Genomic DNA, 56536 nt, shown 5'->3' on the forward strand with positions numbered 1-56536 from the left:
ATACCCACCCTGATGAGTTAGATAAACAAGATAAAAAAATAAGACAAGAAAAACTTAAAAATGCTGATTGGAAAGATTTTGATAAAAGTAGGATTCTATGAAAAAAGAAAAATTTGATTTTGGGATTTTTATCTTAGATTGCTTTATGTGTATTGGATTGATAGTGGTGTCTGTTATATTTGTTATACCATTAGGGTTGGTTTTTTCTGTCTTTATTGATGGATTCCATCTTATAAAATTTGAAGGTTTTTATGATTATTCTACACTTCTTACTCTCTCCCATACTCTAATGTTCGCACTATATTTCTTTTTAGAAAAGACAAATATCATACAATACAGAATCTACAAGCCAAGTCTTTGGTTTGTTTTTATAAGCATAAATAGTTTTTGGTGGTATGTCGCTTATTGGTTAAGTCATAATTTTAAAGTATATTCATAAAGAGATTCTCTATGCAATATTTTGTAACACTATACATTCACCCAATGCAAGGTGCCAATATCCCTCACGCATTTTTAGGTTTAACACATACGCACCCTGATGAATTAGATTCACAAAGTGATATTGAGCTAGAGAAATATTCTAATCTGCAATCCTTGTATGGAGGTATCATTTGAATATCCCCATATACTCAAGCCTAAAAGCAAAGCTAGAATCTAAAGGACTAGATTCTACCACAAGTGGACAGATTGCGTGGTTTGTGTGTAGTATAGTATTTTCTTGGACAATTGTGTTTTTTATTAATACCATTAATCTTAGTTTAGATAGCTTTATATACAATCTATTTCAAAACAATATAATACATACAATAAAAATAACAATACTATTTGCCTTTGTTTTTAGTTTTTTATATTACAAAAGTGCAATTCCTTTGGGTTTGTCCTTTTTTATAAGTATGTGTATATTTTTCTTGTCATATGATATGTGGTATATTATCGGTTATGTTACAATGGCTGTATTGTTCGTGGTGTGTTTTTTGAATAGAAAATTTATTGCAAGCTCCTTATTGATTTTATGGGGATATTACTATTTTTATGTTTGCATTACCGTTATTGCATCATATCACTAGAGGAGGTTTTATAAATGAAACATTATGTAACTCTTTATATTGACCCATTGTTTGGAGAAATAACAAGAAGTGTTGATATAAAAAATCCAAGCACTTATCTTAATTTAGACGCCACCCACGCCTTTTTAGGTTTGACCAAAGACAAAAGCCCCGATGAGTTAGACAAAATAGATAATGAAATAAAAATGCAAAAGTTAAATAATGCAGATTAGAAAGATTGTGATAAAAAATGGTATGAGAGTTTAGAGACAAATGAATATAATGATGGCTTTTGGGGATTTGGCACAGGGACAGATTCTATCTATAATGCAGCTGGAAAAGTCTTCCAAAACAATCAATATGTAATGGATAATAATGTAAAAACAAACACTTATGAGATTAAAAAACTAAGAAGCGAACAAACTTTTAAAAATCGTTGCACTTTAGAAATCTCACAAGAGCAATATGAAAAGCTCTTGCAAGAAATAAAAAATGACTATGAAGCTACAAAGACAATCACTCCAAAAAGTGAGGTGGGCATAAGTGGGGATTTGACTTATAATGTATTAAACAACAACTGCGTTACTTGGGTGCTTAATAAACTCGATTCCATAGGTATAGAGATTATTGACAATGAGGAGTGGCTGCCTGATAATATTTCTACTAGAGATTCTTTGCTTAGAAAATTTCATTATTTACAATATCTTTATGCAGTGTTTCGCAAATTCCAAAGTATAGATTCTAACTTAGAATCTATTGCTGGAGCAAAAGCCTTTAGGACTTGGGCTAGAAGTATGACACAAAATAAAATATTTTGTGCTTTAAAGATTGAGGGGGACATCACAAAAGGGCTTAATATAAGCACAGAATGCAAAAGGACTATCACACAAAATCAAAAGTATTATGAAAATAAGCTTAAAGATTTTATTACTAAAAGCTCTGATTTTATGCGAGTATATAATCGTATCAATGAGCAATTAGAGAGACTCCTCACAAAAGTTAAGAATCTAGGATACACAAATATACAAGGGGATTTTACTTTTATTATGTGGAATGATGAGCTTCAGACAAGAATGCTTTTAGATTCTAAACATAGAGATGAAAACACAAAAGACTATATCGCTTACCCCATAGAGCAGATAGACCCAAATATTCCAGCTTGTAATTGGACACTTAATCATAATGCCTCGTTTATATTAATCTTGCGTGATGAGATGTTGTGCAGGGCTGTATATAAAAATTACCATTATTCCAATATGTCAGAAAGCTTTATAGATTCTATCAACAAAAGCCATATAGCTATCCTAAGTGGCAACGATGATTTGAGCTATTGGAGTAAATCTCTACACGCATTACGAAAATCAGTAGTATGTGAGGAGTAATATATGAGCAATAAAGATACAAAACATATAGAGGAAATACGAGCTTATCCCAACCAAATCATAGATTGCAAAGTCTTAGAATCTAAAGGCATAGATTCTCTAAACTCTACAATATACTTTATGGGAGTAGAACTCACAGGCGGCACAGAATCTAACAAACCCTATAACGAATGCTTTTTTGGTGAGTTAGATTCTAAAGATAGTAATCTAGGCTTAGATGAATCTAAACCCATCTATCACTTAATCGGTGAAGTAGATTCTAGCTCCATAGAATCTACAAGCAACAATAGAGATTCTAACAATTCCCTAAGCACCCTCCAAGTATTTTTAGGTAGCAATACCCTAACCCTCTTAAACTACTCCCTCTTAGATTCTAGCCTCAATATCAAACTAGAATGTAGCTCATCTGAATCTAAAGAAATAGCAGAGAGAGAACAAACACAAAGAGAGCAGATACAAAGAGATTCTAACTCCATAGATTCTCTAACAAACACTGCAATGCTCCACCCAATACTAGAGGATAATGAAATCAAATGTCCTCATAATGGAGTAGTAAAGCTTAAGAGTAATATATGTTACAATATATTCGGATTAGAGAGTTAGGAGATTTTAAAATGTTTTTGTATAAAAAATGCGAAGTATGTGGGAATAACATTAATAAATTACAGAGTATTTGGAATATTTACACACTAAAAATAGGCGAAACTCTGCATTGTAGTCATTGTGGCACATATTATCAGACAAACAAAACTATTCAAGCTTTTGCTTCCTTTTATGTGAATCTAGGGCTAGGTATTATACTTTGGCTTATTCTTGGAATATGTATAAATGTCTGTATTCATACGCTAGACATTAGTATCAATAAAAATATTTCTCTTATTCTATCTTTGGTATTATCTTTTGTATTGTTAGGTTGTATAAATTGCATAATAGCCTGCGTAATCCCATTGCATAAGACACAAACTCCCAAAGAAAAACGCAAAAAGCCATTGCTTTATTGGCTGTGTCTTGGGTTATTGGCTATTGTGCTGATAGTATTTGTTGTTGGATTCTTAGGAGTTACATTATGATAAGGAGTAAAAATGGAAAAAGATGAAAGACAAGATCTTATTGAATATCTTAATGAGAAGTATAGGAAACAATAATGTCTAGCATAAAGATCATTATTTTGTTATTCATTTTTTGCAATATGCTTTGTGCGAGGCAGGAGTTTAATCCTGTTATCGATATGAAGCGTTTTATTAGTGAGTTACCCTACAAAACACGCATTTTAGAGTTGCAAGCAAATAGTGAAATACAAGAGATTCTGCAAGAAATTATAGAATCTACTCCCTTGCAGACACTGGAATACATTGCTTTGGGTAAAAATAAAATATATCCTTATAGTATAAAAGATGAATATGAGTATAGTCAATATGTCTATAATTGGATTTTATACTTGCTCAAATATAACCAACAATTTTTAGAACGAGATTCTGACATTTGCGAGGAGTATAAAAAAGCATATTTAGACTTGGGATATAATTACCCCTTAGTTGCCATAAAGGCTATAATGGCGTATATTGGCAATGATTATAGACAAGATGTGCAGTATATACAGGCGTTGCAACGAGATAAAGTGCTCTCAAATCTTTATATTGTGTTGTTTAAGAATGTTACAAGAGTTGTTTCTACAATAGAAAACAATCATTGTTTGGAAAAATAAAACTTAAGGAGAAAAAATGGGAAAAAGTTTAGAAGAAGAGTTTGTAGAGTTAGCTAAGAATATTCAAAATATCGCAGGGGCGACAATAGAATATTTACCAGATACAAATGATTTAAAGAGAATTGGTAAGGGAATTTTGAAGCGAACAAATCCTATTATAAACATTTGTGATTCTTATGCGGAATACAAAAAAAGTGGGGAAATTAAAAAAGGTGTGGCAAGGTTTGTTGCGAATACCGCTAGTGGGGCCATAACGGCTATCATAGTTGTGAGTGGCACTACAACTGCACAGCCAGAACTTGTTGTTATGGCTTTTGTAATAGGGGATATTTCACAAAAAGTTATTGAGGACTTTGCCAATTGTTGCCTCACTTTCCTCGACACCCATATCCTAACTCCGATGCAAGAAACAATTTATAACTTTCTCATACGCACATTTATTGAGCCTGTTGTCCATCAAATAATGCAGTGGACTCCAAACCCATTAGCTCCCTTTAGTCCCTTCGGATACAATACAAGTGATGATATATCTTTTGTGTATGCGTATGCTGTCTTTAAAGATTCTCACTATAAACATAACGCATATAGTCATGGCACCCCTACTTACGCGTATAATACCTATACACAAGAAAGGGTTAATGCTCTATCACAAGGCTTTAGCTCTCTAGCAAGTGATGTTTCTACACATAATATTGTCATATCAGATTCTGATATATCGCATTGCTTTGATACTTTGCTTTATAGAGAATTAGAATCTCTTTATAAAGACTATATGGCATATACACCTATTGCACTAGATAATGGATATAAAATTGGAAACATCAAAGCCTCCTACCTCCAACGCATACCACAAGAGGATATAGAATCTCTCACACCAAATTCTCCCTTACACCTCCTTAAAGCTCTCTTTTTCTGTGAGGATTATATACTTTTAGATTCTAATAAAGAGCCATTATTAAGAGAATCTAATTGGAGAGAATTTTATAACTACAAATCCGACTTTTATACTATCTTTATTGCTGACAAACAAACCCTTACCCAAGACTACCTCAATAAAAGAAAATCCCTCTATAAAGCCATAATGCAAATAAGAAAAGAACAACAAGAAAAAGAAATGCAAGAATTACAAAGACAACAACAAGAGTTAGAGCAACAATTACAAGGATTAGATTCTAGGGAGAGAGAATCTAAATTGCAAGAATTACAAAGAGAGCAGGAAAGAAAGCAAAGAGAAAAAGAGAGGCAAGAACAACGACAAGCAAGATTCTCTAAGAATCTAAATACAAGCACTACACAGAATCTAACCATAAACAATAATGCTTATATCACAAAAGATTCGTATCTTGTATTAGAATCTAATGATAAAAATACAAAAATCATATTCCTAGATTCTCTAAAACATACTTATACTCATTCTAAAGCTTATGCCAATAATTATCCTGACAACACACCCATTAGTTTTTCTAATCTCATATTGCAATACAATAATCAAGTAACTATCTTTGCCAAAGACAATAGCATTATAGATTCTAAGCAAATAGAGCAAGACTTTGACATAGATGTGAGTAATATGTCTTGTGATGTGTATTTTTATTCTTTACTTCTTAGAGGAGGTAAAGAGGATAGAGATAATCCTAGATTTTTCTATGGAGAAAAGGGAGAAGTGTATATGAGTGATGAAAGTGATAATATAGAAGTCTTTTATAATGATGCAAGATTATCTATGACAAATTATTACTATCACGCATATAGCTGATAGAAAATAAGCATTAAGAGATTATAATAAAGACTATCTACCTATAAAAAGCAATATGAGATTCTAACAATACATATAAAGGATTGCTATGCCAATAAATAAGACTAGACAAGCAATACAACCACAAGACATACAATCAATAGAGATAAAACCAATAGACACTCGCTTCACTATCAATCTCTCTACACAAACTCCCCCTACAAAGCATACAGAACTACAACACAGACAAGCCCTGCAACAAAAGCAAGATTCTAAAGCTAAAGATTCTACATCTCAATCCACCTCTATGCTCCACCCAATACTAGAGGATAATGAGATTAAATGTCCTCATAATGGAGTAGTGAGACTAAAAGCTAATAGGGGTAAGTCTTTTACTTCTAAAGGTATTCCTATGGTATTAGAATCTGATTTATTAAATGCTTCTATCATAGGCTGCACAAACAATATAGCAGGTGTCCCTACGCCTTGCACTTCTGTCTCTGTCATCTTACCTAGCTCTCGTGGATTAAAAAAGTTTAATGATGACTATCCTATCATGCAAGATTTAGTAGCTAGTGGTTGTTTAACTGATAAAGGCTTCCCATTAACTTGCACTCCTAAAGAAAATACTTTTAGGATAAATTCACCTAATCCTGCAAATGCTAATACACAAGATAAAGAAGCTTTAGCTTCTAGTATATCATTTAGCAAACCAATCCTAAGACTCCATTATAAAATCCATTCTCATCAAAAAGACAATCTCCCCATATATAGAATAAAGTGTAATGATAGCATTATAGAATCTAATAATGATACTCCACTAGATTCACTAAGTATTGATATAGCTAAAGATACAAAAATATTAGATGATACACAAAGCTTAGATTCTAATCTGCAAGATATACTCTCTACACTCTATGCTAACCTAAAAGATACTTATACTAAACATTATGCCTATCACTATCTATCTTTACAGCTAGATTCTAATGCCCTTATTCTCATACTCCTTATCCCTCAAAGTATTCCTAAAGTATATAAAGAACTCTATAAAGACTATACATACAAAGACTATGGCATAGGCAAATACCACTATCTTTATAACTACTGCACACACATAATGCTAGAGATAGCAGACTATACACAAGTAGGATTAGAATCTAATCCTAGTAATGCCACTATCCTCACACTCCACACACCTTATAAAGCACAAAGACTAGAATTACAATTAGCCAATGGATTAGATTCTCTCATAGAATCTAGGGATAGACAAAGACAAGCTAAACAAGCTACAACACAATCTAAACAAAAAGATTCTCAAAACAACACAAAGCAGATAATAGATTCTCTCCTCACACTTAAGCTTATCAATGGAGGATATAAAGAGAAGTATTGGAGCTTTGGGGAGGGAGTAGAGGAACACACACAAGCAAATCTTTTACATACAAATATAGAAAAGCAAAGAGTCTAAAGAAACACAAGAAAACAAAGACAAACAAATATTAGAGATATATTTTAGTTATGGAGAGGATACGACAAGATTGCAAGGAGATTCAAGACACACACAAGATGTGAATCTGCATATCATTACACAAGGGTATAGCAATGGGGAGGAAGTGGAGGTGCTTATCAAAACTAGCAACGATAAGTTTAATTTGCAAGGCAAAATTAACAATAATGAGGCTATACTCTATGATATTTTTAAAGATAGATATATTGCCATAGGAGAAGTAGAAGTCTATGTCTAAACAACTAATGAAAACCTTAAATCTTAAAAGACCTAAATGGGAAGATGTAAGTAAGGCATATAATGAGATAAATGAGATTGGAAATATAGCTTATAGGCAATATTTTAATTATTTTAAATCTCAAGGCTATAACAATGATGAGGCAGATATTCGGGCTACTTTTTACTCTACTCGAGCTAGATACAATTTTGTAGGTGGACAAGCAAAAAGTGAATTTGAAAGAGCCCCAAAAGTCTATGCAAACACTTGTGCTCTGCGTGTGAGCTATGCTCTAAATTATGGAGGTATGCCTCTCATAGAGGGTAGAGCAAAACTTACAAGCGGAACAAAACTTATAGGAAAAGATAATTATAAATACTATACAGGAGTATCTGGCATAAAGGGACTTTTGTTGGAAAATTGGAAACAACTAAAACCTTACTCGCAAACAAATAATAGAGATTTCTATAAAATATTTTATGACTACAAGAAAGAGCCTTTTAAAACATTGGCAGATAAATATGGAAATATTTTTAATCAAAAAAGAGTGAATGAGATACGAAAAGACAATCAAAATTTCTTTAATGTTTTGTGCTCTTTAAAAATTAAAGGCATTGTAACTATGGTGATAGATGGTTGGGGAGATGCAGGTGGACATACAACTTTATGGAATGGGGAAAATTTTGCAGATGGAACAAATTATTTAAACGATGAGGAAGCATCTATATTTGTCCGTGAACTCTGTTTTTGGGAATTATTATAGGGGGAATCGACATGAAAAAGATTCTATTTATTTTATTGTGTGTATCTTATTTAAATGCCAATACCTATGATGGATTTGATAGAGCAGTAAAAGAGATTAAAGATTATGGCTTTGCTTTTTGTTTGGAGGAAAGTTATGTAGATAAAAAAGAGAAAGCCTTTCCGCCAACGAAACTCTCATATGATTTATATATATTTCAACAAGGTTCTATGAAATTTGCTATAATGGGCGGACTTAGAAATGAAGAACAAGTTGCTAAAAGCATACGAAATTTTGTCTCTCAATATCGCTCAAATCCTAAAAATCAAATAACAAATAATAAACAAGGGATCCAAATATATATTATGGAATGTATGAATATGTTTCAAAACTCCAAAGAATACCAAGACGAAGTAGAACGCATAGTTAAGAAGTATTGTAAGGATTGTGAGTAAGTGTGTTATGTTGTATCTTTGGGAACTAAAATAAAGGAGGCTGTATTGAGATATGCTGTAATAGCAATAGCGATAGTTTGTTGTTTATTGGGTGGTGAATCTAGCGATACAGAATGGGATAAACATAGATTTATAAGCAGGAAAAATCTTGGATTCACTCTTTGCTTAAAAGAATTTTACAAAGATTTACCAAATGAAATAGTCAATGCTGATAGGTTATTTGGCGTGATTGAGTTAGCTGACCCAGATGATAAGAAAAGATTTATCGAATTTATTACAACCAATATCAATAGCTATATACCACAATTTAAATATCCTGAACTTTATCCTAATAACTGGTATTTCGTAGCCTGCCTGAATATGTATAACTCTCAAGAATATGAGGATATGATACAAAGAAGAGGCAAGTATGCTCGGTGAAAGAGGACATACAACTTTATGGAATGGGGAAGAGTTTGCAGATGGAACAAATTATTTAAACGATGAGGAAGTATCTATATTTGTCCGTGAACTCTGTTTTTGGGAATTATTGTAACGGGGGAGTTTATGTGATGAAAAAACTTTGTTTGTTTTTGTTTTTATGTATTAGTAGTGTATATGCAGATTCAAATACAGAGTGTTTGGGCGTAGATTTTCTATCAAGTCGCCCACTTAAAAAGGCTGATAGCGAATTTCACTATTTTGCCAAAACAAGAATGATAGAAATAGCAAAGAGATTTGGAGTGGGAATCTGTCTTGATTATTATGGATTATCGCAAAAAATTGAAATAATGGAAATGCAATGGTTTGATATATTTTTTCAGCAGATAGAACAAGTGGGCAATACAGATAGTGGGCGATGTTATACTACAAACAAGCGAAAGCAATTACAAGAGGAAATAAAAACTTATGTAATATCACAACCACAAGGAATCTCAAAGATACAAACCTGCCTAAAACTCTATGACTCCAAAGAATACCAAGACGAAGTAGAACGCATAGTCAAAAAGTATTGCAAGGATTGTGAGTGAGTGGCATAGGAAACTATCACTATCTCTATAACTACTGCACACACATAATGCTAGATATACAAGACTATACACAAGTAGGATTAGCTCACAATCCTAGTAATGCCACTATCCTTACATTACACACACCCTATAAAGCACAAAGACTAGAATTACAATTAGCCAATGGATTAGATTCTCTCATAGAATCTAAAGATAGACAAAGACAAGCTAAACAAGCTACAACACAATCTAAACAAAAAGATTCTCAACATAACACAGAACAAATCATAGATTCTCTCCTCACACTTAAACTTATCAATGGAGGATATAAAGAGAAGTATTGGAGCTTTGGGGAGGAAAACACACAAGCAAATCCTGTGCATACAAATACAAATACAGAAAGCAAAGATTCTAAAGAAACACAAGAGAAACAAGACAAAGAGAAAGAAATACTAGAGATATATTTTAGTTATGGTGATGGTACGACAAGATTGCAAGGAGATTCAAGACACACACAAGATGTGAATCTACATATCATCACACAAGGATATGAGAATGGGGAGGAAGTGGAGGTGAAGCTAGAATCTTCTTTGGGCGAAGTCCTTATCGTGCGTGGCATAATACAAGATAATCAAGCTATAATTACAAATCCATTTAAGGAGCAATAATGGCGGTTGAATGGAGAGCGACTTGTGGCACTGTGAATGAAAGTATAAAATGCAAGAGAGCAGATTTTGATGATGTAAAAAAAGCATACGATGTAATCAATATGGCAAATCCGAATGATATGAATCTGCAAGAAACCTTTAGACAAGCTATCATAGATAATGGCGTATGGCGTGGTATATCATCTAAAGCAGCAGAGCAAAAAGCCCAAGAGATACTTACACAAATTCAAAATGATAGCTATGATGATTCTGTATGGCAGAGATATGCCCTAGTGGGTGGCATACCTTTGAGCGAATACATTAATCATAAAGACTTCTTTGGTAGAAGTTCTGGTTATGCAGATTATAGCAATACCTGTGCTTTGCAAGTGAGCTATGCACTAAATTATGGGGGTATGCCATTACATATTGAAATCAAGCCAAAAGAATATAAATCTATGTATGGTAAAGACAAGCAATATCTTTATATCTTAGGTGCGGATTATATGGGGAGATTCTTAAATGATAAATGGGGTAAGGCAGAGATATCTATAACAGCAACAGATGAAGGTAAATATGCGGTATTAGAGCAAATTAAAAATAAGAAGGGCATTGTGGTAATGAAAGGATTTTATTCGCACACAACTTTATGGAATGAAAGTAATTTTGTTGATGTAGTAAATGGTGTGGCTAGTAATTATTATTTAACTAATATAGGGACAGCTAAACTTGAATTTTGGGAGCTTATATAAAAAATGAAAAAAGTGATATGGTTTTGTTGTGTGTTTTTTATGTATCTAAATGCCGATGATATAGAATTTAACAGAGAGCTTGTAGGGAAAGTGGATAAAGTAGCCTATTCTTATGATAAAAAAATAAAAATTATAAAAAGAATAGGTATGGAGTATTGTATTAAGGGCAATAATTTTGATAAGACACAGCCTAATATTATGATTATGGGTTGGTATAGATATAAATTGGGCGTTCCGTATGGAGAGGATATAATAGCAGACCTTAAGCCATACATAGACAATAAGGCTACAATCACCGATAAAACATTATTGCATCATTATCAAAAATCAAACTTTAGTAGATTTTATACCTGCCTAGAACTCTATGACTCCAAAGAATACCAAGACGAAGTAGAACGCATAGTGAAGAAATATTGTAAGGAATGTAAGTAAAATAAGTCTTAAAGATTCTAAAATTATGAGAACTAAACAAGACAATATAATTTTTTATAACAATGAATTTTCAAAATTTAGCAAAAATGGAGTGGTAGCAATGATAATTAGTGGGTGGAGTGATGCTAATGGGCACATTACATTGTGGAATGGAAAAGATAAGAAGTTTTTGGAATATGACCCAAATCTTTATAATAACTATTTGCTTTACAGAAATATTATCGTAACAAAGCTTTATTTTTGGGAATTATTATAAAGGAGTCTTATGAAAAAAATTGTATTAGCGGTATTATTTTGCATAAATATTGTATTTGGGCTTGGAGAAATGAGCTATAAAAATGAAGAAGGCAAACGAAATGAACTAGAACGGCAACACTTTACCTATGAACTCAAGGTCGATGCACTAAAAAAGCTAGGATTCCGCTATTGTATTAAAAAGTTTGTTGATGATGATAAGGGCGAAGTGTATTATATCATCAAAGAAAAGCTCAATATGCCTTTATTCTTTGATGATAAGAATCTAGACAACATCACACAATTTTTAACGCTTGTAGAAAATCTCAGCACATGGAATAGCAAATATAAAATTGATTACACATATAAGCCTTTTCAATGCCTTAGGGTTTATGACTCCAAAGAATATCAAGATGAAGTAGAACGCATAGTTAAGAAATATTGTAAGGAATGTGAGTAAAAAAACAGAAAGATTCTAAACTATAACAACCAATATGTTGCCTATCATATCTTTATCCTTCACACAGTATGTATGTTTTTATCTGCTAGTATATGTTGTTTGTTTGATAAATGTATTATCTTTGTATATAAAGCTATTCTTACTAGCAACAAATTCTCTATTAAGCTTTGTAAAAGCTATATCCCTTCCCTCATCACCATGAGGAGCAAATGTTATAACGCCAACAACATCTCTTTACGAGTTAAGAGTGCCTTATACACACCATTATGATCTTTGTAGTGAAATGGTATTGCTGTGGCAAAATTATCAGTAAGGTTTTTAATACCACTTTGTGTATTGATAAAATTATTAACAATATATATCACCGCCATATTACTTAAAAGCTTTGTGAGTCGCATAACTGACTTGTATAAAACGAACAACCACTAATGGCTATGGCTAAGATTAAGATATGTAGTATTGTGTAGGTGCTTTTTGTAATATAAGTCCTAGATTCATTATTCTAGGACGCTTTGCTATTTGACTTTTTCCACATATTCGCCAGTTTCAGTATTGACGCGGATACTCTCACCCTCAAGCACATGAAAAGGTATTTGCACGACAGCACCAGTTTCAAGTGTAGCAGGTTTTTTTCCAGCACTTGAAGTATCACCTTTGAAGTTGGGTGCTGTTTCAATGATTTTTAATTCAACAACTTGTGGTGCATCTACAGAAATCGCCTTGTCATTGTGAAAGAGCACTTGCACAATTGTGCCATCAATAATCCATTTTGCTGCATCGCCTACTTGATCTTGGGTAAGTGCGATTTGCTCATATGTCTCATTGTCCATAAACTGAAACAAATCCCCATCTTGATAGAGGAATTGCATCGTTTTTTCTTGGAGGTTTGGTTCATCGCATTTATCACCTGCGTGAAAAGTCTTTTCTATAACCTTGCCATCAAGAAATGATTTTATTTTTGCACGCACAAATGCCGCACCTTTGCCGGGTTTTACATGTTGGTATTCAACGATTCGATATGGGATTTTGTCAATCTCGATTTTTAAACCCTTTTTTAATTCACTCATACTTATTGCCATTGCAACTCCTTAAAGAATATTGTATTGTTGGTTAGATTTTTTGTGCAGATCCTAGAATCTTCATACGCTCAACTATGACTTTTTGCATAGCCTCCATACCTGGAGTGAAAAATTTGCGTAAGTCAAATTGTGTAGGATCGGCGTTAGCAACTCTGCGCACCTCTGCCATAAACGCAATGCGCAAATCCGTATCGGTATTGACTTTATTAATGCCACCTTTTACGGCTTCTTGTAAAAATTCAAAAGGCACACCTTTGCTACCCTTGAGATCGCCACCTGTGCTTAAGAAACTCTCGCGCACATACTCAGGAATTGCACTTGCACCATGAAGCACGAGAGGAATATTTGTGCGTCTTTTTACCTCTTGGAGTCTAGCAAAATCTAGTTTTGGCTCACCTTTGAATTTAAATGCACCATGACTTGTGCCAATAGCTGGTGCTAAATAATCTACTTGTGTTTGTTTGACAAATTCTTCTGCTTCATCGGGATTTACAAGCACCGCATCTTGTTCACTCACGGAAATATTGTCTTCAATCCCCATAAGTCTGCCAAGCTCTGCCTCCACACTCACACCTTTGCTATGCGCATATTCCACTACTTCTTTAGTGATTGCGACATTTTCCTCAAAGCAATGATGTGAAGCGTCAATCATAACTGATGTAAATCCTGAATCTATGGCTTTTTTGCAAGATTCAAAGCTTGTGCCATGATCAAGGTTGAGTGCGACAGGTATGTGAGGATATCGCGCACTTAGGATTTTGACAAGTCCTACCGCCATGTCAATTCCCATATATTTGATAGCGCCTTCGCTTGCTTGCACGATGATAGGCGATTGTGCTTCATTGGCTGCATTAAAGATTGCATTTAGCATTTCAAAATTTACAAAATTAAACGCCCCAACACCATAGCCCTCTTTATGGGCTTTTAATAAAATCTCACTTCCGCTTACTAGCATACTTTTTCCTTATTTGTTGATTTGTATATTAGCTTTTTGGCGTAATTCTTGGACTTTTGATCCTATGGCCTGTCTTACGGCTTCCATTTGCATATTTTGTGCAATCATTTGTTTTGCTTGATCGTAGCTAATAGCTTTTGGTTCTGTTTTGCTTTCAAGATAGATGACATGGTAGCCAAATTGTGTTTTTACTGGAGTTTTTGTGTAAGTTCCGGGTTTGAGATCAAAGGCAGCCTTAGAAAATTCTGGCATCATAGCAAAGCGATGAAAAGTCCCCAAATCGCCACCATTTTGTTGTTGTTTGCTCGCTGGATCAATCGTTTTTTGATTGGCTAGATCGATAAATTTTGGTTCTACGCGACCTTTCACTTTATTGAGTTCGGAGATAATTGCTTTTGCTTCATCTTCGGTGCTAACTAAAATATGGCGAGCTTTACCCTCTTGGTCAATGAAATTATCTTTGTTTTGTTGGTAGATTTGTTGAATCTGTTCTTCGTTGATATTTGGCATTTGGACACTTTGCATTTGTTTTTGTTGCCAAGCGCGTAAAAGCAAATCTTTTTTGAAAGCCTCGAGTGTGCTTGTGTATTCTTTTGTGCTATCAAGCTTTTCTGCTTTTGCCGCATCAAGGATAAGTTTTTGTGTGATAAGTTCATTAAGAATCATCTCTCGTTCTGTTTCAGGAAGTTTGTCAAAATCCAAACTAGGATTTGCTTGTTTAAGTGGCTCAAGATCTTTTTCTGTGATTGGGTTGCCATTGACTGTTGCATACGTTTTTGCCTCAAGTAGTGCTAGAGAAAATGCACACGCTAACATTGTGATAAAAACAACTTTCTTCATTATCTAACTCCAAGTGGTAAAGATTTTGTCTTGCGACAATTAGGGCGGTATTGTATCGCTTAAAGATTAATTACATGCTTAAAAGCTAACCCCAAATATTATCCGTGATACTATCGTTGTTGTATCGTGATTTGGGGGATCGTTTTTTGTTGCTGCCTTGCTTTTGTCGCGAATGCTTGGTGTGAGATTCTGTATTTTGATGCGTTTGTAGGTTTGCAATTTCTTCTTTGCTTAAGCCTATGGTTTTGGTGCATTGCGTTTGAATAAAATGGCTAAGAAGTTTTATGCAAAGCTGTGTAGGATCTATGTGTTCTTTTAGATTCTCAAAATGTTCAAGTCCAAATTGCGTAGTTTGTAATGTAGCTATTTTGCTCAAGAGTGTATCAGAATCTATATCCGCTTCACCCTCTATATGACAAAGCTCAAGTGTGGCTTTGGTGCTTTGTTTGATTTTGTGAATCTCTTTAAACTCTAAAGGTGTGGCAAGTGTGATAGCTACCCCTTTTTTACCTGCCCTACCAGTTCGCCCTATGCGATGCACATAGCTTTCTGGGTTTAGCGGTATGTGGTAGTTAAACACGTGAGTTACATCGCTAATATCAAGCCCACGAGAAGCAACATCAGTGGCTACAAGAATTTCAATAGCATTTTGACGGAATCGCACCATTACATCACGCCTGTCTCGTTGCTCCATATCACCATGCAGTGCAGCGGCGTTAAAATTAGCTTTTGTGAGTTTTTGTGCGAGGATATCGGCTTCTTTTTTGGTGCGTGTGAAGATAATGCTTTTTGTGGGATTTTCTGTTTCTAAAAGGCGCAAAATTGCTTCATCGCGTTCATTTTCATTGATAATGTAGTATTTTTGATCAATGTCTTGGTTAGTGATATCTACAGGCGATATTTTGATAGATTCTGGATTGTGTAAGATTCGCATAGCTAAATCTTTGATAGCTTGAGGCATAGTGGCGGAGAAAAGCAATGTTTGAATATTGTTTGGTAGATAGGTAAAGATAGATTCTATATCATCTAAAAATCCCATATCAAGCATTTCATCACTTTCATCTAAAACCACGACTCTTGGTGCAAAATCACTAAGACGCCCATTCATCAAATGATCAAGTAATCTTCCTGGTGTGGCTATCATTATTTTTGGTTTGTTTTTGAGCAAATCACATTGACGTTTGATGCTTTGTCCGCCATACATACAAATCGTTTTTATGCGCGCGAAGCGACCAAGCTTGAGGAATTCCTCGCTAATTTGCATTGCAAGTTCTCGTGTAGGTGTGATGATGAGGGCTTCAATCTTATCATTGCGTTGAATCTTGTTGAGAATAGGGATTGCAAAGGCTGCTGTTTTTCCTGTGCCTGTTTGGGCTTGGGCGATGAGATCTTTACCCTTTAGCACAATCGGGATACTTTGAGCTTGAATAGGGGAAGGAGCGCTAAAGCCAAGTTCTTTGATACCACGCAAAAGGTAGGGACGCAATCCAAAAGATTCAAAACCTTCTGTGGCTTGTGGAGATTGTGCGGTTTCTTGTGTGTTTGTAGAGGCATCTTGTGTTTGCATTATAAGCCTTTAAAAGTTAGATAATGTGTGCTATTGTAGCAAAATTCGCTGAAAACACCTCTTAATTTTGTGATTGTGTATTATAATGCCTTGATTGATTTTTGCTTGATTTGCTAACAAGGTATTGTAGATTCTTAAAAAGATATAAGTTTAGGCGTATACATATGGAAGAGACACTTTATAACACGATTTTTACTTCTGCTCCATTAGTTGCAAGTTTTTTGGCAGGGATTCTGACATTTTTAAGTCCTTGTATTTTGCCACTTATTCCGGCTTATATTTCCTATATAAGTGGTATCGCACTTGAGGATATGTCAGAAACTCTTATGCGTCATCGTGTCAAGATTGTGTTAAAAACTTTGAGTTTTATTTTGGGGTTTTGTAGTGTTTTTGTGATTTTGGGACTTTTTTTTGGTAGTGTGCTTGGGCAATGGCTAAAAAGTGATGTGTTTGGCTATATCGCTGGTGGCATTGTGATTGTATTTGGGCTACATTTTTTGGGGATTTTTCGGATACAATTTCTGTATAAAGTTTCCCCAAAGTTATCTTTTGGTTATTTAGAATCTATGCCGTTTTTATCGCCATTTTGGGCATTTTTAGCACCATTTTTGCTAGGTGTAAGTTTTAGTGCATGTTGGACGCCGTGCGCAGGACCGATTTTGGGTTCGATTTTGGCACTTGGTATGCTAAAAAATGATATGGCTTTGTGGTATATGCTAAGCTATGCGAGTGGTTTGGGCTTGGCGTTTTTGCTTACAAGTTTGGTTATTGAGCGTGCGCTTGAGGTATTAAAGAAACTAAAAAAATGTATGCGTGGTATAGAAATTGGTTGTGGTATTTTGCTAATTGGTGTTGGCGTGTTGATTATGCAAGGGAAGCTAGACATAGCGTTGCAATAGGAGGTAGATGATGATTTTTGCTAATGCGATGGGGTGTGATTACACACGATATGCTCCAATGTGTATTAAAGTCGAAGATGGCTTTATAACCCAAATTACAGATGATTTGCGTGCGATGAGTGATGTGGAGTTGCATGAGGTTATTGATGTAGATTCTAAGCTACTTATGCCAAGTTTTATAGATTGTAATGTCTATCCTAAGGGGCGAGTTCTTTCGAGAAAAACACTTACTTCATTATCTCAAAAAGCCCTAAGAGGTGGTTATGGCACTCTTTTGCTTTTGCCTGATACAACACCTGTGATTGATAGTGAGGCAATTGTGGAGCTTGTGAGGAGTGTTGATACAGATCTTAGTGTGCATATCTTGCCAAGTATTAAGCCAGTATTTTGGGATAAAGATATGCTAAAGCTTACGGATATTGGTAAGCTTTATGATAACAAGGCGCGTGGAATCTACTTTCAAAGCGATATTGAGGGGAATCTTATCTTGCGCATTGCACAATATGCCAAAATGCTAAAGACTCCTCTTATTTGTTTTGCACAAAATACCTCTTTGGCACAAGGGGTTATCAATCAAGGAGCGTTTGCCACAAAACTTGGATTGCCAACAATGCACCATAAGGCTCAAAGCATTGAAGTAGCAAAGATGTGTGAAATGCTTTTAGCCCAAGATGTTGATGTGCTTTTTAGTGCTATAGGGTCGCCGCGTTGTCTTGAGATTATTCATGCCTACAAAAAACAAGGGCTTAGAGCCTATACTGAAGTAAGCTTGCATCATCTTATTCTTAATGAAACAATTTGTGATGATTATAATACGGCTGGAAAACTCAATCCTCCTTTGCTTAGTGAATCTATGCGCCAAGAATTTGCAAACTTGCTATGTGAGGGTTATATTGATGTTTTGACAAGCTTGCAGTGTGCGAACTTTAATTCCCAAAAAGATCAGGTATTTGAGCTTGCAAGTTTTGGGATTGATAGCGTGGCGTATGGCTTTGCACTTGCTTATGACAAAATTTTTAAGCCCTATAACCTTAGTCTTAGTATGCTTTCTAAACTTTGTAGTTATAATCCAGCACAGATTTTAGGGTTGGATAGCGGTAGCCTTGAAGTTGGTAAGAGGGCGGATTTTTTGATTGTGGATTTACATCAACATACGCATATTAGTGATAATTTCTCACCATATTATGGTGTGGATTTAGAATCTAAAGTTGTGATGATGTATAGAGATTCACAATTATATGAGATTTCATAACGCACACAAAGCAAGGGGAGAGTAGCGTATGTGGCAAGATATCATAGAGCTTTGGGATAAAGCATTACCTTTTATGAAGAGCTTTGGGCTTATTGCACTAAAGATTATTATATTGCTTGTAGTGGGATATTATCTCTCGCGATTTGTTGCAAAAAAGATTAAAAAAGCCCTAGAGCCAAAAGATAAAATGTTGGCAAATTTTTTATCTCAAGTAGCATTTATCGGCATTAATGTCGCTATCATTATTGCTGCACTTGGGACAGCCGGAGTGCAAACGCATTCGATTATCGCGGTGCTTGGGACAGCTGGTATAGCCATCGCGTTAGGTTTAAAAGATTCGCTTTCTTCTGTGGCAAGTGGGATTATTCTCATTGTTTTGCGTCCCTTTGTGCATGGCGATACGATTGAGGTTGGGTCATTGCTTGGCAAGGTAGAGGCTATCAATCTCTTTAATACCACCATTCGCCTACCAGATGGCAAGCTCGCCATATTGCCTAATAGCAATGTATCTCAAGCAAATGTTATTAATCATACAGATATTTCACAAAGGCGTGTTGATATTGTGTTTGGTGTCGGATATGGGAGTGATATAAATGCTGTCAAAATGATTGCTATTAATGTGCTAGAGCATAATGCGTGTGTGGATTTGGGACGCGGATATTTTGTAGGTATGCAAGATATGGGTGCAAGTTCGTTAGATTTTTTATTGCGTTTTTGGGTGGATATAAATTATGGGCTTGTGGAGACAAAAGCCTATATTTTAGAGGCGCTAAAGGTCAATTTAGAATCTAATGGGATAGAGATTCCATTTAATAAGCTTGATGTCAATGTTTTTCAAGCTCAAGATACACAAAAGCAAGATTCACGCGATAGCATTGTGTATGTGGAGACTGATGCGATAGCTCCTCGTAATATTTCTCAAAACAAGCCAATACAAGAAGAACAAACAAGTTACAATGTGTTTAAAGCCTTTACGGATAAGATTAAACAGAATCTAAAGGATAATGGTGCGTAGTCAAAAGATTATCGGAGCAAGTAGAGTTTTTATCTGTGATGAGGGGTTTTGTATCCTCAAAGATGGCGGTGTGTTGTATGAAAGCCTAGATTATGCGCAAAGTGGGGATTTGCAGAGTGCAAAAATTTTGGCGGTAGGAGATTATGAGAATCTAACACGCACCTATCCAAATGCACAAAAGGAATTTTGGCATAATGGTGTGTTGCTTCCTACGCTTGTGAATGCACATATACACTTTGAATTTAGCAACAACGCGACAAACTTTGTGTATGGGGATTTTGGGCAGTGGCTAGATTCTGTAATTGCAAAGCGCGATGATGTGCTTAGTGATATTACCAAAAGCGTATCCCAAGCCATAGATTCACAACTGCGCAGTGGTGTTGGGCTTGTGGGGGCGATTAGTAGCTATGGCTATGATATGGAAGCGTTGAGGAAGTCTGCGTTGCGCGTGGTGTATTTTTGCGAAGCAATGGGAAGCAATCCTAGCGCGATTGATACGCTTTTTAGTAATTTTAAGGCGCGTTTGTATCAAAGTATGGAATACAAAAACACAAGGTTTATACCGGCTGTGGCATTGCATTCGCCATATTCTTTACATCATATCTATGCAAAATATGTCTTACAAGAGGCAAAAAAACTCCAAACGCCAATTAGTGCTCATTTTTTAGAATCTCAACACGAGCAGGAATGGCTGTGTCATGGTAGCGGATATTTTTATAATTTTTTTGCACACACATTTGGTGTCCCAAACCCTAAACCATTTTATACAATCCAGAGTTTTTTGGAGCAGTTTGTGGGTATGGAGCATGTGCTTTTGACGCATTGTCTTTTTGCCGATAAAAATGTGCTAGAGATAATGCGAGAGAATGCTTATAATATCGTAACTTGTCCGCGTTCTAATAGATTATTAAATAATACATATTTGCCACTTGAAATAAATACAAAGACAATGCCACAAGCACATACTCTTTTAAATATTGCCTTAGGCACAGATGGCAAGAGTTCTAATGCTGATGTAAATATTCTTGAAGAAATGCGTTTTATGCTTTTTGCGTATCCGCATATAGAGCTTAATGTTTTAGCCACGCAGATTCTACAAATGGCAACGCGCAATGGTGCAAAAGCGCTTGGCATACAAGGTGGAATCTTGGAGCATGGATATAATGCAGATATGGTTGTATTTGAGATTCCAGATATTGAACATTCTTGCCAAGAAGCCTTGCAGTGTATCTTGCACGCCAAGGAAGCAAAGCGAATGATTATTAATGGTAGGGAGATTATATAAGATTCTATGGTTGGGACATTACAGAATCTACACATCACGCGTCTTAGCCCATATGGTGCATTTTTGCAAGGAAATAACACAGAGATTTTGTTGCCCAAAAAATTTGTGGATTCTGCGATGTGTGTGGGCGATAGTGTGCGTGTGTTTGTCGCATTTGATTCAGAAGATAGGATTGTTGCTACGACACAGATTCCAAAACTTTTGCTTGGTGAGGTTGGAGCGTTAGAAATAGTTGATAGCAATCAGTATGGGTATTTTGGAGATTTGGGTATAGATAAGCATTTGTTTATCCCACACAAAGCTCCAAAACGCACGATGATAGGGAAAAAGCTTGTTATATTTCTCACGCTTGATAAGCAAGGTAGATTGATAGGTAAGCTTGGCGTGAGGGAGTATTTGCGTCCGTGTCGCGATAAGCGATTGCTACGAAGCGAGGTTAAAGGACTTGTTTTTGAACGCACACCGCTAGGCTTTGGCTGTGCGGTAGATGTGGGTGCGCTAGATTCTGGACAAAAAGTATTGCATTATGGATTGTTGTATGCAAATGAGGTGGCTTATACACCTCATATAGGTGAAAATGTGAGTGTGTATATCAAAAACATTCGTCAAGATGGCAAGATTGATCTTAGCGCGGTAGCACAGAGTGAATTTGTGTTGCTTGAGGCATTGATAGCGCATAATGGGCGACTTGAGCTTGATTTTAAAAGCTCACCACAAGAGATTACTACACTTTTGTCTATGAGTAAGAAAAATTTTAAAACTCTTGCCAATAAACTTGTAAGAGATGAGAAAGCAAAATTTGTAGAAAGTGCTGTGCGTTCTGGACACAAGGCACTTGTGCTTGTGTAAGTTTTATGAAATTTGATAGGGTGTATATAGAGCTTAGCGATATTTGTGGGCTTAGCTGTAGTTTTTGTCCCCATAGCCAACAAACAAGTAAGCGAGGGGTGATGAGTGTAGAGCATTTTAGAGAAATTTTGCAACAACTCACCACGCCAAAACCCCTAACAAAACTTGTGCATTTACATATTTTGGGTGATCCACTAGCTATAAAAAATCTTGATGTGTATCTTGAGCTGTTGGCACATTATAATCTTTTGGTTGATCTTGTTACAAGTGGGAAATTTTTAGATTCTTGGCATTGGGATTTACTACTAAAGCCTCCTGTGCATCAGATCGCATTTTCTTTGAGTGCGTTTTTGGATTCGCCACAAAAATTTCACGCAAATCATATTGAGCGAATCTTGGAGTTTTGCATGTATCACAGGCAGATTCAAAGCGAAACATTTGTGCATTTGCGCACCCAAGAGAGAGATAAACATACGCTTATCACACATTTGCAAAATGGCAATGAGATAATGAAAAATCTTGCTAAGGAGCTTGATACTGCGGATCACAAGGCATATCGCCTTTGGTATAAGGTTTTTTGCACATTTACACGCTATCACCGCTGGAGAGAAGATTCTAAAGAAGAGATCAAACCTCTTAGAAAGCTTTTTTGCTATGGTGGCTTAAAGCAGATAGGGATTTTGAGTAATGGCGTGGTTGTGCCTTGCTGTATGGATTGTTTTGGGGAGATTAAGCTTGGGGATTTGCATACACAAAGTCTTAGAGAGATTTTAGATTCACCACTATATCATGCTATCACAGAGGGATTTAGGCAAGGTATAGCATATCATTCAAAATGCCAAAAATGTGATTATGCAAGGGGTTTGGTGCGCAATCTACACTAACAATATTTCTATGAAATTGTGATATGTCTAAGAGTGGAATCGTTTTTGCTGAATCTAGCAAGAAAAAACACAAAAGGATTTGGTTTGAGATTATGGATAGTAATTTGTGTTGTTAGTATCGCTATATTACAAGCCGTAAGCCTTGAGGAATATCTGTTTATGGGCAAACCTCGTGGACATCTTGGCTTGTATTATCAAGATATGACTGAAAAGCGATCTAATTTTGCTGATATTAACTTTTCTATGGGGTATGACACACCAGTGAGCAGTAATGGACTTAGCTTTGGCGGGTCATTTTGGCTTGCTGCACGCATGTATGAGTATTCTAGGGGAGATTTTAATTCAACAAAAGATAGCTCTATTTGGACAGAGGGTTATGTGCGCTACAACAGAAATGATCGCTTGAGAGTAGAAGCTGGGAGATTTTATGCAAATACCGAATGGATCAAATACTATAATCAAGGAATAAGAGTAGATTATGCGCTCTCACCTAATGTATTTGCCAATCTTATGTGGGTTAATAAAAATGCGTATGTAACAAATTATCGTATGTCTAATTATCGCAATCCTTTTGATAGAGAGGGTGTGTTTTTTGGTTCTGTCAATATCTTGCCCTTGCAATCACCAATGAAAATTATTCCATACTTTTATGTAGCACCTAATCGATTTAATGCTTTTGGGATTAAGATTCAATTAGAAAAACCCTCTGTTGGAGATTCTGTATTTTATGCAAATGTCCATTTGCTCTCTTATTTAGGTAAAAATCAAGTTGTGGAACAAACTCGCACTGATGGCGATGGGGGTTTTGTGTGGGTTGAGGGAGGCGTTAAGTGGGCTGGTGTTAAATTTGGTGGAGGCATTATTAGTGTGTCTGAAAAAGGTGCAAGTGGTATCGATGCCTTTGGACAAAGCACGGTTTTTGAGCGTAGAGAAGGTTTATTTTATGCAGACGCCAATACATTTTATGGTTTGCTAGAATATACATTTCCTAATCATGTCGTGTTAGAATCTGCAGCACGCTATACAAGCATAGGTGCAAAGCAGATTTTAAATTGGGAAGCCAATGCTAAATTAAGCGTGGCACCAGATGTATGGTTAGGTGGTGGTTTCATAGGTATGCTCAATAATGCAAATATTACACTTGATGATTATATCTTTGCAAGTGATGGCAAAAATTATCTATTGGGTAGGGTATTTTTCCAAGCTAATTTTTAAAGATAGGGTGGTGTGAAATATATGAAGGGAATTTATTTTTTTTGGTTGGTATTTTGCGTTACATTGTATTGGATTTACTATCTTTATAATGCTTTTTTGATGAATCTCTTGGTTGCGCTTTTGCTTTGTATGGCGACATTTGGACTAAAAAATATACTTTTGAAATATCTTAAATACGAAGTGTTGGCGGCATTTTTTAGCACCGTGATTTTGGTGTTAATCTTGATTGTGCCTGTTGTATTTGTATTTAATTCCCTCATCGCACTCATACAAGGCGCAGATTTGGCAGGGTTTAATACTATCATCGATACACTGAAAAATGAGCTTTTAGAATGGAGTAGTGCTATACCGGAGTTGCAACCACGCCTTAAGGACGCACTAAGTAAAATTTCTGGTTCTGAAATTTTTTCATATATCTTAAATTTTAGCTCGATTGTAGGGAGAAGAAGTTTAGAGTTCATCATTGATACGGGCTTTATTGTAGTATTTTTGTTTTTCTTTTATTTTTATGGGGTGCGTTTATATAATTACATACTTTCGCTCATTCCATTTGAAAAACAGCAAGTGCAAAGCATTTTTGATGAAGTGCTTGGTGTGCTAAAAGTTGTATGTTACACATCGGTTTTAAATGTCGTTTTGCAAGGTGTTAGTTTTGGGATAGCAATTGCATTTTTTGGCTACGATGGTCTTTTCTTTGGAGTTTTGTATGGATTTTGTTCGCTTATTCCAGTTGTAGGTGGGACATTGGTTTGGCTTCCACTTGCTTGTTATGAGTTGTATTTGGGTGAATATAATGTTGCGCTATTTATCGCACTTTATAGTATGATTTTTATCGCTTTTGTTATTGATAATCTTATCAAGCCACTTATTATTAAAGTTATGACAACAAAAATTTTAAAAACTTCTTTGCAAATCAATGAAATGCTCATTTTCTTTGCGATTTTGGCAGGTTTGAGTGCATTTGGATTTTGGGGTATTGTGTTGGGACCAATCATTACGGCATTGTTTATCGCACTTTTGCGTGTGTATAAAAAGATAATTTTTCCATTTAGAGAAGATTTTAAGCATTATGCTATGAAAAATTAAGCATTTCTAACTTACAATACAAGAATAAAAAATAGAAAGAAGGGTGTTTTGGAATGAGAGTGAATCTTGACAATATGGACTTTGGCGAAGAGGAAAATTTCGCACAACTCTTAGATGCAAGTGAGAGAAATAGCACAAGTGGTAGCTTGCAAATAGGAAAAATTATACAAATAGATCAAGATAGAGATTTAGCGATGATAGCGTTGCCTTATAGCAAGTCCGAGAGTATGCTCTCTTTGGGTGAGATTAGAGATGAAGAGGGCAAGCTTCTTTTTAGCGTAGGTGATGAGATTGAGCTTTATGCGAGCGGAAGTGATAATCGACCAAATGTTTCTTATACAAGAGCGCAAAGAGAGAAAAAGATTCGACAAAAAATTGAGGAATTACAAGGGAATTTCCAAGATAAGATTATTGACGCCAAGGTTATTAGAAAAAATAAGGGTGGTTATGTGATGGATTATGATGGCGTTGATGTTTTCTTGCCACGCCGAGAATCTGCTTTCAAAGAGGGTCTGAAAGTAGAGGGTAAAACCTATAAGGTTGCTATCACGCATATTAATCCCCAAGAAAATACCATTATTGTTTCTCGCAAGAGATTTTTTGACATTGATAAAAGCACAAGAAAGGAAGTTGTGGAAAAAATCCTTGCTGGTAATGGAATCTATGATGCCGTAGTCAAAAAAGTTACGACATTTGGAATCTTTACGGATATCGATGGTGTTGAGGGACTTGTCCATCATACAGAGATTAGTCACAGAGGTATGGTAAATCCACAAAAAAACTTTAAGGTTGGAGATCATATAAAAGTAAAAGTTTTAGGCTATGATGAGCAAAAACACAGATTATCTCTGTCTATCAAGGCACTTAGTGAAGATCCATGGAAAGAGGTAGAAAAAGAGCTAGAAGTGGGTTATACTATCAAGGTGATAGTGAGCAATATCGAGGAATATGGCGCATTTGTGGATTTGGGGAATGACATAGAGGGCTTTTTGCATATTTCAGAGATTTCTTGGGACAAAAATATCAAACACCCTAATGACTATCTGCAAGTAGGTCAAGAGCTTGATGTAGAGATTATAGAGATTGATAGTAAAAATCGCCGTTTACGTGTTTCGCTCAAAAAATTGACACATAAACCTTTTGTAGCTTTTACCAAAACACATAAAGAAGGCGATGTGCTGAAAGGTAAAGTCGTTACGCTTACGGATTTTGGCGCTTTTGTGAATCTTGGTGCTGTTGATGGATTGTTGCATAATGAAGATATCGCGTGGGATCGAGGCGTGAAATGCAAAGATGTCTTTAAGGTTGGCGATGAAGTAGAAGTTAAGATTCTTAAAATTGACACACAAAATGAGCGCATTTCATTAAGTAAAAAACTTTTAAGCGATTCACCAGCAGCAGGTTTTGCCAAGATACATCATGTAGATGAAATTATTGAGGGTGTGATTTCAGAAATGAAAGACTTTGGAATCTTTATCAAAGTAGATAATTATGAAGTGCTCATCAAAAATGAGGATATTCCTCAAGATATGAAAGAAAGTCTAAAAGTTGGAGATAGCGTGAAATGTGTAGTCTTTTCTATCGATGAGAGAGCTAATAGAATCCGTGCTTCTATTAGACGCCTACAAAAACAACAAGAAAAAGAGAGCCTGCGTGCCTTTAATGAAGCAAGTGAGCAGAGAATGACGCTAGGAGATAAGGTTAAAAATCGTATCTAAAGGAATAGGGAGCTATGAAAAAACTCCTTGTAGTATTTGCTTTTATCGTTATTGTTGGGATATTGGTGTTTGTGGCGTTGAGGGTTTTAAAGAGCGGAGATCTTTCACAAACATCCTTTAGTGTCCCTAGTGCGGTAGAAAGTATGCAAACTGCAGAGATTAGGCAAGATGATATGTGGCTTAGAGATCTTTCCACATCATCAAGTGATACGTTTCAGTATCCTACAACAGAACTTTTTGTTAAATTTGATTTTAGAAAAGATACTCGTGATAATGTTGTTCATAGCATTGAAATTAAAGATTTAGATGAGTATAAATATTTTTGTATTGCGCAAGTTTTAAAACAAAATAAACTTGAAAGCACATATTACAAAAGTGGCGAGGTGTTGCGTCTTATGGTGTTTATTGATGATGAATTAATATTGCAAAAATTTCTCCAAGATTTGCAATACTATAGAATCCAATATACTCTTAACTAAGGTTATTATATAATAACGCAATTTTTCTTTTAAGGAGTGTGAGATGGCTTTAAAGATTGTGGTATGTGATCATATTCATCAGAGTGGCTTAGATTTATTGCAAGCCCAAAATGATATAACATTTGAGAATCTAGCGTCTTTACCAAAAGATGTATTGCGCCAATCTCTTGGTGATGCGGATGTGGTGATTACACGAAGCTCAACCGATGTTGATGAAGCTTTTTTGGATCATGCACCAAACCTAAAGAGCATAGTGCGCGCGGGTGTTGGTGTTGATAATGTTGATATTCCAGCTTGTAGCAAAAAAGGTGTTGTTGTGATGAATGTCCCTACTGCCAATACTATTGCGGCAGTTGAACTTACAATGACGCATCTTATGAGTAGTGTGAGAAATTTTCCCGGAGCAAACCAACAATTAAAGCATGATCGTAAATGGAAGCGTGAGGATTGGTATGGCACGGAGCTTAAAGACAAGACACTAGGGATTATTGGTTTTGGTAACATAGGAAGCAGGGTAGGCAAGAGAGCCAAGGCATTTGAGATGGATGTCATTACTTATGATCCTTATATTGATGCGTCTAAGGCAATTGATGCAGGGGTGCGCTATACGACAAATTTTGAGGATATTTTGCAATGTGATATTATCACCATTCACACTCCCAAAAATAACGAAACAAAAAATATGATTACTGCCAAAGAAATTGCTAAAATGAAAGATGGCGTGATTCTTATAAATTGTGCGCGTGGTGGGTTGTATAACGAAGATGATTTGTATAATGGATTACAAAGTGGCAAGATTCGCTGGGCTGGTATTGATGTATTTAATAAGGAGCCAGCGACTGATAATAAACTCCTTGATCTTCCAAATGTGTATGTAACGCCGCATATAGGTGCTAACACCTTAGAATCTCAAGAAAAAATTGCTATAGAGGCTGCCCAAGCTGCCATAGAATCTGCGCGAGGATCTAGCTATCCTAATGCGCTAAACCTTCCTATAAAAGAGGTAGATTTACCGCTAAGCATTAAGCCATATCTTGAACTTACACAAAAATTGTCTTTTATTTGCGCACAAGCCAATAAGGGTGTCTTTAAGTCGCTAGAAATCACTGCTTATGGTGAGGTGAGTGGGTATGGAGATTCACTAAAAACCTTTGCGTTAGTTGGTGCATTAAGTGCGAGTTTGGGAGATCACATTAATTATGTGAATGCGCCATTTGTCGCTCAAGAGAGAGGCTTAGATGTGAAGTTTGTAGGACAAGAACTCTCTTATACATACAAAAACCATATAAAAATCACACTTAACACACAACAAGATACTTTTAGTATCGAAGGTGCTGTGTTTGAAGATAAGTATTTGCGTATTACGACTATTAATGGCTTTGTGCTTGATATTGAACCAAGAGGCAAAATGATATTCTTTAGAAATACGGATGTGCCTGGTGTGATTGGTATGGTGGGAAATACGCTAGCCAAGCATAAAATTAATATTGCAGATTTTCGTTTAGCACGCAAGGATAAAGAAGCTTTGGCAGTGGTAGTTGTAGATGATGATGTGTCTCAAGAAGTCTTGCGCGAACTAGAATCTATTCCTGCTTGTTTGGCATTGAAATATGTTGTGGTTTAAGGTCAATACCATATGAATACACAAAATCAGTATATCCACGACATTACCAAGCATAGCTTTAGGGAAGTTTTTGCTACCTTTATCAAGGCAGAATCTTTTAGTGGGATTTTGTTGTTTTTTTGCGCTGTATGCGCAATGGTAGTTGCAAATTCTCCATTATCAGAGTGGTATTTTTGGCTATGGCATGAGAATCTAGGCTTTAGTTTTGGTACACATTTTTATGGCTTTAGGATTCATGATTGGATCAATGATGTGCTCATGGCGATATTCTTTCTTATGGTTGGTTTGGAGATTAAGCGTGAAGTGCTTTTTGGGGATCTATCAGGATTTAAAAAAGCAGCATTTCCAGTCATAGGTGCGTTAGGTGGTATGGTGGTGCCAGCTTGTATATATTTTGCCCTTAATGTTGGCACTGCTTCGTGGCATGGATTTGGTATCCCTATGGCGACAGATATTGCGTTTGCGCTTGGTGTTATCTTGCTTTTGGGTAAGCGTGTTCCAATGGCTTTAAAAGTATTTTTAGTAACACTTGCGGTTGCAGATGATTTGGGAGCTATCGTGGTGATTGCAACTGCATATCCTTCACCAGAGGGATTGCATTTGAGTTGGTTGCTTGGGGCTGTGTGTGTTATAGGGATATTAATTGCGCTTAGCAAAACAGGTGTGCGCCACCTTGGAATCTACCTTGCTGTTGGTGTGGTATTATGGTTTTGTGTGCATCATAGTGGCATTCATGCGACCATTGCCGCAGTTGCCTTGGCATTTTGTATTCCCATTCAGCCAAAGATTCAGAGCAAAGATTTTATTACATTGCTTGAGGCATTGCCGCAGAATTTTAAAAATCTTGATGTAAATCATCGCACAAACGCATTGCTTACAAATGAACAGGTGCATCTTGTAAGCACTTTGGCAAAAGATTCGCTTGATGTTCAAAACCCACTTTTGCGTTTAGAACATGCCTTGCAACCAATTTGTGCCTACATCATTATGCCGCTTTTTGCATTTGCCAATGCCGGTGTGGATATACGCGGTGAGATACATATGAATATCGATCACATTATGCTTGGCGTATTTTTGGGGCTTGTTGTTGGGAAACCGCTAGGGATATTGCTTTTTACCTTTGTGTGTGAAAAGCTCGGTATCGCAGCAAGACCTCAAGGCGTGAGTTGGGGGCATATTTTTGGTGCAGGTATGCTAGGGGGCATAGGTTTTACGATGTCTATTTTTGTCTCTAATTTAGCATTTGAGAGTGCGCAATCCCAAGATGTCGCAAAAATTTCTATTTTGCTTGCTTCAAGCGTAGCGGGAATTTTGGGGGCGACTTTTTTGGGATTTGTGAAGCGTCAGGCTAATACTTAGTTACAAAGCCCAAGTATAATTCAAAATTTAAATTCTACATAAAGGATAGTCATGGAACAACAAGGACAAATAGCACAACAAGCAGGCGGTTTACAAGATACACTCATAGGATTGGCGCCAATTTTATTTTTTATTGCGCTGATTTATCTTCTTATTATTCGCCCACAAAATTCAAGACGCAAAAAACACCAAGATATGATTACTAATCTTAAAAAAGGAGATAAGATTATCACAACGGGTGGTTTAATAGTCGAGGTGGTTAAGCCAGAGGAGAATTTCTTTAGCGTAAAACTCAACGATGACACGATTGTAAAACTCTCTAAAGAGTTTGTTGCATACAAGCTTGATGAGCAAGAGACAAAGTAAAAGTTGTTAGATGAAAAAGGCTTTTAATTATCGCTTATGGGTATTTATTCTTGTCGCGGTTTTGGGAGTTATTTTTAGTCTCCCATCTATTTTTGGTATCCAAGGGCGTAAGGTTACTTTGGGATTGGATTTGCAAGGAGGACTTAATCTTTTGTTGGAGGTTAAGACCCAAGAAGCGATTAAGGCGCGTCTTTCTTCTTTGGCTTCAAGCATTGCGTATGAAAGCAATGAAAAAAAGATTTTGATAGATTCTGTAAGAATTGTAGATGATCGCATTGTGTTTGAGATGTTTGATAGAAAGGAAAAACCTCAAATAGAGCAGATTCTAGCAAAATTTAGTGGAATAAGCGTTGTAGAAGACAACAATACTTTTAGCATTACTTTCACGCAAGAAGAAATTCCAAAGATTGAAGAAGATGCACTCAATCAAGCCATAAGCACCATTAGAAAACGCTTGGATATTTTTGGTTTGCAAGAACCAAGTGTAACTAAGCGAGGCAAGAATAATATTCTTGTGGAAGTGCCAGGTAAAAATACGCCAGAAGAAGAAGAGCGTTTGCGCAAACTTATTTCTAAGCCATCGCATTTGCAATTTATGGCAGTAGATGAGGATCGCAATGCAAGAGTGAATCTTATGAGCGAGAGTGAAGCACAAAGCTATGGCGATGTGATTTTGCCATTTGCCCAAGATCTTAATGAAGGTGAAGGTGCATTATTGCTTGTCAAAAAAGTTCCTATTTTAGATGGTTCTGCAATTTCTAGTGCTTCCCCTGCACGCGATAACAATGGCAAATATGTTGTAAATTTTACGCTCAATTCTGATGGAGCACAGCAATTTGGCAATTTTACGGCTAAAAATATAGGCAAAAGATTGGCAATCGTTCTTGATGATAAGGTATATTCCGCACCTGTGGTGCGTGCTAGAATTAGTGATAGTGGGCAAATTAGTGGAAATTTTGATAAAAATAGTGCCGCTGATTTATCTATTACCCTTAAAAGTGGTGCTCTTCCTGCATCTATGGAAGTGATAGAAAAGCGTGGTGTGGGTCCAAGCTTGGGAGCAGATAGCATTCGTGCTTCACTTATTGCTCTTGTGAGTGGCTTTGTAATGGTAGTTATTTTTATGGTATTGTATTACAATATAGCTGGAATCATCGCTGTGAGTGCGTTATTGGTAAATATTGTGCTGATTGTAGCGGTTATGTCCTTATTTGGTGCAACTCTTACATTACCGGGTATGGCAGGGATCGTGCTTACCGTGGGTATGGCAGTTGATGCAAATATTATCATTAATGAGCGTATCAGGGAGGCTCTAAGACTTGGTAATAATGTCATAAAATCTATAGAGATAGGTTATGCGAATGCTTCTCGCGCTATTTTTGATTCAAATATCACGACATTTTTGATAGCAATTTTGCTATATGCAAACGCTACAGGAGCAATACAAGGTTTTGCCATTACTCTAAGTTTGGGGATTATAGCCTCTATTCTTACTGCAATTATTGGCACACATGGTATTTATGTTGCTCTTTTACCCAAACTTGCTAAAACAAATAATACTTTTTTGTGGTTTGGTATCAAAAATGGTAGCACGGATTCAAAGCAGCCACAAAATAATCACACAAAAATAAAATAGGGGAGTGCTATGGAAGTCTTTCAAACGACAAAAATTTACGACTTTACAAAATATAGCTTTTATGGGCTTATTATCTCTACTATTTTATGTTTGGGATCTATAGTCTTAATAGTCACAAAAGATTTTAAGCTTGGTATTGATTTTGCTGGTGGTAGTATCGTGCAGATTCAATATGATGCTATTTCCCAAGCGCCATTATCGCAGATTCGAGAGATTCTCTCACAACACGAAGAGTTCAAGGGCTTTCAAGTAAGCGAGTTTGGCGCACCAAATGAAGTGCTGATAAAATTGCCTCTTGTAGAGAATCCTAAAGCTTCTACCTTACAGGTAATACAAGAGATACTTAAACCCACAGGGGAGTTTAGCATACGGCGTAATGATGAGATAGGTGCCAAGGTTGGCGATGAATTCAAATACAAAGGTATATTATCCCTTGCCCTTGCTTTTATTGCAATGATGATATATATTTCATTCCGCTATGAGTGGCGTTTTGCGTTGGCTGGAATCGTGGCATTAATGCATGATGTGATTTTGGCATCGGCTGTTGTGATTCTTGCTGATATTGATTTTAATCTTGAGGTATTGGCAGCGCTTTTGACACTAATAGGTTATTCGATCAATGATACGATTATTATTTTTGATAGAATCCGAGAACAAATGCTTGTAAAACGCGTCAATGATATGAAATATGTTATTAATGAGGCGCTCTCACGCACACTCTCACGCACCTTGCTTACTTCGCTTACCGTGTTTTTTGTGGTTTTGACATTATATCTCTTTGGTGGTGAAATCATTAGAGGATTTTCTTTGCCTATGCTTGCTGGTGTGATAATAGGCACATATAGCTCTATGTTTGTCGCACCACGCTTAGCTTTGGTATTTGGTTTTAATCTCGAGGAGTATTATCAAAAAGAAATGAAAAAACTCAAAAAACAAGAGAATAAAAAACGCCTACGGGCTATGTATGAAAAAGGTGTAGTATAAAAGGAGGCTTATATGAATTGGGGTAGAGTATTTTCAGTTTTTTTTAGTATGTTGGGTTTGACGCTTAGCGTGGCGTTTTTGTATGAAAATAATGTGGTGATTTTGTTTTTGGCAACTTCTGTGAATTTTGTCTGTGTGACTTTACGGATTGGGGTAAAACACTCATTATCAGCAGAGATTCTAGCGACCTTGCTTGTTGGCGTGATGCATCTTGCGGCAGGGTTTATCATCTTGCAAGTGTTTGAATCTTTGCATTTAGCATATGCTATAGTGCTTGGTGCAGTGGTGGCAAATGCCGTATCGCTTTTATTGTTGGTGCTTGAAAGCATTAAGGATACTCAAGAAGACATATAGGAAGTTACAATGGATAAAGAAGTTTTTCGCAAAAAGATTTATAATCCCGATAGCACAGAAAGTGTCAATGATCGTAAAATCTTTGGTGGCAATCCAACAAGTATGTTTGATCTTAACAAAATCAAATATCAATGGGCATATACATTATGGAAAAAAATGCTTGCAAATACTTGGTTTCCTGAAGAAGTAAACATGAATGCCGATAAGCGCGATTATAATGGAGGTCTTACGCCTCAAGAAAAGCTTGGTTATGATAGGGCATTAGCGCAACTTATTTTTATGGATTCATTGCAGACAAATAACCTTATAGACAATGTTAATCCCTATATGACTAGCCCAGAGATAAATCTCGTGCTTGTGCGTCAAGCGTATGAGGAGGCTTTGCATTCTCAAAGTTATGCAGTAATGGTAGAATCTATTTCAGCAAATACCGATGAGATCTATAATATGTGGCGTGTGGATATGCAATTGCGACATAAGAATGATTATATTGCAAATGTGTATTTGGATCTTTCAAAAAATCCTACCGAACACAATCTTCTTAAAGCCATGTTTGCTAATCAGATTCTAGAGGGGATTTATTTTTATAGTGGCTTTTGTTATTTTTATACATTGGCACGCAGTGGTAAAATGCTAGGTAGTGCGCAAATGATACGCTTTATCCAACGCGATGAAGTTACACATCTTGTCTTGTTTCAAAATATGATTAACTCTTTGCGCAAAGAACGCGATGATCTCTTTACACATAGCCTAGAAGAGGAAGTCATAGAGCTTTTTAGAAAAGCAGTAGAGGTAGAAACAGCGTGGGGAGAATACATAACACAAGGACAGATTCTAGGACTTACAAGTGAGATTATAGGGCAGTATATTCAATATCTTGCCGATGAGCGTTTGCATAGAGTGGGATTTTCTAAGCTTTATGGCGTGTCTCATCCTATCAAATGGGTGGATCAGTTTAGTAGTTTTAATGACCAAAAGACAAATTTCTTTGAAGCTAAGGTAACAAATTACGCAAAAGGGAGTATAGATTTCGATGATTTCTAAAACATTATATGCACTACAGGTGAAAATTGGGACAGATTTTGAGTTTAATCTAAAAAAGGTGCTTACACTTTTAGATCAATGCCAAGAAGATTCTATTATTTGTACACCAGAGGTAGTTTTTAGCGGGTTTGCCTATCAGCACATGGAAGAAGCGGCAGAATTTTCTAAAATCGCAACCCAAACACTCCTAGAAGCCACAAAGAATCATACACTCATCACAACTATGATAGAAAAAAATCATCAGCATTTTTTTAATAATCTAAAGGTATTCCACAAAGGTGAGATCGTTCATAAACAATCTAAAAACAAGCTCTTTGCCTTGGGCGATGAGCAATTGCACTTTTGCGCAGGTTCAGAAGATGAGATTGCACCATTTTATGTAGATTCTATAAAATGTGCGGCATTGAATTGTTTTGAGTTACGCTTTATTGATTTGTGGAAGCGTGTGCAAGGGGCAGATATTATTTTTGTCCCTGCACAATGGGGCAAGCAACGCAAGGATCAATTTGAAACGCTTTGTAAGGCTTTGGCAATTGCTAATCAAAGCTTTGTTGTAGCAAGTGATGGAGCAAATGATACAATGGCAAAAGGTAGCTCTGTTATCACGCCTTATGGTGTTGTGTATAAAAATGACAAAAAAGAATGTGTGCAAGCGCAAGTAGATTTGCGTGAAACCTCTAAGATGAGAAAGTATATCCAAACCGGCATACAAATAAACCTTTAAAGGATTTTGATGTATGCAAATGCAAAGATGGTGGCAGAGATTCAAAAGTATGTGAAGATTTCCCCATCTGTAGCTAGGGCTTTAGGGAGTGTGGATAGGGCATTTTTTGTTCCTCCAAGTTTCACATATAATGCTTATAGTTTAGATTCTTTGCCATTAGAGGATTCACAATGGATTAGCTCTCCGCTTACCGTGGCTATTATGACAGAATCTCTTTTGGCAGATGGTGGAGAAAGTGTGCTTGAGATTGGTTGTGGTAGCGGATATCAAGCAATGGTGCTTTCTCACCTTTTTAAATATGTATATACCATAGAGCGTATCGAGCAATTACTCATAGAGGCAAAGCGACGCTTTCACTTACTTAATGCGCATAATATTTTTACAAAACTTGGTGATGGACAAGATGGTTGGGAGCAACACGCGCCTTTTGATGCTATTATTTTTAGTGCGTGTGCTAGGGAGATTCCACATGCGCTTGTTAATCAGCTAAAAGAGGGTGGCATACTTTTGGCACCAATGTTTGATAAGCTAGATTCCACGCAACAACGCATTACGCGATTTGTAAAGCAAAATGGCACTTTGAGTGCGCCACTTGTGATTACGCAGTGTTGTTTTGTTGATGTATGTGATGGGATTGTGTCGTATCGACAAGGATCGTAATTATGGATACTACCCTTGTATGGAATATATGGAGCATCTGCATTGCTTTATGTGTGTTGGCGTGTGGGGTAGGTTTTGGGGTTTTGTATATGCGTCGATATTTGCATATTTCTTATACACGAGCTTTATTACATATGATTGTGGCAAGCATAATGCTTTTTGCTTTGGTGATGTATGTGCAAAATAGCTATGATACATCATTAGCCCACACTTCTTATGCTTTTATATTATCTCACAACATATTGTTATATATCGTCTTGCTTATGCTGTGCATTATGGCATATATCGATTGGGTGTATTTGGCATTGCCAGAATCTTTGTTGGTGGTATTTTTTGTGCTTAGTTGTGCATGTATGTTTGTCATGCCTTTTGATGTTTGGACACATATTATGAATACTTTAGCACTTATGGGTGGCACTTTTGTTATGCGATTTTTGGGCGAGATAGTGTTTCAAAAGCCATTGCTTGGTGAAGCCGATATTGTTGTGTTTGGTGGTCTTGGGCTTTGCTTTGGAGTATTATTTACACTTATTAGTGTATTTATAGCAAGTTTTTTAGCACTTCTTTTTATGAGTGTTCGTTTGGTGGTTACAAAATCCTATGCGCAATCTTTCCCATTTGTGAGTTATCTCTTTGTAGGCGTATTGATAAGCTATGTAGGGAATGCAGAAAATCTCATATGGGCATTGCTAGGTAATGGAGTGTGGTATGTTTAAGCGTTATATGTTTTTATCATTTTCGCAACTCTTTTTTCCATTTTTTCTTGTTCTTTTGTTTATTGCCTCTGTGGTGCTTATTATTAGTATTGCTGGGAAAACCTATGTTGTGAAGATGAGCTTTCTTGATTTGTTTGCACTTTTTGCATATTCATTGCCTGGTAGCGTGTTTTTTATCATTTCTATCACTTTTTTTGCTTCACTCACGCTTGGGATTGCGCGACTTTCATATGATTATGAAATGATGGTGTTTTTTGCATTAGGCATTAAACCTATGGATATTCTCAAAACATTTTTGCCTATCACACTTATTGCTACACTTATTTTGCTTGTTTTTTCGCTTGTGCTTGTGCCACTCTCTAATAGCGCATCTAAAAACTTTATTGCTAAAAAACGAGCCGATATTGATGTGAATTTGCGAGCTGGTGAGCTTGGGCAAAAGCTTGGAGATTGGCTTGTATATGTCGATGAAGTCAAGGATAGAAAGTATAAAAACTTGATTTTATATTCTCAAGATACAGATTCTGAAAGTTTTGTCGTCGCCCAAGATGGCAAAACAAGAAACAGAGACGGACTTTTTGAGCTTTTATTAGAGCGTGGCGATGTGTATTTTGCACAAGATAATGAGATACGAAAGATTATCTACAACAATATGAATGTGCGTCAGATTCTTGGTGAGCCACAGCTAAGCGGCTATGATTTGCTTGGATATTGGGAAGAGGCTTTTGCGTATATGATTACTTCTTTGCCACGCAAGGATATTCCACTCTCCGTAAGATCCAAGGAGCGTAAGATCTCACAAGCAGTGTTGGTTTCTATTTTCCCACTTGTATCATTGTTTTTGGTGCTTAGCTTTGGGATTGCAAATCCACGCTTCCAATCAAATAAATCTTATTTTTATGTGATTGGTGCTACAGCTTTGTATTTTGTGATAGTGCATATTGCCTCAGACAATTTCCCTTTTTTGGGCATTGTGTGTATTCCTCTTGTATGGCTTGTGTCTTCGTATTTTTTGTATGCTAGGGCTATTAAGCGTTATTATTAGAATCTAGATATTGTGATGAGAGTTTTGGCTAAGATTGCCTATGATGGTAGTGCATTTAGTGGGTTTGCGCCACAAAAAGAACAAGGCATTGTAAGTGTAAGCAATACGCTATATAAGATTCTCTCTCGTGTGGGAATAGATTCTAAAATTTTGGCAGCTGGACGCACAGATAAGGGTGTGCATGCTAGTGCACAGATGATTACTTTTGATGTGACACATCGGTGGGATTTGGCATATTTACGCACATTGTTAAACAAAAAGAGTTACCCACATATTTTCTTTATCTCTTTGCGCTATGTGAGTGAAGATTTTCATCCGCGTTTTTGGGCTACATGGAGGGCGTATCGCTATCTTGTAGGATTGCAAATGCCAAATCCATTTGCTGCGCGTTTTGTAAGCTATGAGCAATTTGGAGATATACATCGCCTCCAAGAAGCCTTGAGACTTTTTATGGGGAGTCATGATTTTGTGTTTTTCAAAAAACAAGGTACACATAGCAAAGATTCTATACGCACCATTATGCAAAGCTACGCTTATGTGTATCGCGATTTTCTTATCGTGCATATACGCGCTAATGGTTTTTTACGAGCCCAAGTGCGTTTAATGTTAGGTGCTAGTTTTAGTTATGCGCGCGGAGAATTATCAAAACCGCAACTTCAAGCACAAATAGATGCACAATCTCGCTATCATAGCACACCCGTAAGCCCTAATGGCTTATATCTGTGCGGAGTAGGTTATTCTTCTATGAGTGTATCGACAATGTTATCAAGTGGTGAGAAGATTCTGTGAAGTATCTTAAATGGTGCATTCACAACATCTTCGATAAAACTCACTTCTGTTTTTGGATTATCAAGACTGCCAGTAACAACAATATTTGTTGTTACTTTGCCATCATCACCTAGTATGATATAGCCCACAATAGGAATGTTTGAAATAATATTTGAGAGTGCTTTCATCGTGCTTGCTTTGAGAAGTAAATCTATGGTGCGCTCTTTTAGGTTTATAATACCATTGCCATCAATATCAATCGCGCTTCCTGTGAGATCAATAGATTCAAATCCCAAATATTCATTATTCATAGAAAATAAAAATTTCCCCTCTTTGATTTCATAGCCATCATTGCTAAGTCCGGGTTTTTTAAACATAATTAGTGAGGGAATTGTATCGATTAGTCCTACAATGTTTTGCACGATTGCAAAGTCTTTGAAAGTTGTGTTTTGGATACGAATCTCACCTTGCAGGGTGTTGTCTTTGAGTGTGCCAGAGAAGTCAAAAAGCCCACCAGCAAAAAGCTGTTTGGAAAGCACTTGGTTGATAAAGCTTGAGCTAAAATTATCAAGTGTGATATTTGCCCTACCATAAGCAATATTAATATCTGCAATGCCATTGCCATACGCGGCATTGGCATTGATACGCTTATCGCGCATAGTGATTGTCGCAGAATCTGTAGGTATAATAAAATCACCATATACAATATCCATATTATTAGATTCTAAATACAAAATATGGGGCGCGATATTGTGTTCATTTTCAAACTTGCGTTTTTGACGGATAAAGGCATTTTTTTGTGCTATCTCTTCTGGAGTGTAGGACACACTCTCGCCTTCTTCGTGAAAAATTTCATATAACATAGGAATCTTACTTTCCATAAGTTGATTAATATCAAGATTATAGTCTTTAAATACAAGAGATGTGGTATTGAGGTGTTTGTGGAATTTGATATGTTGATCTTTGGTGGTAAGCATAATGTCATCTGTTTTGATACTGCCATTAAGTTCTAGCATATGCAATGCTTGATTATTTTTATCATAAACAGGATAGGTGAGATTCTCTATTTTTGCTTCAAGCAAGACTTCTCCTGCATTGGCGTCTTTATTGTGGAGTGTGAGAGAGCCTTTTTTTACACCAAAATATTGCAAAAGTGGGGAGTGGGGATAGAGTGTTTGTATTTTTTCAAGGCTAATATGTAGCATAGAATCTTGTTTAAAAGAAAGTGTGAGTTGTGGAATAGCAAGATCGATAATACCATCTTTAAAACTACCTTCAAGGGTGATGTTGCGTATGGAATTAGATTGTGTTGCATTGCTTGATGAATTTGGTTGGGTAGATTCTGTATTTTGGCTAAGTGGCGGGATTTGAAGAATACTTGGCAAGGTTGAAGTATTTTCTTTGATAATAGCATTAATAATATTTTTTGTCATTACATCATCATCGGCTATATCTTTGAAACCTGGATAATTCACGCGTGCTGGGAACATTTTTGATGGAAGCAAATCCGCATACTGAATGAGAAAATCACCCCTTAGTGTGTGTGCGAGGGCATCTATATCAAATGTAAATTGTGTAGAGAGCATATCAGCATATTTTATTTGTGAGCTTTTGATAGAGATTAAGCGTTTTTTGTCGCGATCAATGTTGAGTGTTGTTTGGAGATCTGTAGCGAGGATTGGTTGCCCAAAGAGTATGGCATTGACATTTTTGCCGCTAATGACACCATTTACTTGCGTTTCTAATTGATTTTTGGAGTTTAATTTTAGTGCAAGATCTAATGTAGTGTCAAGCGCACTTGAGGTTTGCACTGGGAGATGTATATCAAGAATGGCATACAAAAGATCAAGAAGCGCTTTATCTAGTACGAGATCTTTACTTCGCAATTGCACAAAAACTCCAAATACTTGATTAATGGGGAGATTAATTTGCACTGCAGATGTGCCTAGGCTATGTCCTGCAAAACTTGGCTCACTAAAACGGATATCTAGCGCTTTATTTACAAGATTTATTGTGGCGTCTGAAGCGATGATAGGTGTGGTGTTTGGAGCGATAGATATTGTGGGTTTATGCAAGTGGATAGAGCCATACATATCAGAGAGAAGGTTTTGGACAAAGTATTTATTAAACGAAAGTTTGAGGGTAAGGTTTTCAAGTTGGATAGATTCAAATTGGATTTGTTTAAACAACCAAGATTCTAGGGTTTTGTTGTCTAAGAGGGCAATATATGGCTTAAGAAATTGGATTTGATCCCAAGTTGAGGAATTTATTGTGAGTGTGGCATTTTGAAAATCTGTATTGCCTGTAATGTATATAGACGCTACTTCATTGTTGGCTTGATTTAAGGTTTTAGCATGGGAGATTTGAAGCGTGTTTATATCAAGTGTTTTGCTACCTATGTGGTATTGCATATGTCCTGTAGCTTCCAAAAAGAGTTCTGGGATTATGAGGGATTGAATCTCTAAATTAATATCTTTACTGCTTTGGGTAGTATTTAGGGTTGCGTTAAAATGTGGCGTGGTTATGAGATAATGTGAGCCATCATATAGTATTGCGCGTTCTGTATTGTCAGGGAAAATAATCTTGTGGATATTGAGCGTTTCAAAATAGGAGAGAATCCAAAAAATATTTTGCACCCAATTCATCGCAGAATCTATAGAATCTTTAAGGTTTTCTTGTTTGGTATCGTTGCTTGTTTCATTAGAGAATAATGTGCTTTGAGAAAGATCGACTTTTTTAATATCTACAATAAACTTATTTTCTAATTTAAGATACAATCCTTCAATTTTCACAAAACCAAAAGAAAACTCTTGTTTATAAATACCTTCATTAAGGACTTTATAGCCAAGAAAACAAAGGATAATAATCGTGCCACAGAAAACAAAGAGACTAACAAGAGTTTTGTATTTGGTATTTGGCTTATGCTTTGGTGTGTGTTGTTGGTTCATATGGTATTTTACCACTCCTGTTGTAGTTCCTCAAATATTGAATGTGCCAAAGGGTTCTATAAAGTCTATTATAACATATCTTAACGGAATAAAGGACATTCCACCAAATCAATTTGGCAAACTTGATGCGTTTGCTATGCAATTCATAGGGACGCCACAAAGTGGTTTTGTGGATTTGGGTATGGAGAATCCTACACGCCTCGAGTTTCTTAAAAAGCTTAGCACTGCCAAGGCGGCTACCAAAGAAATTACACTTATTCCTGGTGAGACATTATATTTTTTCTTGCAAGATGTGGCAAAAACTTTTGGCTTAGATTCTCAAAAATTACAAGAATCTTATGATACATACTTTCATCTTCCAGAAGGCATCATTGTCCCAGAAACCTATAAATTACCATTAGGACTTAGCGAGGATCAATTTATGAAACTTTTGTCTCAAATGTCTTATAAATGGCATGAAAATACCGCAACGCAACTTATGGGTGTGTATGATAGAGATAAGTGGTTTTATTATGTGTCTATTGCTTCTATCGTGCAAAAAGAAGCCGCTAATATAGATGAAATGCCAATAGTAGCCGCAGTGGTTTTTAATCGCTTAAAACTTGGTATGCCTTTGCAAATGGATGGATCACTTAATTATGGAGAGTATTCGCATCAAAAAGTTACACCAGAACGCATACGCAATGACACAAATGTATGCAACACATATAAATACAAAGGCATTCCCCCTTATCCATGCACAAGTGCAAGTATTCAGGCTATAAAGGCTGTGCTAAATCCTGCAAATGTAGAATATCTCTATTTTGTGCGAAATAAAAATGGCACACATACATTTAGTAAAACTTACCAAGATCACAAGAGCAATTTTTAAAAAATTTCATAGAGTTTAACAAATATTTAACTTTTTGTTTGTAAACTTTGGTGTTTGCGTTTTTGGAATGCGTGATGTCTTACCAAGAGTATAAGGCTATACAAAATGTAACAAAGATTTGTGCTTTTGTGTAAAATTACGCATTGTTTAAGCGAAAAGGGATAATATTATTAAAATAAAACTTTAAGAAAGGAAGAGGAAATGGGATTAAAACAGGCTCCAGAGAATACTCCGGTTTGGATTGATGAGACAAGGTGCAAGGCGTGTGATATTTGCGTATCGCTCTGCCCAAGTGGCGTGTTGGGTATGAGAAAAGATGAACATAAGATTTTGGGTAAAATTATTAGCGTAGCACATCCAGAGAGTTGTATAGGGTGCTATGAATGCGAGTTGCATTGCCCAGACTTTGCTATTTTTGTTGCAAGTAAAGATGAGTTTAAGTTTGCTAAACTTACTCCAGAATCTAGAGAGCGCGCACAACGCGTAAAAGATAATCATTTTATGGTTGTTGATTAATTTTAAGAAGGAGAAAGAATGCGAGAGGTCATTACAGGCGGAAATGAGTTGGTAGCACAGGCTGCAATTGATGTGGGCTGTAGGTTTTTTGGCGGATATCCTATTACACCATCGAGTGATATAGCCCATGAGATGAGTGTGAATCTTCCTAAAGTTGGTGGAAAATTTATCCAAATGGAAGATGAAATCGGTGGTATTTCAGTGGCGCTTGGTGCTGCTATGACAGGTAAAAAGGCGATGACTGCTACTTCAGGACCAGGTATTTCATTGAAAGCAGAGCAAGTTGGTTATGGTTTTATGGCAGAGATTCCATTAGTTGTTGTTGATGTTATGCGTGGCGGACCTTCGACAGGATTGCCAACACGCGTTTCACAAGGCGATCTTAATCAAGTTAAAAATCCAAGTCATGGGGATTTTTGTTCTATAGCAATCGCAGTTGGGAATCTTAGTGAAGCATATACGCAAACTATTCGTGCTTTTAACTTGTCAGAAAAATATATGACTCCAGTGTTTTTACTTCTTGATGAAACCGTAGGACATATGCATGGTAAGGCACTTATTCCAGAGCTTAGCGAAGTTGAAAAGATGATTATCAATCGTGAGGAGTTCAAAGGTGATCCTAAAGATTACAAGCCTTATGGTGTACCACAAGGCAAACCAGCAGTATTAAATCCTTTCTTTAAAGGGTATCGTTATCACATTACAGGGCTTCATCATGGACCTACAGGATTCCCTACAGAAGATGCGGTTCTTGCGCAAGAGCTTATTGATAGACTTTTTAGCAAGATAGAAAATAATGTTGATGACATTGTGGAATATGAGGAATATCAATTAGAAGATGCAGAGATCGCAATCATTGCGTATGGTTCTGTGTCTTTGGCTGCTAAAGAGGCTATTAATACATTACGCCAAGAAGGTAAAAAAGTAGGTATGTTTAGACCTATCACAATTTGGCCTAGTCCACAAAAACAGCTTCAAGCCCTTGGTAAAAAAATCAATAAAATCCTTGTGCTTGAGCTTAATAAGGGACAATATCTCCACGAAGTTGAGCGTGTGATGCAACGCAATGTAGAGTTTTTGGGTAAGGCAAACGGACGAAGTCTTTCGCCTCAAGAAATTATCAACAAAATACAGGAGCTATAAGATGGCATTTAATTACGAAGATTACTTACGAATGGATAAAATGCCCACACTTTGGTGCTGGGGTTGTGGCGATGGTGTGATACTCAAATCTGTTATACGAGCTATAGATAGCTTGGGTTGGAAAATGGATGATGTATGTATCGTGAGTGGGATTGGTTGTAGTGGGAGATTCTCTTCATATGTTAATTGCAATACCGTCCATACTACACATGGTAGAGCTTTGGCATATGCTACAGGCATTAAGCTTGCTAATCCAGAGAAAAAGGTTGTTGTGATTTCAGGTGATGGAGATTCTATGGCGATTGGTGGTAATCATACCATTCATGCTTGTCGTAGAAATATCGATATTAACCTTGTGCTTATTAATAACTTTATTTATGGTTTGACAAACTCCCAAACTTCCCCTACAACACCTAAGGATTTTTGGACTGTAACAGCGCAATATGGTAATATTGATCCAAGCTTTGATCCTTGTGAAATTGCTATGGCAGCGGGTGCAACATTTGTAGGTAGAGAATCTGTCATCTCTCCTAAAAAGATTGAAAAACTCCTTGTAGAAGGCTTTAGCCATGAAGGCTTTAGTTTCTTTGATATTCATAGTAACTGCCATGTGAATCTTGGACGCAAAAACAAGATGGGTGATGCTACCAAGATGCTTCAGTGGATAGAATCTCGCCTTGTTTCTAAGAATAAATTCGATACATTAAGCGAAGAAGAAAAAGCTGGTAAATTCCCTACAGGTGTGCTTAAACACGATACAAGTCGTATAGAATATTGTAAGGCATATGATGGTGTGATAGCAAGAGCTCAAGCTAAAGGGGGACACTAAGATGGAATATCAACTTCGTTTTACAGGTGTTGGTGGGCAAGGCGTGTTGCTTGCAGGAGAGATTCTTGCAGAAGCTAAAATCAAAGATCATGGTTATGGTGTGAAAGCAGCTACCTATACTTCCCAAGTGCGTGGAGGACCTACAAAGGTGGATATTTTGCTTGATAATAAGGAAATTTTATATCCTTATGCCAATGAGGGAGAGATTGATTTTATGCTTTCTACTGCGCAGGTGAGCTACAATGCTTTTAAAGGTGGTGTGAAAGCAGGTAATATCATCGTGGTAGAGCCAAATCTTGTAACGCCAAGCGATGAGGATAAAAAGAAATTTAAAATTTATGAGATACCAATCATTACAATCGCCAAAGAAGAAGTGGGTAATGTGGTGACACAATCTGTAGTAGCATTGGCTATCACTGTGAGTATGACAAAGTGCGTAAATCGGGATTTGGTTTTTGATACGATGTTGGAAAAAGTTCCAGATAAAGTGAAAGATCTCAATAAAAAAGCCTTTGAATTAGGCGAAAAATACGCGCTTAAAGCATTAGGATAGAAACTAAGTCCTAATGTTTCCCTTCATTGATCTTGCCAAGATTAATACACGCTTTGCATTTGAGCGCAGTTTTAGCGCATTTGTGCAGAGTGCGCAGTATATTCAAGGCGAGGCGTGTGCTCAGTTTGAAGAGGCATTTGCCACATATTGTGGGAGTAAATATTGTATAGGCGTTAGTAGTGGATCTAGCGCCTTGTATTTGATTCTAAAAGCTTATAAAATTTTAGGTAAACTTCGTGATAATGATGCAATCATTGTCCCTACCAATACTTATATAGCAAGTGTATTTGCAATCACGCAAAATAATCTTATTCCTATTTTTGCTGAACCTAGCACACAAGATTTTTTGATTGATGTCTCCAAACTCTCAAATCTTATGAATGATCGAATCAAGGCTATTATGCCTGTGCATTTATATGGACAAATCTGTGATATGTCATCAATACTTGATTTTGCCAAGATACATAATCTGCTTGTTATTGAAGATAGCGCACAAGCCCACGGAGCATATTTTGCAGATTCTACAAGGCGAGTGGGATCTTATGGCAATGCCGCGGCTTTTAGCTTTTATCCTGCCAAAAATCTTGGAGCATTGGGCGATGGTGGTGCGATCACAACTGATGATGATGAGCTTGCCACAATGATTAGATCTCTTGGCAATGCTGGAAGCACAAGCAAATATATTCATACTTTTGATGGCATTAATGCGCGCCTAGATTCACTACAGGCTCTTATCTTACACACCAAATTATCGCTTTTAGATTCTGATAATACACATAGACGAAATATTGCCAATATTTATATGCAAGAGATTAGGCATAGTGAGATTATTTTGCCAACACATCGCGCCTTGTATCCGCATTCACATGTATGGCATTTGTTTGTTATTCGCACCAAAGAGCGTGAGAGGCTACAAGAATATTTATCGCGTAATGGTGTGCAAACTCTCATTCACTATCCTATACCTGTGCATAAACAACAAGTGTATGCATGTTATAATCATTTAGAATTGCCTATCGCACAAACCTTGCAAAATGAGATTCTAAGCTTGCCCATTAGCCAAGTCCAAAGTATAGAGGATACACATAGGATTGTTGAAATTATCAATGCGTTTGTATAGTATGTAGCTAGTAATAATACAGCTCCATGCTCACTCGGATTCTAATAAGGACGGTGCTTGTTGGGTGTGGATAGTCTTTATAAGCAATTTCTATTGTGCGTTCAGAATTTCTATCCAAAATCACATAACCTGAAGACTTGATGAGCTTAAGATCTGTGATATCTCCATTTGGGTGGAGATAAAATTGCACGATATTAACCCCTTGTTGCCCTAGTCGGATTGCATCTTGTGGATATTTGAGATATTTGCCTGTGATACGCCCTATATCTCGTAAGTTGTTGATGATAAAATCCTGCTCCACAAGTCCATAATCTCCAAATTCCTCACCATAAAGATCGTTTACATCGCGTTTTGTAATATCATCAAGTTTTGGATAGTGCGAAAAAATTGCTGCTAACGAAGGGGATTGTCCCTTTTTCCTGGAGCGCGAATCCATAGCATTATTTGCATTAGGGGAGGGATTATTAAGCGTGAGATTATGCAAATCTATAGAATCTATAGTATTTTCTTGGGTTTGTGTATGGGTAGTGTTTTGTATAGGGTGAGAACCTAGCGGCTTAGAATTCCGATTAGCGATATTGCTAGTTTGTGTGGCGCTTGGGGGTTGTGTAGTGTTTTTGGTTTGTGATTTTTGTGCAGAGGTGTTTTGTTGTGCTTGAGTCGTGTTTTGATCTGTGCCTTGCGTAGGTGATTGCTGGGGCAAAAATCCTGAAATTTTTATTTTATTTGGAATTTCTCCTGTGCCCTTTTTAAACTGAAGGTTTGTTTGCCTTAGATTCCAAAATATCACCGCAATGATAACGATATGGACAACAATCGAGCAGAGCAGAGCAAAACGCAAGCGTTCATGTTCTGTGATTTCATATGTTTTGGTCATTTTTGAGTTGTCGCAAGCGCTGTGCTTTTTGCTCCAAAAGATTACTAAATTGTGAATCTTCAATCACAAGACTATCATAAAGCGTTGGTTTCGGAGATTCGTTGTGTTTGGCTATTGGGTATCTATCAAGTAGGGTATTAGAGTTACCCATAAGCACGACATAGCGATACCCATTTGTTTCGAGTGTGAGAATCTTATTTTTAGAATCTACGCGTTTTTGGGCGATGATTTTTATTGTTGGATCAAATGGATTAAGCTCAAAGTGTGTATTTTTTGTGGATTTTGGATCTAGATATGATGAAAAGGGCTGCGTGTTTTTACGCAAGGTATTTCGTGTCCATAATAAAATCACAAGGAGAAGCACCATAATCCCGACTAAAGCACCATAACGCCAAGGATCTAGATCCCCATTTTTGCCAAGCTCCAAGGTTTGTGTAGAATCTTTTTCATTAGGATTTTGTTGAGATTGTTTGGTGTTGTCTTGTAGCGAGATTTGATGAGATTGTGTTGTGCTAGCAAAATTCGCATCATTAGGCTTTGGAAGTGTGGCGATATTTTGAGAAATTTCAGAATCCCCTTGTGTGGTAGGAATATTGAGTGATTTATTCATCAAAAGTTCCAAATGCGAGGGTTTGGCTTTGAGAAACGTAACCTTAAAGGTTTGCCCTGCCTTGCTTACTTCGACATCAATTTGTGTCGGATCACCCACGCCTAGCACATACAGATCATTATTAATGTTAAAAATTTGTATCTCACTTACAAGCGACCCACTTATACGCTTATTTTGCACTTGTGCGGTAATATTTGTAAAAATTACCCCCTTATATTCATCTTTGGTTGTGATTTGAGGTGTGGAATCATAGGGCATATCCAAATATAACAGAACTTCATTGCTTTCTTTACCTGTGTGTATATCTATCTTTTGTGCTTGTATAGCAAAAACAAAGCTTAAGCTACACACAAATCCTATGAGATAACGCATAATTTAGACTTTCTCGCGTGTGAGATAATATACAATCGCATTAGAATCTAAAATCTCATTGATACGGATAGCAAGGTTTTTTTCATAGACCATAACCTCGCCTTTTCCTATCACACGACCATTGACAAATGTTTCAATGCTTTCACCAGCGGGCTTACCCAAGTCAATAATCGATCCTTTTTCAAAGCGTAAAATCTCATTGAGTGGAAGTTTTGTAGATCCCAATTCAGCTTCAAAAAGCACTTCCATATCTAATAATCCATTGTAGTTTTGCATCATATCTTCAAGATATGTTGCTAGTTCTATTTCTTTTGGCGTGTGGATTCGTTGTTTATCGAGGATAGATTCACCACCCATTATTCACTCCTTATTGAGATTTGCTAGTTTTTAGCTATATTTCTTACATAAATTCCGCAATGCCCTCTACCTAATTTAAAGTGCAAGCCACTATCATAGTCTTTTATGAGTTTGTGTCCTAAATAGCTAGGCACAGATATACTAAAGCTTGCATTACCCTTAGCAAGCATTTTGGCATGTCCTACGATAAGATTTGCGAGTTCTTTTGCCATATCTTCTAGGGTTTCTTTGTTTGGATCATTATCTTGGAGCATTGCTTTTGCTACGATTTTTAAAAATGCCTTATCAAAGAGCAAAAACACATCTTTGTCCGGAGTAGAGCCTTTGAGCATACTAATTTTTGTGAGATATCCCTTTTTGATTGGTAAGAGAGAATCTTTTGGGAGCTTATTGATGCTTTGTTGCACCACTTCTATGAAACTTTGGTGAATGACATCCATGGAGACCTCCTTGTATGCTAAAATTTTCCCATTATAGGCATTTTTTGCTTATTTTGGCTTAAAATTTTGTGTGCTTTTGCATAAATGTTGCACAAAGCATTCTTGACATAAGGGTTTTTGTGCCTTGCAAATATAGCGCCCAAAGAGCACAAAGGCTTGATGGAGCGTGGATAGATGATCTTTAAAAGCCTTGGTGAGATCAGATTCTGTTTGCAAGGCAGTGCTAGAGCTACTTAACCCCAATCTATGAGAAGTGCGAAATACATGCGTATCTACCGCCATAAAATTTGCCTCAAAAAATTCTATCAATACGACATTTGCGGTTTTTTGTCCCACGCCAGCAAGAGTTTTTAATGCTTCTTGTGTGGTGGGAATTTCCCCATTATATTCTTGCATGACTTGGGTTGCCATTTTTTTGAGATTTGCTGCTTTGTTATTAAAAAATGAAATGGATTTTATGTATTCTTTGATTTCTTCTAGTGGGGCATTGGCTAGGGATTTGACATCGGGGTATTGTGCAAAAAGCGCAGGAGTTACGAGATTAACCCGTTTATCTGTGCATTGAGCCGAAAGCATTACGCACACAAGGAGTTCGTATATGTTGTTGTAGCGTAATTCTGTTTTGGCATTAGCGTAGTGCTCTAAAAAAAGAGATTTTATCTCACTAATTTGTGTCTTTGTAGCTTTTTTTGGTTTTTGTGGCATTTGTGGCATTATGATCCTTAAGGTTGGTATCTTAAAAACTTGCATTATAATATTTTTTGGGACTTTTAGCTATAATTGGCGACTTTATTGTATTTTGTTTTAGGTGGGAGTGGAGTTTATGGAGACGATTATTGCTATTGAGCGTGCGGTGCTTTCTTCGATTTTGTATGCACCAAGTATTTATGAAGAAGTTGCAGCAATTCTAAGTCCCAAAGATTTCTTATATCCTACACACAAAAATGTTTTTGAGGTTATGCGCGAGTGTGATGCGCTAAACCTCCCCCTTGATGCTCAAATCATCTTGCAGCGATCACAAGGCAAGGTGCGTGAAGATGAGATTGTTGAGATTGCTAGTGCAGATTCTATTGCTAATGTCGAGGCTTATGCCAAAGAAATTAAAGAATCTGCGCTCAAAAGAGAACTCCAAGAATTGGCAATGCTTTTGCGTGAAAAATCACTAGATTCACACTCTAGTGCGCAAGAGATTATGGAGGTTATTGAAAAACGCGTTAGTGATATTGCACTAGGCAATACAAGCGGCAAGGGCTTTATCGATGCTCCGACACTTGCAAAAGAAACAATGCAATATCTTATAGATCTTAAAGAGCGTGGCAATGAGATTCTCACAGGTGTCACGACAGGATTCCATGAATTAAATGAGATTACAACAGGCTTTAATAGCGGTGATTTGATTATTATTGGTGCGCGTCCCTCTATGGGTAAAACAGCCTTTATGCTAAGTATTGCCCAAAGCATTTTAAATGCCGATGTTGGTGTAGCGATTTTTAGTTTAGAAATGCCCGCATTGCAGTTAATGATACGCCTACTTAGCTCTCTTAGCTCTATTTCTATGCAAAACCTGCGTCGTGGTAATTTAAATGATAATGAGCTTGAGCAACTTAGTATGTATACGGATATGATGATACACAAAAAGCTTTTTATCGATGATGGAAGTGTGCTTAATATCGCACAATTACGCTCCAAACTGCGAAAGCTTAAGCGTCAGCACCCAAGTGTTGGTATTGCGATGATTGATTATCTTCAGCTTATGGTAGGTGATAGAAATCAAGGCAAACAAATTGAAATTAGTGATATTTCTCGCGGGCTTAAGACATTAGCAAGAGAGTTAGAAATGCCTATAATCGCACTCTCACAGCTTAATCGTGAGCTTGAAAGACGCGATGATAAGCACCCAACGCTTTCAGATCTCCGAGATTCTGGAGCAATTGAGCAAGATGCGGATATGATTTTATTTTTGTATCGTGATGATGTGTATAAAAAACGCGCCGATAGAGAAAGAAAAGCGCGTTTAGAAAAAGAGGGTAAGGCAGCGGATTTTAAGGCAGAATATGTGGAGCGTGATGTAGAACCCGCAGAACTTATTGTTGCCAAAAACCGAAATGGTGAAACACGAACAATCAAACTTCAATTTAGAAAGCGCTTTACGCGCTTTGAGAATCCAGAAACAACACAGCAAGAAGAGCAACATGACACAAAGCTTGATGTAGATGAAATAAAAAGCATTATTAGCCCTTATTAGGAGTATTTAGGGTTTTGTAGATTCTATAGGTTTTGGAATATTGTAAAAGTTTAAGCACCTTTAGTGTAGAATGGCTTTTATGTTTTTTAAGATTTTGTAAGGAGTAAGGAAGTTATATGAAAACAGCGCTTATTACAGGGATCACAGGGCAAGATGGTGCATATCTCGCGGAGTTTTTGCTTAAAAAGGGTTATGAGGTGCATGGGGTTAAGAGAAGAAGCTCCCTTTTTAATACCGATAGAATCGATCATCTCTATCAAGACCCTCATGTAGATAATCGCAATTTTTTCTTACACTATGGGGATTTGACAGATTCTCTTAATCTCACACGCATTATCCAAGAAACCAAACCTGATGAAATCTATAATCTTGCAGCGATGAGTCATGTGGCCGTGAGTTTTGAGACACCAGAATATACTGCAAATGCTGATGGCATAGGCACACTTAGAATCTTAGAGGCTGTTCGCTTATTGGGACTTGTAGAAAAAAGCAAGATTTATCAAGCTTCCACGAGCGAGCTATATGGACTTGTGCAAGAAGTCCCACAAAGTGAAAAAACACCATTTTATCCGCGTTCTCCATATGCGTGTGCTAAGCTTTATGCGTATTGGATCACGGTTAATTATCGCGAGGCATATAATATCTTTGCAAGTAATGGGATTTTATTTAACCACGAAAGCCCTATACGAGGGGAAACTTTTGTAACAAGAAAAATTACGCGTGCGGTGGCAAAAATCGCATTAGGATTGCAAGATAAACTTTATTTAGGGAATCTTAGCGCCAAACGCGATTGGGGACATGCCAAAGACTATGTGCGAATGATGTGGCTTATTTTGCAAGCACCAAAGCCAGAGGATTGGGTTATTGCTACAGGGGTAACTACAGAAGTGAGAGAGTTTGTCAAAATGGCGTTTGCGGAGCTAGGCATAGAGATAGAATTCCGTGGTGAGGGCGTGCAAGAACGAGGGTATATCAAAGCATGTTTGGGGGATTTTAAGCTTGAAATTGGTAAAGAAGTCGTGAGCGTAGATGAGCGATATTTCCGCCCAACAGAAGTGGATTTACTGATTGGGGATGCGAGTAAGGCACGAGAAAAATTGGGTTGGGTGCCAGAATATGATTTGGCTGCATTGGTAAAAGATATGGTGCATAGCGATCTAAAGCTTATGCAAAAAGACAAATACCTAAAAGACGGCGGTTATAGTATTTTTAGTTATTTTGAATAAATATTGTGAGCTAAATATAACACACAGAATCTCTTGAGGAGTTTTTGCTTGTGTTAGATTCTATGCAAAGTATTCTATAGGGATTTTTAGGACTACTTTTTTTGGTTGAGTAAGTAAGTCTGTAGTATTGGTTGTATCTTGCGCGTTTGTATGGGATTGTATAGGATAGGTTAAACCCCCAGCATGCACATCTTGGGGAAAAAATATCCCCAAAATTCCGCTATGAAAAAAGAAACGATGGGGTGGGGTAATTGGCTTGGCGTAGATAATAAGATCTTTAGATTCATCATATGGCGTAAGTGGAATAAAGTCTTTGATATAGCCTACCTCAAAGTATTCTGCTCCCTCTACACATAGCTGAAAATCTACAAATTTTTTATGAGATTCATAAAATGCTTCCGTATGAGGCTTGAGAGGATATGTTTGCTCAATGGCACGTATATTTCCTCCCAATTCATATGTAAATTCTACACGAGTATTTTCTGTTGTGCTCGCAAGTGCGTTAATGCGTTTATACACTACAGAATCTACTGTAAGTGCTTGTGTAAGATAGTTTTTTGCTTCTATAAGTGATGGATAGAGCGCAAAAAAAGATTCAAATTGCCTAAAATCCCCAACAAGTGCCATATGTAATTCCTTTTTGTTTATAATTATAGCATGTTGTGTTTTATTGTATTAGGCAAAAGATAGTAAAATGCGACCTTTCTTGAAAGATTTTGTAATAAGGGTTGGCTTTTGTTGCGGTGTATGTTTGTATCATTATTGCTTGTAGCCACGCTGTATGCACAATCGAGTATAGATTATAGTAAATTACAATTACATTCAGATTCACAACAAAATGCATCGTATGTAGCCTTGAGTAGTGGTGTGTTATTGGTGGGTTCTATGGGTGGTGCAATAGTTTTATATCTCATGCCAGAGAGCGTGACAAATTGGAACAAGGAAGATATTCATTATCTTGGTAGGAATTGGACGGATCGCATTTCAAATGCGCTTGTAGCTGATAGAGATGATTGGTTTTTAAACTGGATTACACATCCTTATTGGGGCAGTGTATATTATATGCAGCCTCGCAAGGCTGGGTATGGGTGGTTTGAGAGCGCATTATTTTCATTTGCAACAAGTGCATTGTTTTGGGAATTTGGCATTGAAGCCTTTGCAGAAGTGCCTAGTTGGCAGGATCTTATCGTTACTCCTGCTTTTGGTGCAATGCTTGGTGAAATGTTGTATCAAGCGAGTATGCATATTTATGCCAATGATCGCACCTTGCTTAATTCGCGATTTTTAGGAAATTTCGCCCTTGTCCTCATGGATCCTGTTGGTTCGTTTATCGAATTAATGAGGCTTGATGAGCATTTTGGGGTAGATAAAAATGTTTTTTATACGCGCCTTAGTCCTGTTCGCTCAAGGCAGGGAAGTAATGGCATGATGTTAAGTTTGCATTATGCGTTTTAATATATTTTGATACAAAGGAAAAATATGCGTTTTGAAGTTTCACAAAAAGCTAAGCTCCCTACGAAATATGGAGTGTTTTGGATTCAAAGTTTTAAGGAATACGAGGAAGATTCTCATACACAACAAGCAGTATGTCCCAAAGAGCATTTAGTGGTATTTACACAACATCTTGGTGAGATTCCGTTGGTGCGTTTGCATTCTGAATGTCTCACTGGCGATGTGTTTGGATCGCTAAAGTGTGATTGTGGCGAAGAATTGGCACATTCTATGCGAGCTATCCAAGCTCATAAGCAAGGTGGTATGCTTTTGTATTTGCGTCAAGAAGGTAGAGGCATAGGGCTTTTTAATAAGGTGAATGCCTATGCCCTGCAAGATAAAGGTTTAGATACAATTGAGGCAAATTTAGAGCTTGGGTTGCCTAGCGATTGTAGAAATTATGAGATTGTGGGAGCAATTTTTAAAACCTTTGGGATAGAAGAAATTGAGCTTTTAACAAATAATCCTCTTAAAGTAGATTCTCTTGCGCAATATGCTAAGGTGAGTAGGCAAAGTATTATTGTTGGCTGCAATGAACACAATAAACAATACCTAGAGGTTAAAAAGAATAAAATGGGACATATGCTTTAGGGCTACTTTAATAATAGGCTTAAGATAAATAGCCTACAATACAACTCCCTAATATTTGCAAAAAAGGATAAGATATGCGCACGATGATTAGCTATGATGAAGCTGTGGAGATCTTGCGTAATATCCCTGTGCACACACTTCCTAGTCAAAAAGTTATTTTTACCCAAGCCCTTAATCGTTATCTTGCTCAAGATGTTTTTGCTTCCAAAAATGTCCCACCTTTTCCCACTTCTAGTATGGATGGTTATGCGATTTCTAGCGCTGATATAGAGATTTTACGCACAAAAGGATTAGCTATCCAAGCCACAAATAATGCCGGTATAGAACAAGAATTTACCATACAACCTGCTCATACTATCCGCACCTACACAGGATCGCGTATGCCAAATGGTACAGATACAATCATTTTGCGTGAAGATATCACAGAAACGCAGGTGCAAGATACAATGTTTGTGCGCCTAAAAGATCCAACACAGACTATCAAACCCACACAATGGGTGCGTCAGGTGGGTGAAAATTATACCAAAGGGCAGAAACTCTTAGAATCTGGCACACGTATCACACCTTTTGAGATAGGACTTCTTGCAGATCTTAATCAAGTGTTTGTGCAAGTCGTGCAGAAGCCTAAAGTTGGGATTTTAAGCATAGGCGATGAGATTCTTGAAGTGGGTGAAGAGAGCGATAGGACAAACGCATTACGCAGTGTTAATAATCACTTACTTAATGCACTTGTGGAAACTTTGGGAGGCGAGGGCATCTTATATCCAAAAGTTGGCGATGATAGAGATTCTATCCGCGCGCTTTATCGCCAAGCCTTAAAACAATGCGATATATTGCTTACCACAGGTGGTATGAGCGTGGGGGATTTTGATTTTACCAAAGACATTATGGCTCAAGAAACAGAAATGATCTTTAAAGGTGTGCGATTAAAACCTGGTAAGCCTGTAGCATACGGAATCTACTCTAGCGGAGAGAAACAAACGCATGTCTTTGGATTGCCTGGTTATCCAAATTCTTGCGTAGCGACATTTTTGCTTTTTGCGCGGAAGATTCTTGCACGTTTGTGTGGCACACAAGCAAGAGAGCTTATTTTGGAAGCGACTTTGCTTGATGAAGCGGTGCGCGTAGATTCGCGTATGGAATTTCGTGCGTGCGATGTGGAAGTGCGTGATGGCAAATTGTATGCAAGTTTTGCAAGTAAAAAAACCTTGCAAAGCTCAATGATTGAGAATCTAGGTGCACACACGGCGTTTGCGATTTTGCAAGAGGGAGGCGAGAGCTTGCCAAAGGGTGCAGTTGTGCCATTATTAGTGTTTCGTGATTTTATATAATTTAGCATTAGGGGGAAATAATGATACGCGTGGAGTTTTTAGGACCTTTAAGCACACAAGCGCCACTTGAATTAGAGGTGAAAAATATGCGAGAATTAAGGGAAGTTCTTGCCCAAAAACTAGAGCTTAGTAAATGGCTACAAATCTGTGCTGTAGCAGTAAATGATGAGATTATCAAAGATGAAAATTTTGCGCTTAAAAGTGGCGATAAGATTCTGATTTTGCCTCCTGTGTGTGGTGGGTAATGCAAGATTTAAGCCTTTATAATGGTCCTTTGCCAACAACAAAAATTTACACACAATGGGAGAAT

The 56536-nt window shown here is 36.9% G+C and carries 66 protein-coding genes (1 of these 66 cut by a window edge); 54 read left to right on the plus strand and 12 right to left on the minus strand.

The window, feature by feature from the left end:
• The first annotated feature begins 97 nt into the window (after nt 1–97).
• The 19 genes from B9T66_RS03875 (at nt 98) to B9T66_RS03970 (ending at nt 12303) form a co-directional block, all read left to right on the plus strand.
• Nucleotides 98–439, plus strand: a complete 342-nt coding sequence (locus B9T66_RS03875; protein WP_095627682.1) for a hypothetical protein — start codon at nt 98–100, stop codon at nt 437–439.
• Nucleotides 440–450: 11 nt separating this feature from the next.
• On the plus strand, nt 451–615 hold the full coding sequence (locus B9T66_RS08845; RefSeq protein WP_180763330.1) for a hypothetical protein: 165 nt from the start codon (nt 451–453) through the stop codon (nt 613–615).
• A 466-nt stretch (nt 616–1081) separates the two neighbouring features.
• Nucleotides 1082–1279, plus strand: coding sequence for a hypothetical protein (locus tag B9T66_RS09125; RefSeq protein ID WP_257874587.1), 198 nt, complete (start codon nt 1082–1084; stop codon nt 1277–1279).
• 132 nt (nt 1280–1411) lie between these two features.
• The gene (locus tag B9T66_RS03885) at nt 1412–2428 is read left to right on the plus strand and encodes a hypothetical protein (RefSeq protein WP_257874588.1); all 1017 of its coding nucleotides are present in this window, start codon (nt 1412–1414) and stop codon (nt 2426–2428) included.
• Nucleotides 2429–2431: 3 nt separating this feature from the next.
• Nucleotides 2432–3031 carry a hypothetical protein gene (locus tag B9T66_RS03890; RefSeq protein ID WP_257874589.1) on the plus strand — a complete coding sequence of 200 codons (600 nt, stop codon included), beginning with the start codon at nt 2432–2434 and terminating at the stop codon, nt 3029–3031.
• A complete protein-coding gene (locus B9T66_RS03895) occupies nt 3001–3498 on the plus strand; it encodes a hypothetical protein (protein WP_143429091.1) in 498 nt (165 codons plus the stop codon). Before B9T66_RS03890 ends, B9T66_RS03895 begins: the two co-directional genes overlap by 31 nt.
• Nucleotides 3499–3572: 74 nt before the next feature.
• Nucleotides 3573–4133 carry a hypothetical protein gene (locus B9T66_RS03900; RefSeq protein WP_095627685.1) on the plus strand — a complete coding sequence of 187 codons (561 nt, stop codon included), beginning with the start codon at nt 3573–3575 and terminating at the stop codon, nt 4131–4133.
• Nucleotides 4134–4149: 16 nt separating this feature from the next.
• Entirely contained in the window at nt 4150–5889 is a 1740-nt protein-coding gene (locus tag B9T66_RS09130) for a hypothetical protein (RefSeq protein WP_257874590.1), read from the plus strand.
• A gap of 88 nt (nt 5890–5977) precedes the next feature.
• Nucleotides 5978–7336: a hypothetical protein gene (locus B9T66_RS09135; RefSeq protein WP_257874591.1), complete on the plus strand. Its 1359-nt coding sequence runs from the start codon at nt 5978–5980 to the stop codon at nt 7334–7336.
• Between the two features lie 70 nt (nt 7337–7406).
• Nucleotides 7407–7613 carry a hypothetical protein gene (locus B9T66_RS03920; RefSeq protein WP_257874592.1) on the plus strand — a complete coding sequence of 69 codons (207 nt, stop codon included), beginning with the start codon at nt 7407–7409 and terminating at the stop codon, nt 7611–7613.
• A complete protein-coding gene (locus B9T66_RS03925; protein WP_095627687.1) occupies nt 7606–8355 on the plus strand; it encodes a type VI secretion system amidase effector protein Tae4 in 750 nt (249 codons plus the stop codon). The genes B9T66_RS03920 and B9T66_RS03925 overlap by 8 nt, the downstream gene beginning before the upstream one ends.
• Nucleotides 8356–8366: 11 nt before the next feature.
• On the plus strand, nt 8367–8789 hold the full coding sequence (locus tag B9T66_RS03930; protein WP_257874593.1) for a hypothetical protein: 423 nt from the start codon (nt 8367–8369) through the stop codon (nt 8787–8789).
• Between the two features lie 45 nt (nt 8790–8834).
• Nucleotides 8835–9209: a hypothetical protein gene (locus tag B9T66_RS03935; protein ID WP_143429092.1), complete on the plus strand. Its 375-nt coding sequence runs from the start codon at nt 8835–8837 to the stop codon at nt 9207–9209.
• A 131-nt stretch (nt 9210–9340) separates the two neighbouring features.
• The gene (locus B9T66_RS03940; RefSeq protein WP_095627690.1) at nt 9341–9799 is read left to right on the plus strand and encodes a hypothetical protein; all 459 of its coding nucleotides are present in this window, start codon (nt 9341–9343) and stop codon (nt 9797–9799) included.
• Nucleotides 9796–10446 (plus strand): hypothetical protein, encoded by a 651-nt coding sequence (locus B9T66_RS09140; RefSeq protein WP_257874594.1) that lies wholly within the window; start codon nt 9796–9798, stop codon nt 10444–10446. The genes B9T66_RS03940 and B9T66_RS09140 overlap by 4 nt, the downstream gene beginning before the upstream one ends.
• Nucleotides 10446–11177, plus strand: a complete 732-nt coding sequence (locus tag B9T66_RS03955) for a type VI secretion system amidase effector protein Tae4 (RefSeq protein ID WP_095627691.1) — start codon at nt 10446–10448, stop codon at nt 11175–11177. The genes B9T66_RS09140 and B9T66_RS03955 overlap by 1 nt, the downstream gene beginning before the upstream one ends.
• Nucleotides 11178–11180: 3 nt before the next feature.
• Nucleotides 11181–11609: a hypothetical protein gene (locus tag B9T66_RS03960; RefSeq protein ID WP_095627692.1), complete on the plus strand. Its 429-nt coding sequence runs from the start codon at nt 11181–11183 to the stop codon at nt 11607–11609.
• A gap of 25 nt (nt 11610–11634) precedes the next feature.
• The gene (locus B9T66_RS03965; protein WP_257874595.1) at nt 11635–11865 is read left to right on the plus strand and encodes a type VI secretion system amidase effector protein Tae4; all 231 of its coding nucleotides are present in this window, start codon (nt 11635–11637) and stop codon (nt 11863–11865) included.
• 9 nt (nt 11866–11874) lie between these two features.
• Nucleotides 11875–12303 carry a hypothetical protein gene (locus B9T66_RS03970; protein ID WP_095627693.1) on the plus strand — a complete coding sequence of 143 codons (429 nt, stop codon included), beginning with the start codon at nt 11875–11877 and terminating at the stop codon, nt 12301–12303.
• A 212-nt stretch (nt 12304–12515) separates the two neighbouring features.
• On the opposite strand, the gene B9T66_RS08850 is transcribed toward B9T66_RS03970, so the two are convergent.
• From B9T66_RS08850 to B9T66_RS03995, 5 genes are all read right to left on the minus strand, one after another.
• Complete coding sequence (locus B9T66_RS08850) at nt 12516–12701, minus strand: hypothetical protein (protein WP_095627694.1); 186 nt, start codon at nt 12699–12701, stop codon at nt 12516–12518.
• A gap of 117 nt (nt 12702–12818) precedes the next feature.
• Nucleotides 12819–13382: an elongation factor P gene (gene efp, locus B9T66_RS03980; protein WP_095627695.1), complete on the minus strand. Its 564-nt coding sequence runs from the start codon at nt 13380–13382 to the stop codon at nt 12819–12821.
• A 31-nt stretch (nt 13383–13413) separates the two neighbouring features.
• On the minus strand, nt 13414–14337 hold the full coding sequence (locus tag B9T66_RS03985; RefSeq protein ID WP_095627696.1) for a class II fructose-bisphosphate aldolase: 924 nt from the start codon (nt 14335–14337) through the stop codon (nt 13414–13416).
• A gap of 9 nt (nt 14338–14346) precedes the next feature.
• Nucleotides 14347–15177, minus strand: a complete 831-nt coding sequence (locus B9T66_RS03990; protein ID WP_095627697.1) for a peptidylprolyl isomerase — start codon at nt 15175–15177, stop codon at nt 14347–14349.
• Nucleotides 15178–15262: 85 nt separating this feature from the next.
• Nucleotides 15263–16744, minus strand: a complete 1482-nt coding sequence (locus tag B9T66_RS03995; RefSeq protein WP_095627698.1) for a DEAD/DEAH box helicase — start codon at nt 16742–16744, stop codon at nt 15263–15265.
• Between the two features lie 164 nt (nt 16745–16908).
• Here B9T66_RS03995 and B9T66_RS04000 point away from each other — a divergent pair, with 164 nt between their 5' ends.
• From B9T66_RS04000 to truA, 22 genes are all read left to right on the plus strand, one after another.
• Nucleotides 16909–17643, plus strand: coding sequence for a cytochrome c biogenesis protein CcdA (locus tag B9T66_RS04000; RefSeq protein WP_115571043.1), 735 nt, complete (start codon nt 16909–16911; stop codon nt 17641–17643).
• A 7-nt stretch (nt 17644–17650) separates the two neighbouring features.
• Nucleotides 17651–18895, plus strand: coding sequence for an amidohydrolase family protein (locus tag B9T66_RS04005; protein ID WP_095627699.1), 1245 nt, complete (start codon nt 17651–17653; stop codon nt 18893–18895).
• A 28-nt stretch (nt 18896–18923) separates the two neighbouring features.
• Nucleotides 18924–19910, plus strand: coding sequence for a small-conductance mechanosensitive channel MscS (gene mscS / locus B9T66_RS04010; RefSeq protein ID WP_257874596.1), 987 nt, complete (start codon nt 18924–18926; stop codon nt 19908–19910).
• Complete coding sequence (gene mqnF, locus B9T66_RS04015; RefSeq protein ID WP_180763332.1) at nt 19903–21195, plus strand: aminofutalosine deaminase family hydrolase; 1293 nt, start codon at nt 19903–19905, stop codon at nt 21193–21195. The genes mscS and mqnF overlap by 8 nt, the downstream gene beginning before the upstream one ends.
• A gap of 6 nt (nt 21196–21201) precedes the next feature.
• Nucleotides 21202–22044 carry a S1-like domain-containing RNA-binding protein gene (locus tag B9T66_RS04020; protein ID WP_095627701.1) on the plus strand — a complete coding sequence of 281 codons (843 nt, stop codon included), beginning with the start codon at nt 21202–21204 and terminating at the stop codon, nt 22042–22044.
• A gap of 5 nt (nt 22045–22049) precedes the next feature.
• A complete protein-coding gene (locus B9T66_RS04025) occupies nt 22050–22928 on the plus strand; it encodes a radical SAM/SPASM domain-containing protein (RefSeq protein WP_095627702.1) in 879 nt (292 codons plus the stop codon).
• Nucleotides 22929–23012: 84 nt separating this feature from the next.
• Complete coding sequence (locus B9T66_RS04030) at nt 23013–24143, plus strand: Opr family porin (RefSeq protein ID WP_143429093.1); 1131 nt, start codon at nt 23013–23015, stop codon at nt 24141–24143.
• A gap of 21 nt (nt 24144–24164) precedes the next feature.
• The gene (locus B9T66_RS04035; RefSeq protein ID WP_095627704.1) at nt 24165–25229 is read left to right on the plus strand and encodes an AI-2E family transporter; all 1065 of its coding nucleotides are present in this window, start codon (nt 24165–24167) and stop codon (nt 25227–25229) included.
• A 53-nt stretch (nt 25230–25282) separates the two neighbouring features.
• On the plus strand, nt 25283–26947 hold the full coding sequence (locus tag B9T66_RS04040) for a 30S ribosomal protein S1 (protein ID WP_095627705.1): 1665 nt from the start codon (nt 25283–25285) through the stop codon (nt 26945–26947).
• A 14-nt stretch (nt 26948–26961) separates the two neighbouring features.
• Nucleotides 26962–27426: a hypothetical protein gene (locus tag B9T66_RS04045; protein ID WP_095627706.1), complete on the plus strand. Its 465-nt coding sequence runs from the start codon at nt 26962–26964 to the stop codon at nt 27424–27426.
• A gap of 43 nt (nt 27427–27469) precedes the next feature.
• Nucleotides 27470–29050 (plus strand): phosphoglycerate dehydrogenase, encoded by a 1581-nt coding sequence (gene serA, locus B9T66_RS04050; protein ID WP_095627707.1) that lies wholly within the window; start codon nt 27470–27472, stop codon nt 29048–29050.
• A gap of 12 nt (nt 29051–29062) precedes the next feature.
• Nucleotides 29063–30409: a sodium/proton antiporter NhaA gene (gene nhaA / locus B9T66_RS04055; protein WP_095627708.1), complete on the plus strand. Its 1347-nt coding sequence runs from the start codon at nt 29063–29065 to the stop codon at nt 30407–30409.
• Between the two features lie 51 nt (nt 30410–30460).
• A complete protein-coding gene (gene yajC / locus B9T66_RS04060) occupies nt 30461–30775 on the plus strand; it encodes a preprotein translocase subunit YajC (RefSeq protein WP_095627709.1) in 315 nt (104 codons plus the stop codon).
• Between the two features lie 10 nt (nt 30776–30785).
• Nucleotides 30786–32411: a protein translocase subunit SecD gene (gene secD / locus B9T66_RS04065; RefSeq protein WP_095627710.1), complete on the plus strand. Its 1626-nt coding sequence runs from the start codon at nt 30786–30788 to the stop codon at nt 32409–32411.
• A gap of 9 nt (nt 32412–32420) precedes the next feature.
• Nucleotides 32421–33395, plus strand: coding sequence for a protein translocase subunit SecF (secF, locus tag B9T66_RS04070; protein WP_095627711.1), 975 nt, complete (start codon nt 32421–32423; stop codon nt 33393–33395).
• A 12-nt stretch (nt 33396–33407) separates the two neighbouring features.
• Nucleotides 33408–33749: a DUF6394 family protein gene (locus tag B9T66_RS04075; protein ID WP_095627712.1), complete on the plus strand. Its 342-nt coding sequence runs from the start codon at nt 33408–33410 to the stop codon at nt 33747–33749.
• Between the two features lie 9 nt (nt 33750–33758).
• On the plus strand, nt 33759–34793 hold the full coding sequence (locus tag B9T66_RS04080; RefSeq protein ID WP_095627713.1) for a ribonucleotide-diphosphate reductase subunit beta: 1035 nt from the start codon (nt 33759–33761) through the stop codon (nt 34791–34793).
• Nucleotides 34783–35517, plus strand: coding sequence for a carbon-nitrogen hydrolase family protein (locus B9T66_RS04085; RefSeq protein WP_095627714.1), 735 nt, complete (start codon nt 34783–34785; stop codon nt 35515–35517). The genes B9T66_RS04080 and B9T66_RS04085 overlap by 11 nt, the downstream gene beginning before the upstream one ends.
• Before the next feature lie 9 nt (nt 35518–35526).
• Nucleotides 35527–36177 (plus strand): protein-L-isoaspartate(D-aspartate) O-methyltransferase, encoded by a 651-nt coding sequence (locus tag B9T66_RS04090; protein WP_095627715.1) that lies wholly within the window; start codon nt 35527–35529, stop codon nt 36175–36177.
• Nucleotides 36178–36179: 2 nt separating this feature from the next.
• Nucleotides 36180–36893, plus strand: coding sequence for a prepilin peptidase (locus B9T66_RS04095; protein WP_095627716.1), 714 nt, complete (start codon nt 36180–36182; stop codon nt 36891–36893).
• The gene (locus B9T66_RS04100; RefSeq protein ID WP_095627717.1) at nt 36886–37938 is read left to right on the plus strand and encodes an LptF/LptG family permease; all 1053 of its coding nucleotides are present in this window, start codon (nt 36886–36888) and stop codon (nt 37936–37938) included. Before B9T66_RS04095 ends, B9T66_RS04100 begins: the two co-directional genes overlap by 8 nt.
• A 15-nt stretch (nt 37939–37953) precedes the next feature.
• The gene (gene truA, locus B9T66_RS04105) at nt 37954–38727 is read left to right on the plus strand and encodes a tRNA pseudouridine(38-40) synthase TruA (RefSeq protein WP_257874597.1); all 774 of its coding nucleotides are present in this window, start codon (nt 37954–37956) and stop codon (nt 38725–38727) included.
• Here the strand turns inward: truA and B9T66_RS04110 are convergent.
• On the minus strand, nt 38673–41654 hold the full coding sequence (locus B9T66_RS04110) for a YhdP family protein (RefSeq protein WP_095627719.1): 2982 nt from the start codon (nt 41652–41654) through the stop codon (nt 38673–38675). The two genes, truA and B9T66_RS04110, sit on opposite strands and share 55 nt — an antisense overlap.
• 43 nt (nt 41655–41697) lie before the next feature.
• Here B9T66_RS04110 and mltG point away from each other — a divergent pair, with 43 nt between their 5' ends.
• The 6 genes from mltG (at nt 41698) to B9T66_RS04140 (ending at nt 46686) form a co-directional block, all read left to right on the plus strand.
• Nucleotides 41698–42525 (plus strand): endolytic transglycosylase MltG, encoded by an 828-nt coding sequence (gene mltG / locus B9T66_RS04115; RefSeq protein WP_257874598.1) that lies wholly within the window; start codon nt 41698–41700, stop codon nt 42523–42525.
• Between the two features lie 201 nt (nt 42526–42726).
• A complete protein-coding gene (locus B9T66_RS04120; protein ID WP_095627721.1) occupies nt 42727–43041 on the plus strand; it encodes a 4Fe-4S binding protein in 315 nt (104 codons plus the stop codon).
• Between the two features lie 18 nt (nt 43042–43059).
• Nucleotides 43060–44184, plus strand: coding sequence for a 2-oxoglutarate synthase subunit alpha (locus B9T66_RS04125; RefSeq protein WP_095627722.1), 1125 nt, complete (start codon nt 43060–43062; stop codon nt 44182–44184).
• 1 nt (nt 44185) lies between these two features.
• Complete coding sequence (locus B9T66_RS04130; RefSeq protein WP_095627723.1) at nt 44186–45013, plus strand: 2-oxoglutarate ferredoxin oxidoreductase subunit beta; 828 nt, start codon at nt 44186–44188, stop codon at nt 45011–45013.
• A gap of 1 nt (nt 45014) precedes the next feature.
• Nucleotides 45015–45566 carry a 2-oxoacid:acceptor oxidoreductase family protein gene (locus tag B9T66_RS04135; RefSeq protein WP_095627724.1) on the plus strand — a complete coding sequence of 184 codons (552 nt, stop codon included), beginning with the start codon at nt 45015–45017 and terminating at the stop codon, nt 45564–45566.
• A 13-nt stretch (nt 45567–45579) separates the two neighbouring features.
• Nucleotides 45580–46686 (plus strand): DegT/DnrJ/EryC1/StrS family aminotransferase, encoded by a 1107-nt coding sequence (locus B9T66_RS04140; protein ID WP_095627725.1) that lies wholly within the window; start codon nt 45580–45582, stop codon nt 46684–46686.
• 7 nt (nt 46687–46693) lie between these two features.
• On the opposite strand, the gene B9T66_RS04145 is transcribed toward B9T66_RS04140, so the two are convergent.
• Genes B9T66_RS04145 through nth form a run of 5 tightly spaced genes read right to left on the minus strand, consistent with a single transcriptional unit; the run spans nt 46694 to nt 50056 of the window.
• On the minus strand, nt 46694–47563 hold the full coding sequence (locus B9T66_RS04145; RefSeq protein WP_095627726.1) for an energy transducer TonB: 870 nt from the start codon (nt 47561–47563) through the stop codon (nt 46694–46696).
• A complete protein-coding gene (locus B9T66_RS04150) occupies nt 47547–48545 on the minus strand; it encodes a hypothetical protein (protein ID WP_095627727.1) in 999 nt (332 codons plus the stop codon). The genes B9T66_RS04145 and B9T66_RS04150 overlap by 17 nt, the downstream gene beginning before the upstream one ends.
• A 3-nt stretch (nt 48546–48548) precedes the next feature.
• On the minus strand, nt 48549–48902 hold the full coding sequence (gene fliN, locus B9T66_RS04155; RefSeq protein WP_095627728.1) for a flagellar motor switch protein FliN: 354 nt from the start codon (nt 48900–48902) through the stop codon (nt 48549–48551).
• A gap of 23 nt (nt 48903–48925) precedes the next feature.
• A complete protein-coding gene (locus tag B9T66_RS04160) occupies nt 48926–49342 on the minus strand; it encodes a chemotaxis protein CheX (protein WP_095627729.1) in 417 nt (138 codons plus the stop codon).
• A gap of 48 nt (nt 49343–49390) precedes the next feature.
• Nucleotides 49391–50056, minus strand: coding sequence for an endonuclease III (gene nth / locus B9T66_RS04165; RefSeq protein ID WP_095627730.1), 666 nt, complete (start codon nt 50054–50056; stop codon nt 49391–49393).
• A 109-nt stretch (nt 50057–50165) separates the two neighbouring features.
• On the opposite strand from nth, the gene dnaB reads away from it, so the two are divergent.
• Both dnaB and gmd read left to right on the plus strand, forming a co-directional pair.
• Complete coding sequence (gene dnaB / locus B9T66_RS04170; RefSeq protein ID WP_095627731.1) at nt 50166–51587, plus strand: replicative DNA helicase; 1422 nt, start codon at nt 50166–50168, stop codon at nt 51585–51587.
• A 116-nt stretch (nt 51588–51703) separates the two neighbouring features.
• Entirely contained in the window at nt 51704–52813 is a 1110-nt protein-coding gene (gene gmd / locus B9T66_RS04175) for a GDP-mannose 4,6-dehydratase (protein WP_095627732.1), read from the plus strand.
• 60 nt (nt 52814–52873) lie between these two features.
• On the opposite strand, the gene B9T66_RS04180 is transcribed toward gmd, so the two are convergent.
• Nucleotides 52874–53440 (minus strand): YhcH/YjgK/YiaL family protein, encoded by a 567-nt coding sequence (locus B9T66_RS04180; RefSeq protein ID WP_095627733.1) that lies wholly within the window; start codon nt 53438–53440, stop codon nt 52874–52876.
• 108 nt (nt 53441–53548) lie between these two features.
• On the opposite strand from B9T66_RS04180, the gene B9T66_RS04185 reads away from it, so the two are divergent.
• From B9T66_RS04185 to B9T66_RS04205, 5 genes are all read left to right on the plus strand, one after another.
• Entirely contained in the window at nt 53549–54268 is a 720-nt protein-coding gene (locus B9T66_RS04185) for a DUF3943 domain-containing protein (RefSeq protein WP_143429094.1), read from the plus strand.
• A 24-nt stretch (nt 54269–54292) separates the two neighbouring features.
• The gene (ribA, locus tag B9T66_RS04190) at nt 54293–54895 is read left to right on the plus strand and encodes a GTP cyclohydrolase II (RefSeq protein WP_095627735.1); all 603 of its coding nucleotides are present in this window, start codon (nt 54293–54295) and stop codon (nt 54893–54895) included.
• 74 nt (nt 54896–54969) lie between these two features.
• Nucleotides 54970–56226: a molybdopterin molybdotransferase MoeA gene (locus B9T66_RS04195; protein WP_095627736.1), complete on the plus strand. Its 1257-nt coding sequence runs from the start codon at nt 54970–54972 to the stop codon at nt 56224–56226.
• A 20-nt stretch (nt 56227–56246) separates the two neighbouring features.
• Nucleotides 56247–56471, plus strand: a complete 225-nt coding sequence (locus tag B9T66_RS04200) for a MoaD/ThiS family protein (protein ID WP_095627737.1) — start codon at nt 56247–56249, stop codon at nt 56469–56471.
• On the plus strand, nt 56471–56536 hold the beginning of the coding sequence (locus B9T66_RS04205; RefSeq protein WP_095627738.1) for a molybdopterin synthase catalytic subunit. The gene runs 483 nt beyond the window's last position; only the first 66 of its 549 coding nucleotides appear in the window; the start codon lies at nt 56471–56473; its stop codon lies beyond the right edge, outside the window. Before B9T66_RS04200 ends, B9T66_RS04205 begins: the two co-directional genes overlap by 1 nt.

It is taken from the genome of Helicobacter sp. TUL, assembly GCF_002287135.1.
GTDB lineage: Bacteria > Campylobacterota > Campylobacteria > Campylobacterales > Helicobacteraceae > Helicobacter_F.

Excerpts from the sequence above, each read along its gene's own strand:
- B9T66_RS03955 (WP_095627691.1), top strand. The coding sequence starts at position 10,446 with ATGGCGGTTGAATGGAGAGCGACTTGTGGCACTGTGAATGAAAGTATA.
- B9T66_RS09135 (WP_257874591.1), top strand. The coding sequence starts at position 5,978 with ATGCCAATAAATAAGACTAGACAAGCAATACAACCACAAGACATACAA.
- B9T66_RS03890 (WP_257874589.1), top strand. The coding sequence starts at position 2,432 with ATGAGCAATAAAGATACAAAACATATAGAGGAAATACGAGCTTATCCC.
- B9T66_RS08850 (WP_095627694.1), bottom strand. The coding sequence starts at position 12,701 with ATGCGACTCACAAAGCTTTTAAGTAATATGGCGGTGATATATATTGTT.
- B9T66_RS04125 (WP_095627722.1), top strand. The coding sequence starts at position 43,060 with ATGCGAGAGGTCATTACAGGCGGAAATGAGTTGGTAGCACAGGCTGCA.
- B9T66_RS03995 (WP_095627698.1), bottom strand. The coding sequence starts at position 16,744 with ATGCAAACACAAGATGCCTCTACAAACACACAAGAAACCGCACAATCT.
- B9T66_RS09130 (WP_257874590.1), top strand. The coding sequence starts at position 4,150 with ATGGGAAAAAGTTTAGAAGAAGAGTTTGTAGAGTTAGCTAAGAATATT.
- B9T66_RS04100 (WP_095627717.1), top strand. The coding sequence starts at position 36,886 with ATGTTTAAGCGTTATATGTTTTTATCATTTTCGCAACTCTTTTTTCCA.
- B9T66_RS03895 (WP_143429091.1), top strand. The coding sequence starts at position 3,001 with ATGTTACAATATATTCGGATTAGAGAGTTAGGAGATTTTAAAATGTTT.
- B9T66_RS03985 (WP_095627696.1), bottom strand. The coding sequence starts at position 14,337 with ATGCTAGTAAGCGGAAGTGAGATTTTATTAAAAGCCCATAAAGAGGGC.
- B9T66_RS04035 (WP_095627704.1), top strand. The coding sequence starts at position 24,165 with ATGAAGGGAATTTATTTTTTTTGGTTGGTATTTTGCGTTACATTGTAT.
- nhaA (WP_095627708.1), top strand. The coding sequence starts at position 29,063 with ATGAATACACAAAATCAGTATATCCACGACATTACCAAGCATAGCTTT.
- B9T66_RS03925 (WP_095627687.1), top strand. The coding sequence starts at position 7,606 with ATGTCTAAACAACTAATGAAAACCTTAAATCTTAAAAGACCTAAATGG.
- B9T66_RS03885 (WP_257874588.1), top strand. The coding sequence starts at position 1,412 with ATGGATAATAATGTAAAAACAAACACTTATGAGATTAAAAAACTAAGA.
- B9T66_RS04090 (WP_095627715.1), top strand. The coding sequence starts at position 35,527 with ATGTATGCAAATGCAAAGATGGTGGCAGAGATTCAAAAGTATGTGAAG.
- B9T66_RS03875 (WP_095627682.1), top strand. The coding sequence starts at position 98 with ATGAAAAAAGAAAAATTTGATTTTGGGATTTTTATCTTAGATTGCTTT.
- B9T66_RS04020 (WP_095627701.1), top strand. The coding sequence starts at position 21,202 with ATGGTTGGGACATTACAGAATCTACACATCACGCGTCTTAGCCCATAT.
- B9T66_RS03965 (WP_257874595.1), top strand. The coding sequence starts at position 11,635 with ATGAGAACTAAACAAGACAATATAATTTTTTATAACAATGAATTTTCA.
- fliN (WP_095627728.1), bottom strand. The coding sequence starts at position 48,902 with ATGGGTGGTGAATCTATCCTCGATAAACAACGAATCCACACGCCAAAA.
- truA (WP_257874597.1), top strand. The coding sequence starts at position 37,954 with ATGAGAGTTTTGGCTAAGATTGCCTATGATGGTAGTGCATTTAGTGGG.
- B9T66_RS03970 (WP_095627693.1), top strand. The coding sequence starts at position 11,875 with ATGAAAAAAATTGTATTAGCGGTATTATTTTGCATAAATATTGTATTT.
- B9T66_RS04160 (WP_095627729.1), bottom strand. The coding sequence starts at position 49,342 with ATGGATGTCATTCACCAAAGTTTCATAGAAGTGGTGCAACAAAGCATC.
- secF (WP_095627711.1), top strand. The coding sequence starts at position 32,421 with ATGGAAGTCTTTCAAACGACAAAAATTTACGACTTTACAAAATATAGC.
- B9T66_RS04005 (WP_095627699.1), top strand. The coding sequence starts at position 17,651 with ATGATGATTTTTGCTAATGCGATGGGGTGTGATTACACACGATATGCT.
- B9T66_RS04095 (WP_095627716.1), top strand. The coding sequence starts at position 36,180 with ATGGATACTACCCTTGTATGGAATATATGGAGCATCTGCATTGCTTTA.
- secD (WP_095627710.1), top strand. The coding sequence starts at position 30,786 with ATGAAAAAGGCTTTTAATTATCGCTTATGGGTATTTATTCTTGTCGCG.
- B9T66_RS03990 (WP_095627697.1), bottom strand. The coding sequence starts at position 15,177 with ATGAAGAAAGTTGTTTTTATCACAATGTTAGCGTGTGCATTTTCTCTA.
- B9T66_RS04145 (WP_095627726.1), bottom strand. The coding sequence starts at position 47,563 with ATGACCAAAACATATGAAATCACAGAACATGAACGCTTGCGTTTTGCT.
- nth (WP_095627730.1), bottom strand. The coding sequence starts at position 50,056 with ATGCCACAAATGCCACAAAAACCAAAAAAAGCTACAAAGACACAAATT.
- B9T66_RS04150 (WP_095627727.1), bottom strand. The coding sequence starts at position 48,545 with ATGCGTTATCTCATAGGATTTGTGTGTAGCTTAAGCTTTGTTTTTGCT.
- B9T66_RS09125 (WP_257874587.1), top strand. The coding sequence starts at position 1,082 with ATGAAACATTATGTAACTCTTTATATTGACCCATTGTTTGGAGAAATA.
- B9T66_RS03900 (WP_095627685.1), top strand. The coding sequence starts at position 3,573 with ATGTCTAGCATAAAGATCATTATTTTGTTATTCATTTTTTGCAATATG.
- B9T66_RS04080 (WP_095627713.1), top strand. The coding sequence starts at position 33,759 with ATGGATAAAGAAGTTTTTCGCAAAAAGATTTATAATCCCGATAGCACA.
- B9T66_RS04120 (WP_095627721.1), top strand. The coding sequence starts at position 42,727 with ATGGGATTAAAACAGGCTCCAGAGAATACTCCGGTTTGGATTGATGAG.
- dnaB (WP_095627731.1), top strand. The coding sequence starts at position 50,166 with ATGGAGACGATTATTGCTATTGAGCGTGCGGTGCTTTCTTCGATTTTG.
- B9T66_RS04195 (WP_095627736.1), top strand. The coding sequence starts at position 54,970 with ATGCGCACGATGATTAGCTATGATGAAGCTGTGGAGATCTTGCGTAAT.
- B9T66_RS08845 (WP_180763330.1), top strand. The coding sequence starts at position 451 with ATGCAATATTTTGTAACACTATACATTCACCCAATGCAAGGTGCCAAT.
- B9T66_RS04130 (WP_095627723.1), top strand. The coding sequence starts at position 44,186 with ATGGCATTTAATTACGAAGATTACTTACGAATGGATAAAATGCCCACA.
- B9T66_RS03940 (WP_095627690.1), top strand. The coding sequence starts at position 9,341 with ATGAAAAAACTTTGTTTGTTTTTGTTTTTATGTATTAGTAGTGTATAT.
- efp (WP_095627695.1), bottom strand. The coding sequence starts at position 13,382 with ATGGCAATAAGTATGAGTGAATTAAAAAAGGGTTTAAAAATCGAGATT.
- B9T66_RS04180 (WP_095627733.1), bottom strand. The coding sequence starts at position 53,440 with ATGGCACTTGTTGGGGATTTTAGGCAATTTGAATCTTTTTTTGCGCTC.
- B9T66_RS04110 (WP_095627719.1), bottom strand. The coding sequence starts at position 41,654 with ATGAACCAACAACACACACCAAAGCATAAGCCAAATACCAAATACAAA.
- yajC (WP_095627709.1), top strand. The coding sequence starts at position 30,461 with ATGGAACAACAAGGACAAATAGCACAACAAGCAGGCGGTTTACAAGAT.
- B9T66_RS04000 (WP_115571043.1), top strand. The coding sequence starts at position 16,909 with ATGGAAGAGACACTTTATAACACGATTTTTACTTCTGCTCCATTAGTT.
- B9T66_RS04085 (WP_095627714.1), top strand. The coding sequence starts at position 34,783 with ATGATTTCTAAAACATTATATGCACTACAGGTGAAAATTGGGACAGAT.
- ribA (WP_095627735.1), top strand. The coding sequence starts at position 54,293 with ATGCGTTTTGAAGTTTCACAAAAAGCTAAGCTCCCTACGAAATATGGA.
- B9T66_RS04140 (WP_095627725.1), top strand. The coding sequence starts at position 45,580 with ATGTTTCCCTTCATTGATCTTGCCAAGATTAATACACGCTTTGCATTT.
- gmd (WP_095627732.1), top strand. The coding sequence starts at position 51,704 with ATGAAAACAGCGCTTATTACAGGGATCACAGGGCAAGATGGTGCATAT.
- serA (WP_095627707.1), top strand. The coding sequence starts at position 27,470 with ATGGCTTTAAAGATTGTGGTATGTGATCATATTCATCAGAGTGGCTTA.
- B9T66_RS04075 (WP_095627712.1), top strand. The coding sequence starts at position 33,408 with ATGAATTGGGGTAGAGTATTTTCAGTTTTTTTTAGTATGTTGGGTTTG.
- B9T66_RS04040 (WP_095627705.1), top strand. The coding sequence starts at position 25,283 with ATGAGAGTGAATCTTGACAATATGGACTTTGGCGAAGAGGAAAATTTC.
- B9T66_RS04025 (WP_095627702.1), top strand. The coding sequence starts at position 22,050 with ATGAAATTTGATAGGGTGTATATAGAGCTTAGCGATATTTGTGGGCTT.
- B9T66_RS04135 (WP_095627724.1), top strand. The coding sequence starts at position 45,015 with ATGGAATATCAACTTCGTTTTACAGGTGTTGGTGGGCAAGGCGTGTTG.
- B9T66_RS04045 (WP_095627706.1), top strand. The coding sequence starts at position 26,962 with ATGAAAAAACTCCTTGTAGTATTTGCTTTTATCGTTATTGTTGGGATA.
- B9T66_RS04200 (WP_095627737.1), top strand. The coding sequence starts at position 56,247 with ATGATACGCGTGGAGTTTTTAGGACCTTTAAGCACACAAGCGCCACTT.
- mscS (WP_257874596.1), top strand. The coding sequence starts at position 18,924 with ATGTGGCAAGATATCATAGAGCTTTGGGATAAAGCATTACCTTTTATG.
- B9T66_RS03960 (WP_095627692.1), top strand. The coding sequence starts at position 11,181 with ATGAAAAAAGTGATATGGTTTTGTTGTGTGTTTTTTATGTATCTAAAT.
- B9T66_RS03930 (WP_257874593.1), top strand. The coding sequence starts at position 8,367 with ATGAAAAAGATTCTATTTATTTTATTGTGTGTATCTTATTTAAATGCC.